A 56908-nucleotide genomic window follows, 5' to 3' on the forward strand; every position below is an offset into this window, starting at 1 on the left:
CCCAGCGGAACGATCGCCCACAACCGGAGCAGCCCGCCGCAGGCGCAGGTTTCCACGAGATGTGGCGCGACCTCGCGCCCATCGGCCGCAACCATGACACCGGCGGCTACCGCCGCTTCGCCTGGACCGGCGCCGACACCGACTGCCGCGAGTGGTTCAAGGCGCAGGCCGAGAGCCGCGGCCTCACCTACGAGACCGACCGCAACGGCAACCAGTGGGCCTGGCTCGGCGACCCCACCGCGGGCGACGCCGTCGTGACGGGCTCCCACCTGGACTCCGTTCCCGACGGCGGGGCCTTCGACGGCCCCCTCGGCGTCGTGTCGTCCTTCGCCGCCCTCGACGAGCTGCGCGCCCGCGGCGCGCGGCCCGGCCGCCCCCTCGCCATCGTCAACTTCGGTGACGAGGAGGGCGCCCGCTTCGGCCTCGCCTGCGTCGGCTCCCGGCTGACCGCCGGACAGCTCACCCTCGACAAGGCCCACGCGCTCCGGGACGGCGACGGGGTCTCCCTCGCGCAGGCCATGGAGCGGGCCGGCCACGACCCGGAGGCCATCGGGGCCGACCCCGGGCGCCTCGCCCGGATCGGCGCCTTCGTCGAGCTCCACGTGGAGCAGGGCCGTGCCCTCGCGGACACCCCGCACGCCGTCGGCGTCGCCTCCGCCATCTGGCCGCACGGCCGCTGGCGGTTCGACTTCCACGGCGAGGCCAACCATGCCGGCACCACCCGCATCGAGGACCGCCGGGACCCGATGCTCACCTACGCGAACACCGTCCTGGCCGCCCGCAAGAAGGCCCGCCTCGCCGGAGCCCTGGCCACCTTCGGGAAGGTCAGCGTCGAGCCGAACGGCGTCAACGCCATCGCCTCCCTCGTGCGCGGCTGGCTCGACTCGCGCGCCGCCGACGAGGAGACCCTCGCCGCCGTCGTCGCCGAGATCGAGCAGGCGGCCGTCGAGCGGGGGACCCGCGACGGCGTCGGCGTCCACGTCACCCGGGAGTCCTTCACCCCCGTGGTGGAGTTCGCCCACGACCTGCGCGACGAGCTCGCCAAGCTGCTGGGCGGCGTCCCCGTGCTGCCCACCGGCGCCGGACACGACGCCGGTATCCTCTCCGGCGTCATCCCCACCGCCATGCTGTTCGTACGGAACCCGACCGGCGTCTCGCACTCGCCCGCCGAGACGGCCACCGAGGACGACTGCCTCGCCGGGGTGACCGCACTCGCCGACGTACTGGAGGGCCTCGCGTGCAGGTGACCTATTGGGCCGAGCACGCGTGGCTCGGCACCCACGTCGAGCCGGGCGTGGCCATCGACGTGACCGCCGACGGCCGCATCGCGGCCGTCCGCACGGACGTCCCGGCCCCGCCCCCGGGAGCGGTCGCCCTGCGCGGGCTGACGCTGCCCGGCCTCGCCAACAGCCATTCGCACGCCTTCCACCGCGCCCTGCGCGGCCGCACCCAGGTCGGCAGCGGCACGTTCTGGACCTGGCGCGACGCCATGTACGGCGTCGCCGACCGCCTCACCCCCGAGAGCTACCACGCCCTCGCCCGCGCCACCTACGCCGAGATGGCCCTCGCCGGCATCACCTGCGTCGGTGAGTTCCACTACCTCCACCACGCCCCGGGCGGCACTCCCTACGCCGACCCCAACGCCATGGGCGCGGCCCTGATCGCGGCCGCCGCCGACGCGGGCATCCGCATCACCCTCCTCGACACCGCCTACCTCTCCGCGGGCTTCGGCGAGCCCCCCAACCGTCACCAGCTCCGCTTCTCCGACGGTACGGCCGACGCCTGGGCCGAGCGGGCCGCCGCCCTCAAGCCCGCCGGCCACGCCCGCATCGGCGCGGCCGTGCACTCCGTACGGGCCGTGCCCGCCGGCCAGCTGACGACCGTCGCCGACTGGGCGAAGGACCGCGAAGCACCCCTGCACGTGCACCTCTCCGAGCAGACCGCCGAGAACGACGCCTGCCTGGCCGCGCACGGCTGCACCCCCACCCGGCTGCTCGCCGACCACGGGGTGCTCGGCCCCCGCACCTCCGCGGTGCACGCCACCCACCTGACCGACGACGACATCGCCCTCCTCGGCGGCGCCGGCTCGACCATCTGCATGTGCCCCACCACCGAGCGGGACCTCGCCGACGGCATCGGCCCCGCCGTCCGGCTCCAGCAGGCCGGCAGCCCCCTGTCGCTCGGCAGCGACAGCCATGCCGTGATCGACCTCCTGGAGGAGGCGCGCGCCATGGAGCTCGACGAGCGGTTGCGCACCCGCACCCGCGGCCACTGGACCGCCGCCGCGCTGCTGCGCGCCGCCACCGCCGACGGCCACGCCTCCCTCGGCTGGGACGACGCGGGCCGCATCGCGCCGGGCGCGCTCGCCGACCTCACGACCGTCGCACTGGACTCCGTCCGTACCGCGGGGCCGGATCCCCTGCACGCTGCCGAGACGGCCGTATTCGCCGCGACGGGCGCGGACGTCCGGCACACGGTGGTCGGGGGCCGGCACGTCGTGCGCGACGGGGCGCACCTGCTCGTACCGGACGTACCGCAGGCCCTGGCCGATTCCATCGCCGCCCTGCGCGGCTGACGCCGAGGACCGGAGTAAGCATGAGCACGGCGATCATCAACATCAGCAGTCTCGTCACCAACGACCCCTCCCTCGGCGAAGGCCCTCTCGGCCTGATCCGGGACGCGGCGGTCGTCATCGACGGCGACCGCATCGCCTGGATCGGTGAGACCAGCAAAGCACCCGCCACTGACAACGCCGTCGACGCCGAGGGCCGCGCGGGCCTCCCCGGCTTCGTGGACTCCCACTCCCACCTGGTCTTCGCCGGCGACCGCACCGCCGAGTTCAACGCCCGCATGTCCGGCCGCAGCTACAGCGCCGGCGGCATCCGCACCACGGTCGCGGCGACCCGCGCGGCGACCGACGAGGAGCTCGAAGCCAACCTCCTCCGCTACCTCCGCGAGGCCCTGCGCCAGGGCACCACGACGCTGGAGACCAAGTCCGGCTACGGCCTGACCACCCACGACGAGGCCCGGGCCCTGCGCATCGCCGCCGCCCACACCGACGAGGTCACCTACCTCGGCGCGCACATCGTGGCGCCGGAGTTCGCCGACGACCCCGGGGCGTACGTCGCCCTCGTCACCGGCGAGATGCTCGACGCCTGTGCCTCGCACGCCCGTTGGGTCGACGTGTTCTGCGAGCGGGGCGCCTTCGACGGCGACCAGGCCCGGGCGGTCCTGGAGGCGGGCCGGAAGCGCGGACTGATCCCGCGCGTCCACGCCAACCAGCTCGGCCACGGCCCCGGCGTGCAGCTCGCGGTGGAGGTGGGGGCGGCCTCGGCCGACCACTGCACCCACCTCACCGACGCGGACGTCGACGCCCTGGCCAACGGCGACACCGTCGCCACGCTGCTGCCCGGCGCCGAGTTCTCCACCCGCGCCCAGTGGCCGGACGCCCGCCGCCTCCTGGACGCGGGCGCGACGGTCGCCCTGTCCACGGACTGCAACCCCGGTTCGTCCTTCACCAGCTCCATGCCCTTCTGCATCGCCCTGGCGGTCCGGGACATGGGCATGACCCCCGACGAGGCCGTGTGGGCCGCCACGGCGGGCGGGGCGGCCGCCCTGCGCCGCACGGACATCGGCCGCCTGACGCCGGGCGCCCGCGCCGACCTCGCCCTGCTGGACGCCCCCTCGCACGTCCACCTCGCCTACCGGCCCGGTGTGCCGCTGGTGTCGGCGGTCTGGCGGCGGGGCGTCCGCGCCCTCTGAGAGGACGTCAGGGCCCGGTCAGGGCGGCATCAGGGTGTTCCCCGAGGTCCCAGGGGTGCCCGGGCCGAAAAGATCGGGCCATGGCAAAGGAAACGTGGGGGCGGACGGCGTACGTCGCGGGGCCCGTGTGCATGGGGGTCTACGGCCTCATACGGCTGATCGACGAGGAGCACGGCCCGGGCCCGGCCTGGACGCTGGGCCACCTCGCCCTGCTGGCGGGCGTCGTGCTGTTCGTCCCGGTGTTCCTGGGGCTGGACGCCCGGGCGGCGCACGGAGGGGGCGCGGGCCGCCGGTGGTTCGCCGCGACGGGGCTCCTGCTGGGGCTGCTGGGCGTGGCGGCGGTGACGGTGCAGGCGGGGATCGACGTGCTCGTCGGCGCCCATGCGGAGGACCGGGCGACGATGGACGCGCTCTTCGAACGCATCCAGAGCCACGCCGGGGTGAAGCCCGCCTTCTACACCGTCGGTCCCCTGCTCTTCTACGTGGGGCTGGTGCTGCTCGTGGGGCAGTTGGCGGTGCAGCGCATGACGGCGGCCTGGCGGCCGCCGGCCGTCGTGGCCGGGGTGGCGGTCACGGCCGCGAGCCTGGACCTCATACCCGTGGGCGCGCTGATGTTCCTCCTCGCGCTCGCCCCGCTCCGCGACACGCCGGAAGACGGCGCGTCGGGAGGCGACACGTCCGGCCGCGGGGCACTGCGTGCGGCGCAGCCGACGCCGCGCCGCACGGTGTGATCCGTGCGGCGCGCGGGCCGGTGAGCGGAGGCGGTGCCGTCCCGCAGGGGTGCGGCGCCGGTGTCACTCCTCGGTCAGCAACCCCCGGCGCAGCCGCACCAGGGTGCGGGACAGCAGCCGTGAGACGTGCATCTGGGAGATGCCCAGTTCGTCGCCGATCTCCGACTGCGTCATGTTGGCCACGAAGCGCAGGGAGAGTATCCGCCGGTCGCGCGGCGGCAGTTCGGCGATGAGGGGCTTGAGCGACTCGACGTACTCGATGCCTTCGAGGCTGTGGTCCTCGTAGCCGATGCGGTCCGAGAGGGAACCCTCGGGCTCGTCCTCCTCGGCCTGGGCGTCTAGCGAGCTCGCGGTGTACGCGTTGCTCGCGGCCATGCCCTCGACGACCTCGTCCTCCGACAGGCCCAGCCGCTCGGCCAGTTCGCCCACGGTGGGGGAGCGGTCGAGCTTCTGCGCCAGCTCGTCGCCGGCCCGGGCCAGGTCGAGCCGGAGCTCCTGCAGGCGCCGGGGAACGCGCACCGACCAGCTCGTGTCACGGAAGAAGCGCTTGATCTCGCCGATGATCGTCGGCATCGCGAAGGTGGGGAACTCGACGCCGCGGCTCAGCTCGAAGCGGTCGATGGCCTTGATCAGCCCGATGGTCCCGACCTGGATGATGTCCTCCATCGGTTCGCTGCGGGTGCGGAACCGTGAGGCCGCGAACTTCACCAGTGCCAGGTTGAGTTCGACCAGCGTGTTGCGGACGTACGCGTACTCGTGGGTGCCCTCTTCGAGCGACGCGAGGCGCGCGAAGAGCGTCTTGGACAGAGCACGCGCATCGACCGCTCCCACCTCTTCGTAGGGAGGGATGTCCGGGAGCCCGGTGAGACCGGGGTCGCTGTGCTCGGGCGGGGTTGTCGACGACGCGGTCTCCCGGTCCTCGGGGGTGCGCTGCGCCGGGGCGGCGCACGAGGTATCGGAATGCTTTTCGTCGAGCCGGGGTGACATGGTCTCCTCCATCATTCTCGGCACATGGCTGCCGATGCCGTGACCCTTTGCTGCGGTTTGCGGCGCCTCCGAGGCCGTCCGTGGCGGATGTGTCCCTACTAGCCCTACCGGTCTTTACCTGCATATGGCAAGTACCGTTTGTCCGGTTACGCCGGAAATGGCGGAAGTTCGGCTTCCGGACGCGCGTCAGGAAGGCGTAGGGTTTTGCCTGCGCCACACGGGTACGCCATGAAGGCACGTAAGGCACGAAGGGGAGCGCATGGAACGCGGGATGGTCGGCAATCCGAGCAGAGGCCGGCTACAGGTGGAGGTCCGGCGTCATGGTGCGAGCTCGATCGTGTCACCGGCGGGTGAGCTCGATCACCATACGGCCGAATTGTTGCGTGGACCACTCGAGGACTGCGTCCGTGACGGCGACGCACGCGTGGTGGTCGACTGCTCGCAGCTCGACTTCTGCGACTCCACCGGACTGAACGTGCTCCTCGGCGCACGCCTGAAGGCCGAGGCCGCCGGAGGCGCGATCCACCTGGCCGCCATGGGCCCCGTCGTGGCCCGGGTCTTCGAGATCACGGGCGCCGGAGCCGTCTTCACCGTTCACGACACGCTCGATGCGGCCCTCGCCGACTGAGCTCGTCCGAATATCTCCTTCCGGTCCGCAGTCGCCTGTGTCACAGGCGTCATGTCGAATTCGTGGGTGTTCTCACGATTCCGCCGGGCAGGAGACAGCTGAATCCCTTGTAGATGTTCGTGTTCGTTTCGGTGAATCGGTGAGGTGAAGCGCTGATGAGCACCCCCCGGGCGTGCCCACCGCCGGACGGTCCCGGTCCGGATGGATCGGGCGCCGTCCCGGCCGGCTCACCGCCACCGGCCGGCCAGAGTCGCAGGCTGCGCCTTGTCGGTGTGGGCGGCGCCGTGCCGCTCTCCCGTGATTTCACCCGGCAGGCGCTCCACGACTGGGGCTGGCTGCCGGCCGGCACCGCCGACCACCGCGCCGCCGCCGAGGACGTCCTGCTGGTCGTCTCCGAGCTGGTCACCAACGCCTGCCTGCACGCCGACGGGCCGGAGGAGCTGCGGGTCAGCTGCACCGGCAAGGTGCTGCGGCTGGAGGTCGCCGACCTCGGTGCCGGTACGCCCGCACCCCGCACCCCGCACCGCGCGGGGCGGCCGGGCGGCCACGGCATGTTCATCGTGCAGCGGCTCTGCCTGGACTGGGGGGTCCTGCGGCGCGACGGCGTCGCCGGCAAGACGGTCTGGGCGGAGCTGGCCGCTCCGTCCTGACGGACCGCACACGCCCCCTCCGGAGCACGCCGCGCGTCGAGTGCGGCGTGTTCTTTGTCTTCCCTCTCCACGGTCCCCGGCGTACTGTCGGCGCCCGATCTGATGTGTCGTCAGTAACTTTCGGCTGCGGCACCGGACGAGAGGGGAACCCCAGGTGTCCCACATCCCACGCCATCCCGTGCGCCGCGTCGGTGCGCTCGTGGTCTCGGCGGCGCTGGCCGGTGGCACGATCCTGCTGGTCGCCCCGGCCGCACAGGCCGAGACCGTCGACGTCGAGTACCACTGCAAGACCCCCATCGGGGACAAGAGCGCCGTCTCCCCCATCGACATCAAGGCCGTGGCGAGCGGCGACGCGTACAAACTCACCATGTCCTTCCAAAAGGGCGTCTCCTCCAGTCCCATCGAGCTCGGCAAGGGCGCGATGAAGCCAAGCGCCGTCATCAAGCTCGGCGGCGCCGACAGCGGCACGGTGGCGGTCTCGGGCCCCGCCAACGACCAGCCGGTACCACCCAACACACCCATCAAGATCAGTGACTTGTCGGGCACGTACACGCCGAAGAAGGCCGGACAGGTCACGTTCACGGCCTCGACCCTCACCATCTCCGCGCTCGGGACCACGACCACCTGCAACCCCGCCAACAACCCCAAGCCGTCCCTGACCCTCGACGTCAAGGCCCCCGGCACCACCACCGGCGGCTCCACGAGCGGGTCCACCGGCGGCTCCACGAGCGGTTCGACCGGCGGCTCCACCGCGGGCTCGACCGGAGGGTCGTCCACCGGCGGTTCCGGCAGCACCGGCGGCAGCACGAGCGGGACGAGCGGCACGGGCGGCACGTCCGGCTCCACCGGCGGAACGACCGGTTCCGCGAGCGGCACGTCCGGCGCGACCGGCGGCGGCCAGTTGCCGCAGACCGGGCCCAGCGACTCCGCCGTCGCCCTCGGCACCCTCGGCGGCACGGTGCTCCTCGCCGGCGTCGCCGGCACCCTCTGGCTCACCCGGAGGCGCCGCACCGCCGGCTGACCCCCGCCGCATCCCCCACGCCCAGGGAGCCGCCGATGACGTCCCGCACCCGCGCCGCCGCGCTCTCGGCCGTACTACTGGTGCTGCTCACCCTCCCGGCGGCCCCCGGCGCGGCCGCCGCGGACGCGTCGCCGTGGACGGCCTACCCCGCCCCCGCCGGCGCGAAGGCCCCCACCCCCGAGGACCGGTCCGCCTTCTACCTGGAGGGCGCGCCGGGCGCGGTGCTGCAGGACAAGCTGTCGGTCGCCAACGCCGGCGACCGGCCCCGCACGATCGGGCTGCGCGCCACCGGCCCGTGGGTCTCGCTCGCGACCGCGCGGGTGACCGTCCCGCCCCGCACCCGCGCGGACGTGCCGCTGACGGTGACCGTTCCCGCGGGCACGACGCCCGGCCGCCACGCCGCCGCCGTGATGGCGACGGGGGAGGGCCGGCTGCTGCGGGTCCCCCTGGCGGTACGGGTCGGCGGCCCGGCCCTGTCCGCGCTCTCGGTCGAGCACGTCCGGGTCAGCGGCGCGGGCGGCGCCGCGGTCATCCGCTACTCCCTGGTCAACCGGGGCAACACCACCCTCGCCCCGCGCCTCGCCCTGCGCGCCGAGGGGCTCTTCGGCGAGGTCCTGCGCCGGCCCGCCTACGGTGTGCCCGCCGAGCTGCCGCCGGGCCGCAGCGTGCGGCTGACCGAGAAGTGGCCGGACGCCCCCCGCCTGGACCGGGTGCGGGTGCGCATCACCGCCACGACCCCGGACGGCATCCGTGCGGCCGCCTCCGGCTCGTACGCGCCGCTGCCCTGGCTCGGGCCCGCCCTCGCCGCCGCGGTCGCCCTGGCGGCGGCAGGCGCGGCCGTACGGCTCCTACGCCGGCGCAAGGCCCGCTCATGAACGGCCGCGGAGTGCGGGTTCGCCTCGCGGTGCTGCTCGCCGCGCTCCTCCTCGGCGCCACCCCGGCCACAGCCGCCACTGCTGAAACAGGCATCACTGCAGAAACAGCCACCACGTACGGCACCCAACGCTCCGGGGCCCCCAGCGTCACCGTCGACCGTCCCGAGGCCGCCCGCGGCGCCGGCGTCACCGTCAGCGGCAAGGGCTGGCGGCCCGGGGCCCTGCTGACCCTGCTCGTCTGCGGACAGAACATGATCGGCGGCACCAACGCCTGCGCCAACGCCGAGGGCCGTACCGTCACCACCGCCCCCGACGGCACGTTCCGGCGCGACCTGCCCGTGGCCGCGCCGCCCGAGCCGTGCCCGTGCGTGGTGCACGTCGCAACGGTCACGGGCGAGCCGGCGACGGCCGACGCGGCGTTCTCCGTCACCGGGCACCCGGTCGAGCCCCTGCCGCAGCGGACCGGCGGCGAGCGGCTGAGCGTGCTCGACGCCCGGCTGGAGGGCGGCGGCTCCCTGCTGACCTGGTTCGGGGCCCCGCCCAAGCGCCGCCTCGTCGTCACCGTCGCCAACCTCGGGCCCACGCCCGCCGTGGACCCCGCCTTCCGGCTCGGCACGTCCCGCGGGGTGCTCGCCCCGTCCTGGGAGGACCGGCCCTGGCGCGGCACCGTCGCCGCGGGGGGCAAGGAGCGGGTGTCGCTGGACGTGGAGCTGGCGGCCGGCGCGTACGGGGACCACCTCGTCTCGCTGCAGTACGGCGGGACGGTGCTCGTCGAACAGCCGTGGGACGTGAGCCGCCCGTGGGGCGTCACGCTCTTCTGGATCCTGCTGTGCGTCGTGGTGCCGCTGGCGGTCTTCCGCGCCGGCATGGCGGTGGTGGACCGGCTCCGCCCCCGTACGCCCGCACGGGCCGCGCCGGGACCGGGCGGCGTGGCGGCCACCCCGTCCCTGCCCTGGTTCACCCCGGCCTCCGGTCCGCCCGCCGCGCCGCGGCAGGACCCGGGCGAGGGCGCGCGGTGAAACGCGAAGTGCCCCCGGCGCTGCATTGCGCCGGGGGCACTTCTCACGTGCACGTACGGGTCACGTACGGGCCGATCGCGTTCGCGTCAGCGCACGTCGCCCATCAGGGCCTCGATGCGCTTGCGGTACATCCACACCGCGAGACCGGCCAGGGTGGCGGCGGCCGCCTGTCCGAGGATCACGCCGATGCCGTTCAGGTCGGCACCCGACTCCGAGAGCAGGGTCATCGTGCAGTCGCCCGCGGTCACCGCGAGGAACCAGACACCCATCATCTGGCTCGCGTACTTCTTCGGCGCCATCTTCGTGGTGAGCGACAGGCCGACCGGGGAGAGGCACAGCTCGCCCATGGTCTGGATGCCGTAGATCATCAGCAGCCAGGCCGGGGTGACCTTCGTGCCGTCGGTGGCCATCGCCATCGGGATGGCGAAGACGAAGAACGAGGCACCGATGCCGACCATGGCCATCGAGAACTTCACCGTGGTGGTGGGCTCGCGGTCGCGGCGGGCCAGCCACAGCCACATCGAGGCGAAGACCGGGGCGATGGCCATGACCCACAGCGGGTTGACCGACTGGAACCAGGTCGACGGGAAGTCGATGCCGAAGACGTTGTCCGCGGTCTTCTTCTCGGCGAAGGTCGACATCGTCGAGCCGGCCTGGTCGAAGATCATCCAGAAGACGGCGGCGGCGACGAAGAACCAGATGTAGCCGCTGACCTTGGTCTGCTCGCTCGCGGTCAGTTCCTTGTCGCGCTTGATGCGCGTCAGGACCGTGATCGGGATGACGACGCCGAGCAGGGCGAGCGGGATGGTGGCCCACTTCTGCGTGAAGTGACCGGTGCCCCCGACGACGCCGTAGAAGGCGACGGCGACGGCGAGCCACAGAGCGGCCTTCGTCAGCGTGGCCTTGCGCTCCTCGGCCGTCAGCGGCTTCGGGACGACGCTGCTGGTCGGGCTGAGGTGGCGGGTGCCCAGCAGGAAGAAGATCAGGCCGAGGCCCATGCCGAGCGCGGCGATCGAGAAGCCCAGGTGCCAGTTGACCTTCTGGCCGACGGTGCCGATGACGAGCGGCGCGGCGAAGGCACCGACGTTGACGCCGATGTAGAAGATCGTGAAGCCGCCGTCGCGGCGCGGGTCCTGCGGGCCGTCGTAGAGGTGGCCGACCATCGTGGAGATGTTGGCCTTCAGCAGACCCGAACCCGCCGCCACCAGCGCGAGGCCGGCGAAGAACGAGGGCTTGCCCGGGATCGCCAGCGCCAGGTGGCCGGCCATGATGACGCACGCCGCGATGGCGACCGTCTTGCGGGGGCCCCAGACGCGGTCGCCGAACCAGCCGCCGGGCATGGCGAGCAGGTAGACCATCGCCACGTAGACGGAGTAGATGGCCACCGAGCTGGCCTCGGGCATCGCCAGACCGCCGCCCTGGCTGTCGGGCTTCGCGTCCGGACCGCCGGCGATCAGATAGACGACGAGGAGGGCGCGCATGCCGTAGTAGCTGAAGCGCTCCCACATCTCCGTCATGAAGAGGGGGGCCAGGCCGCGGGGGTGGCCGAAGAACGTCTTGCCGGAGGCCGGAGAGGTCTTCTCCTGCTCCGCCGTGCCCTTCGTCAGGCTGGACGCCATGGTCAATCCTTGTGTTCTCGGGACGCGCGGTGGAGCGGGTGCGCGCCCGGGTGGGGGTGGGCCGGCACCGGCTACGCGCCGCCCGCCCCCACGCCCGAGGGGTTCGGTCCCTCGGAGTACGAGGAGCCGGCAGGACGGCCGCACGCCGGGATCCACGTCCCCGCGCACCTTCGCGCGACGGACCCGGCCGACAGGTCATTCACTGTGAAACAAGACTGGGGGTCCAGCCCTGTGCACAACAGAGACCTTCGGCGCGTCGGACAAGCCGAAGGTCCCTCGGTGGTGCTACAGACGTCGGGTCACCATACGTCACACCCTGCCCCGGAATGGAAGCCGTTGAGACATGGATCACAGCGTTTTCCGGAACCGCTGGCGCATATTCGAAGGTGATAGCACTTTCGGTGAAGTGTTGCCCCGGGACCCCTCCACTACACCTCTGACGTGCGCCCGAGCGGACTACCATCTCTGCATGACCCGAGTACTGCTCGCCGAGGATGACGCTTCCATCTCGGAGCCGCTCGCACGCGCGTTGCGCCGCGAAGGGTACGAGGTGGAGGTACGCGAAGACGGTCCCACGGCGCTGGACGCCGGCCTTCAGGGAGGGGTGGACCTGCTCGTCCTCGACCTCGGGCTGCCCGGCATGGACGGTCTGGAAGTGTGCCGCCGACTGCGCACCGAGGGCCACGGCTTCCCCGTCCTGGTGCTCACCGCCCGCGCCGACGAGGTGGACACCGTCGTCGGCCTCGACGCCGGCGCCGACGACTACGTCACCAAGCCCTTCCGGCTGGCCGAGCTGCTCGCGCGCGTACGGGCCCTCCTGCGCCGCGGCACCGCCGACACCCACCAGCAGTCGCCGGCCACGCACGGCGTCCGCATCGACGTCGAGTCGCACCGCGCCTGGATGGGCGACGAGGAACTGCAGCTCACGGCGAAGGAGTTCGACCTGCTGCGGGTCCTGGTGCGCGACGCCGGACGGGTCGTCACGCGCGACCAGCTGATGCGCGAGGTCTGGGACACCACCTGGTGGTCCTCCACCAAGACGCTGGACATGCACATCTCCTGGCTCCGCAAGAAGCTGGGCGACGACGCCGCGAACCCGCGCTACATCGCCACCGTCCGCGGTGTCGGCTTCCGCTTCGAGAAGAGCTGAGCCGGCACCGGGCCCTCCGGGGCTGACCCCGTACCACCGCGCCCGGAGGGCATCGTGCGCCGCCGACTGATCAACTCCACCCTCGCCGTCGTGCTCGTCGTGATCGCCGTGTTCGGCATCTCGCTGGTCATCGTCGAGACCCGCACGATCGAGAGCAGCGCCCAGGAGAGCGTGCAGTCCGAGGCCGTGCGGCTGGTGAGCATCGTCGACAGCCGGCTGGTGGGCGGCGAGCGCGTGGAGTCGGAGGTGCTGCGCGAGCAGATCACCCCCGAGCGCTACGCCCGGATCGACATCCCCGGCCGGCAGTCCATCGAGATCGGCAGCCGCCCCGAGGGCGGGGTGATCACGGCGACGCAGAAGGGCGAGCAGGGCGAGACCGTACGGGTCGAGGAGTCCCGCTCCACGGTCAGCCGGGAGGTCGGCCGCACGCTGCTGGTCATCCTGGCCGTGGCGCTGCTCGCCGTGGTCGCCGCCGTCTTCCTCGCGGTGCGCCAGGCCAACCGGCTCACCGCCCCGCTGACCGACCTCGCCGAGACGGCCGAGCGGCTGGGCTCCGGCGACCCCCGCCCCCGGCACCGCCGCTACGGGGTCCCGGAGCTGGACCGGGTGGCCGACGTGCTGGACGCCAGCGCCGAGCGGATCGCCCGGATGCTCACGGCCGAGCGGCGGCTGGCGGCCGACGCCTCGCACCAGCTGCGCACGCCGCTGACCGCGCTGTCCATGCGGCTGGAGGAGATCACGCTCACCGACGACCCGGAGACGGTCAAGGAGGAGGCGACGATCGCCCTCGCGCAGGTGGAGCGGCTGACCGACGTCGTCCAGCGGCTGCTGACCAACTCCCGCGACCCGCAGACGGGTTCCGCCGTCACCTTCGACCTCGACGAGGTCGTCAAGCAGCAGATCGAGGAGTGGCGGCCCGCCACCCGCACCGCCGGGCGGGCCCTGGTGCGCTCCGGCAAGCAGGGGCTGCGGGCGGTGGGCACCCCCGGCGCCGTCTCCCAGGTGCTGGCGACGCTGATCGAGAACTCACTGATGCACGGCGACGGCACCGTCGCCATCCGCACCCGGGTGACCGGCAATCAGGCGGTGGTGGAGGTCTCCGACGAGGGGCCGGGCGTGCCGGCCGACCTGGGGTCGAGGGTCTTCGAGCGGACGGTCAGCGGCCGCAACTCGACGGGCCTGGGCCTGGCCGTCGCCCGCGATCTGGCGGAGGCGGACGGCGGGCGGCTGGAGCTGCTGCAGCAGCAGCCGCCGGTGTTCGCGCTGTTCCTGAGCCGGGAAGCCGATCCGCACGACTGACGCGGCGACCTGCCCGGCCGGCTCACTTCGCCGCGTCGACGCGCTGCGGCTGCGGGGGCGGCGCCACGGCCAGGAACGATTCGGCGGTCTCGACGGCGAACACATCGCCGGTCACGACGGCCGTGCGGGCCGGCAGGGTGCGGAAGACCCAGGTGCGGTAGGACCAGAAGCGGAAGACCGTGCCGAGACCGAGGCCGATGACGTTCTTCGCGACGTTGTCGGCGAGCGGGGTGGTCAGGCCGAGGCCGTAGTGGGAGAGGGCCAGGACGCCGTTCTCGATGACCAGCCCGATGCCGCTGAACAGCAGGAACAGCGAGAGCTCGCGGCTGCGGCGGTTCTTGTCGCTGTCGTGCCGGTAGGTCCAGTAGCGGTTGCCGATGTAGTTGGTGCCGATGGCGACGGCCGTGGCGATGACGCCGGAGCGCACCACGGCGAGCCCGAAGCCGTGGACGCAGATGTTGAAGACGATGAAGTTGACCACGAAGCCGATCGCGCCCACGGCGCCGAACTTCGCGATCTCACGGGCCAGCCGCTCCAGCCGGGAACGCACTGTGCGCGGTCGAGCTGTGCGCGGTCGAGTCATGTCCTTCATGCTAACCAGGGGCCGCGGGCGGCGACTCGGAGAGTCGGTGAATGACCGGCTAACGGGAGCTTTCGGTCCTTATCGGCCAGTGGCGCGACGGCTTCCGGCCGGCGGAATTACTTCCTCCGGAATTGGAGGATCATCCAGGGGCGGTAGGGATGGTTCGTGCGTACGGATACTCTGGGGGCGTGACGTTCCCGGTAGTCGGCATGGTCGGCGGCGGCCAGCTCGCCCGTATGACCCACGAGGCGGGCATCCCCCTCGGCATCAAGTTCAAGCTGCTCAGCGATACCCCGCAGGACTCGGCGGCCCAGGTGGTGAGCGACGTCGTCATCGGCGACTACCGCGACCTGGACACCCTTCGTGCGTTCGCACAAGGCTGCGATGTGATCACCTTCGATCACGAGCACGTTCCGACCGAGCACCTCCGGGCCCTGGAGGCGGACGGCATCCCCGTCCGCCCGGGGCCCGACGCATTGGTGCACGCCCAGGACAAGGGCGTGATGCGGGCGAAGCTCACGGAGATCGGCGTGCCGTGCCCACGGCACCGGATCGTGGCCGACCCGGCCGACGTGGTGCGCTTCGCCGGCGAAGGGGCCGCGGAAGGCGAAGGGGACGGCTTCCCCGTCGTCCTCAAGACCGTGCGCGGCGGCTATGACGGCAAGGGCGTGTGGGTGGTCCGCAACGCCGAACAGGCGCAGGAACCGTTCCGCGCCGGCGTGCCCGTGCTCGCCGAGGAGAAGGTCGACTTCGTCCGCGAGCTCGCCGCCAACGTCGTCCGCTCCCCGCACGGCCAGGCCGTCTCCTACCCCGTCGTGGAGTCGGTCCAGGTCGACGGCGTCTGCGACACGGTCATCGCCCCCGCACCGGACCTCTCCCCGGAGCTCTCCGCGCACGCCCAGCAACTCGCCCTCAAGGTGGCCAAGGAACTGGGCGTGGTGGGCCACCTGGCGGTGGAGCTGTTCGAGACCCGCGACGGCCGGGTGCTCGTCAACGAGCTCGCCATGCGCCCGCACAACTCCGGCCACTGGACGCAGGACGGCGCGATCACCTCGCAGTTCGCCAACCACGTCCGGGCCGTACTGGACCTCCCGCTCGGCGACCCGCGCCCGCGCGCCCGCTGGACGGTCATGGCCAACGTCCTCGGCGGCGACTACCCCGACATGTACTCCGCGTACCTCCATTGCATGGCGCGGGACCCGGGCCTGAAGATCCATATGTATGGCAAGGACGTCAAGCCCGGCCGCAAGGTCGGACACGTCAACACCTACGGCGACGACCTGGCGGATGTGCGCGAGCGCGCGAGCCACGCCGCCGGATACCTGCGAGGAACGATCACGGAATGACTGGTTCCCCCATCGTCGGCATCGTCATGGGCTCGGACTCCGACTGGCCCGTCATGGAAGCCGCGGCCAAGGCCCTGGACGAGTTCGAGGTCCCCTACGAGGTCGACGTCGTCTCCGCGCACCGGATGCCGCGCGAGATGGTCGCCTACGGGGAGCAGGCCGCCGACCGCGGCCTGAAGGCCATCATCGCGGGCGCGGGCGGTGCGGCCCACCTCCCCGGCATGCTGGCCTCCGTCACCCCGCTGCCGGTGATCGGGGTCCCCGTTCCGCTGAAGTACCTGGACGGCATGGACTCCCTGCTGTCCATCGTGCAGATGCCGGCCGGCGTGCCGGTCGCCACCGTCTCCGTCGCCGGCGCCCGCAACGCCGGGCTGCTGGCCGTCCGGATGCTCGCCGCCCACGACGGCGACCTGCTCGCCCGCATGCGTCACTTCCAGGACGAGCTCAACGACCAGGCCACCCAGAAGGGCAGGCGGCTGCGCTCCAAGGTGCAGGGGTCCACCGGCTTCGGCTTCGGGAAGTGAGCGCCGTGACCGCCGACCACCTCGCCCGCGCCCGCGAGCTCCTCGCCGCCCACCCGGTCGTCGACGGACACAACGACCTCCCCTGGGCGCTGCGCGAGCACGTCCACTACGACCTCGACCGGCGCGACATCGCCACCGACCAGAGCGCCACGGGCCTGCACACCGACCTGCCCCGGCTGCGGGCGGGCGGCGTCGGCGCCCAGTTCTGGTCCGTGTACGTCCGGACGGACATGGCCGGCGACGACGCCGTCAGCGCCACCCTCGAACAGATCGACGTCGTCCGGCAGCTGGCCGCCCGCCACCCCGCCGACCTGCGCCTGGCGTTCTCCGCCGACGACATGGAGGCCGCGCGCGCCGAGGGCCGCATCGCCTCCCTGATGGGCGCCGAGGGCGGCCACAGCATCAACTGCTCGCTGGCCACGCTGCGCGCCCTGCACCGGCTGGGCGTGCGTTACATGACGCTCACCCACAACGACAACGTGCCGTGGGCCGACTCGGCGACCGACGAGCCCGCGGCGGGCGGACTGACGCGCTTCGGCGAGGAGGTCGTCCGGGAGATGAACCGCATCGGCATGCTCGTCGACCTCTCGCACGTCTCCGCCGACACGATGCGGGACGCGCTGCGCGTCAGCGAGGCGCCCGTGATCTTCTCGCACTCCTCCGCGCGGGCCGTCTGCGACCACCCGCGCAACGTGCCCGACGACGTCCTCGGCTCGCTGGCCGTGAACGGGGGCGTGGCCATGGTGACGTTCGTGCCGAAGTTCGTCCTGCCCGAGGCGGTCGCCTGGACCCGGGCGGCGGACGAGAACATGCGCGCCCACGGCCTGCACCACCTCGACACGAGCGCCGGGGCGATGGCCGTGCACCGCGCGTTCGAGGCCGAGCACCCGCGCCCGGTCGCGACGGTGGCCACGGTCGCCGACCACCTGGACCACATGCGCGAGGTCGCCGGCGTCGACCACATCGGCATCGGCGGCGACTACGACGGCACGGCCTTCACGCCCGAGGGCCTGTCGGACGTGGCCGGCTACCCCAACCTGATCGCGGAGCTGCTGCGGCGCGGCTGGTCCGACGCGGACCTGGCGAAGCTGACGTGGCAGAACGCGGTGCGCGTCCTGAGGGCCGCGGAGGACGTGGCCCGGGACCTGTCCGCGGTGCGGGGTCCGTCGGTCGCGACGATCGGACAGCTGGACGGCGCCTGACAGGTGCGTCGGTCCCTTAGCCGTCTTCCTGTCCTCAAACGCCGGACGGGCTGGAATTCAGCCCGTCCGGCGTTTGAGCACCGGCGAAAGCTACGCCCGCGGGCGCCCCATGGCGCGGAAGGTCCAGCCGGCGGCACGCCACGCGGCCGGGTCGAGCGCGTTGCGGCCGTCGAGCAGACGCGGCTCCGCCACCACGTCGGCGATGGCCTCCGGGTCCAGCTGCCGGAACTCCGCCCACTCCGTCAGGTGCAGCACGACGTGGGCCCCCCGGCACGCCTCCAGGGCACTCGGCGCGTAGGCGAGGGTCGGGAAGAGCCGGCGGGCGTTGTCCATGCCCTTGGGGTCGTACACCGTCACCTGGCCGCCCTGCAGATGGATCTGCCCGGCGACGTTGAGCGCGGGGGAGTCCCGCACGTCGTCGGAGTCCGGCTTGAACGTGGCGCCGAGCACCGCGACGCGCTGCCCGAGGAAGCTGCCGCCCACGCTCTCGCGGGCCAGCTCGACCATGTGGGCGCGGCGGCGCATGTTGATGGAGTCGACCTCGCGGAGGAAGGTCAGCGCCTGGTCGGCGCCCAGCTCGCCGGCCCGGGCCATGAAGGCGCGGATGTCCTTCGGCAGGCAGCCGCCGCCGAAGCCGACGCCGGCCCGCAGGAACTTCTTGCCGATCCGCTCGTCGTGGCCGATGGCCTCCGCCAGCTTCACCACGTCGCCGTCGGCGGCCTCGCACACCTCGGCCATGGCGTTGATGAAGGAGATCTTGGTGGCGAGGAAGGAGTTGGCGGCCGTCTTGACCAGTTCGGCGGTGGGGTAGTCGGCGACCACGAACGGCGAGCCCTCGCCGATGGGCGTGGCGTAGACCTCGCGCAGCAGCTTCTCGGCGCGCTCGCCGCCGACGCCCACGACGATGCGGTCGGGGTGCAGGGTGTCCTCGACGGCGAAGCCCTCGCGCAGGAACTCGGGGTTCCAGGCCAGCTCGACGTCCTCGCCCGCCGGGGCCAGGCCGGTGAGCAGCCGGGCGAGGCGCGCGGCGCTGCCGACCGGGACGGTCGACTTGCCCACGACGAGGGCCGGGCGGCGCAGCAGCGGGGCCAGCGAGCTGAAGGCGCTCTCCACGTAGGACATGTCGCAGGCGTACTCGCCGTGCTTCTGCGGAGTGTTCACGCAGACGAAGTGGACGTCGCCGAAGTCGGCGACCTCCTGCCAGGAGGTGGTGAAGCGCAGCCGTCCGGTCGAGCCCTCCAGGCCGGCGACGTGCTTGCGCAGCAGCTCCTCCAGGCCGGGCTCGTACATCGGGACCTCGCCGCGCGAGAGCGTCTCGATCTTCTCGGGGACCACGTCCAGGCCCAGCACCTCGAACCCGAGCTCGGCCATGGCGGCGGCGTGGGTGGCGCCGAGGTAGCCGGTGCCGATCACGGTGATCTTGAGGGCCATGCCGTTCTCCAGGTGCTGACTCGTGGTGCCGACGTGCCGACCGGCCGACCTGCCGGATTGCGATGCCCGAGCATAGTCGGGCCATGGTCGGGAAGGCTCCCGGGGAGATCGGCCGCTGTCGGCAAGCTCACGTATCCCCTCCGTGGGGGACGCCCCTAGAATCGGGGTTACTAAACGGTAGTTAACTCTCTGGGGAGTACGCCTTGGCGGGAAACAAGGACTTCGACCTGTACCGGCCGTCCGAGGAGCACGACGAGCTCCGCAAGGTCGTCCGCTCGCTCGCCGAGGCGAAGATCGCCCCGTTCGCCGCCGAGGTGGACGAGGAGGGTCGCTTCCCGCAGGAGGCGCTCGACGCGCTCGCCGCCGCCGACCTGCACGCCGTGCACGTCCCGGAGGAGTTCGGCGGAGCCGGCGCGGACGCGCTCGCCACCGTCATCGTCATCGAGGAAGTCGCGCGCGTGTGCGCCTCCTCCTCCCTCATCCCGGCCGTCAACAAGCTCGGCTCGCTGCCGGTCGTCCTCTCCGGCTCCGACGAGCTGAAGAAGAAGTACCTGGGCCCCCTCGCCAAGGGCGAGGCGATGTTCTCGTACTGCCTCAGCGAGCCCGACGCCGGCTCGGACGCCGCCGGCATGAAGACCCGCGCCGTCCGCGACGGCGACTTCTGGGTCCTCAACGGCGTCAAGCGCTGGATCACCAACGCCGGCGTCAGCGACTACTACACGGTCATGGCCGTCACCGACCCGGAGAAGCGCTCCAAGGGCATCTCCGCCTTCGTCGTCGAGAAGTCCGACGAGGGCGTCTCCTTCGGCGCCCCGGAGAAGAAGCTCGGCATCAAGGGCTCGCCGACCCGCGAGGTCTACCTCGACAACGTCCGCATCCCCGCCGACCGCATGATCGGCGAGGAGGGCACCGGCTTCGCCACCGCGATGAAGACCCTGGACCACACCCGCATCACCATCGCGGCCCAGGCCCTCGGCATCGCCCAGGGCGCCCTCGACTACGCCAAGGGCTACGTCCAGGAGCGCAAGCAGTTCGGCAAGCCGATCGCCGACTTCCAGGGCGTCCAGTTCATGCTCGCCGACATGGCCATGAAGATCGAGGCCGCCCGCCAGCTGACCTACGCGGCCGCCGCCAAGTCCGAGCGCGGTGACGCCGACCTCACCTTCCAGGGCGCGGCGGCGAAGTGCTTCGCCTCCGACGTGGCCATGGAGGTCACGGTCGACGCCGTCCAGCTCCTCGGCGGCTACGGCTACACCCGTGACTACCCGGTCGAGCGCATGATGCGCGACGCCAAGATCACCCAGATCTACGAGGGCACCAACCAGGTCCAGCGGATCGTCATGGCCCGCAACCTGCCGTAACCCCGAGTCCGGCGCGCGCAGCGCGAACGGCCCCCGGCGCACAGCGCCGGGGGCCGTTCGGCGTCTCCGGTGGCGGCGCGGCCGCCCGCGGGTGAAGGTGGTCGCGGGGGTGTCCGTACTGCCAGGGAGGCGACGCGTCATGCCCGAGGTAACCGAGCCCTACGTTCCCGGCACGCCCTGCTGGGTGGATCTCGTGATCCCCGACCAGCGGGAGGCGCTCGACTTCTACAGGGACCTGTTCGGCTGGCAGGGGGAGCCCGGGCCGCCGGAGACCGGCGGCTACGCCGTGTGCACCCTCAACGGCAGGGCCGTGGCGGGGATCATGACCTCGATGGCCCAGGAGGGCGGATCCAAACCGCCGCCCGCGTGGACCACGTACCTGGCCGTCACCGACACCGATGCGGCCGTGCGCAAGGTCAGGGACCACGGCGGTACGCCGCTCATGGACCCGACGGACGTCCTCACCCTGGGCCGGATGGCCGTCGTGGCGGACTCCACGGGTGCGGTGTTCGGGCTGTGGCAGGCCGGGGAGTTCATGGGCGCCCAGGTGGTCAACGAGCCGGGCTCGGTGGTGTGGAACGAGCTGAACACCGCCGACCCCGAGGCGGCGGCCGCGTTCTACGAGGAGACCCTCGGGCTGACGGCCACCACCATGAAGGAGGCCCCCGGCTACTTCGCCCTCAAGGCGGACGACCGGACGGTCGGCGGCATGCAGAGCCTGGAGAAGTCCCCGCCCGGATCGCCCTCGCACTGGCTGACGTACTTCAACGTCGACGACACCGACAGCACCGTCGACGCGCTGACCAAGGCCGGCGGCAACGTGCTCAAGCCGCCGTTCGACATGGTGGCGGGCCGGATGGCCGTGGTGCAGGACCCGCAGGGCGCGGTCTTCGCCCTCATCACCCCGGCCCCGATGGAGTCCGGCGGCTGACGGTCCCGGGTGCCGGCCGCCGGATGCCCGGGCCGGCCCGGCCGGCACCCGGGCCCGGCCGTCACTTGTCGGTGACCGTGACCTTCTGGTCCTTCTTCAGCTGGTCGAAGAGCTGCTTCGCCTTGGCCGTGTCCCACTTCACCGCCACGCCGTCGCTGCGCGTGGGGAAGTTCGGATTGGCGATCGGCACGGTCATCTGCTGCCCGTCACCGCCGGTGACGCCCTTCATGGCCCAGAACATGTCCATCAGGTCCCACAGCCCCATGTCCTTGTCGACGATGAGTGTGTCGAGCCCGGAGCCGATGACGGGGTAGAGACGGAAGGGGTTGAGGACCGTGGCCGGGGAGGCGGCCTGCTTGGCGAGGGTGTTCAGGAACTTCTGCTGGTTGCGCATCCGGCCCAGGTCCTGATCCGCCTCCTGGTGGCGCTGGCGGACGAACGCCAGCGACTGGGCGCCGTTCAGCTCCTGGCAGCCCGCCTTGAAGTCCGCGCCCGAGTCGCGGTCCTTCAGCGGCTTGTCCAGGCACATCTCCACGCCGCCCAGCGCGTCCACCAGATTGCGGAAGCCGCCGAAGCCGATCTCCGCGTAGTGGTCGATGCGCAGGCCCGTGTTGTACTCGATGGTCTGCGCCAGCAGCTCCGGGCCGCCGTCCGCGTACGCCTGGTTGAGCTTGTGCGTGGCGGCGGGGAACTGCTTGCCCGACTGCTTCCCGGTGAAGGCGGGGATCGTGACGTACGAGTCCCGCGGCAGGCTCAGCATGGTGGTGCCGTTGTCGCCGGTGTGCAGGATCATCATCGAGTCGGTGCGCTTGCCGTCCGCCGACCCGGTGTGCAGTTCCTTCTTGTCCTCGTCGGACAGGCCCTCACGGCTGTCCGACCCGACGATCAGGTAGTTCGTGCCCTCGCCCGCCTCGGGCCGGTCCTTGACCTTGCCCAGGTCGACCTCCTGGCGCAGCTTGCCGTCCGCCCAGAAGTACGTGCCGACGGAGACGACCAGCAGCGCACTGACGAAGGCGATCGCCCCGATCTTGATGCGCTTGCGCCAGTCCGGGGCGCCGGTCCGCGGGCCGCGCCCGCCGGGAGCCCCGCCACCGGGCCCGCCCGGGCCGCCGGGGCCCGCGGGACGGCCGCTGCCGTGGCCGTAGACCTGCCCGGTGTTGTAGCCGTCGAGGCGGTCCGGGGAGTCATAGCCCTGGGGCGGCCGGTACTGCGGGGGTGGTCCGTCCTGCCGGACGTGCGGGAAGGCGTGGGCGCCCTCCGGCTCGGCGCTGGTGCCACCGCGCCCGTACCGCTCGCGGCGGTCGTGGGTCCGCCCATCGGGCCAATCGTTCATGGGACCGAGTGTGCCTGCTGGGACGCGCCGCCACACAGGGTGTGGACGAATCCGCGGCAGTGCTGTTGCAGAGCTGATGCAAAATCCGCCCCCTGCCCCGCCCCCGCATACAGTGGAGGGCATGACCACTCAGGACCGGAGCCCGGACCCGGAGATACCCGGCAAGCCGACCTCGGCTGCGCGCACCACGCTCTCCCACATCATGACCGGCAGCGACACCAACCTGCTGGGCACCGTGCACGGCGGTGTGATCATGAAGCTGGTGGACGACGTCGCCGGTGCGGTCGCCGGACGCCACTCCGGCGGGCCCGCGGTCACCGCCTCCATGGACGAGATGGCCTTCCTGGAGCCGGTCCGCGTGGGCGACCTCGTCCATGTGAAGGCCCAGTGCAACTGGACCGGCCGGTCGTCCATGGAGATCGGCGTGCGGGTGCTCGCCGAGCGGTGGAACGAATCCACCCCCGCCGTCCAGGTCGGCAGCGCCTACCTCGTCTTCGCCGCGGTCGACGCGGAGGGCAAGCCCCGGCGCGTGCCGCCCGTCCTGCCCGAGACCGACAAGGACCGGCGGCGCTATCAGGAGGCCCAGATCCGCCGCACCCACCGGCTGGCCCGGCGCCGAGCGATCATGGAGCTGCGCGAGCAGCGCGCCGCCGAGGGCTTCGAGGACTGACGCCCGGGGCGCCCGCCCCCGCACGTTCTCCCCGGGTGCTCCCTACGCGTTCTCCGGACAGACCACCTGGTCGCCCGTGACCACGGGCAGGCCCCCGCGCCGCGTCCGGGGCGGTTCCTGCGCCCGCACCGGGTGCACCTCGGTGAAGTCCTTGCCCAGGGTCACCCGCATCACCGGCCCCTGCCCCGGTACGGCCCGCAGCTGCGCGCCAGGCAGCGCGGCGGCCACCGAGCGCACCGAGCGGTCCCAGTGCGGGTCGTAGGTGATCAGCGTGTGCTCCCGGGTGGGCTGCGTCGAGCCGTCGGTCACGCCGGTCGTCGTGAAGCCGGCGGCCCGCAGCGCCCCGTCCGCGGTGCGGGCCACCCCGGGGCGGCCGCTGCCGTTGAGCACCTGCACGCGCACCTGCTCGGGAGCCACGTCGACGGCCGTGGCCGGCCGCTCGTTCCCCGGGCCGGGCGGCTTGGCGTCGACGCCCTGGTGGGGGGCGCGCGGGGCCGTGTTGACCGGCCGGTCCTCGCGCAGTGCCCGGAAGAGCCGGGCGGCCCCGGCGTCGTCCCACTTCACGGTCGAGCCGACGTTCGGCACGGGGAAGTCCGCGACGGCGATCGGCACGGAGGTGAACTCCGAGGAGGCGGGCGTGAGGTTCCGCATCGCCTGGCCGAGCCCGACGAGCTCGTCGGGCCCGAAGCCCCGGTCGGCCCGGACCGAGCCGATCACGCTGGAGGCCACGTCCTGGAACTTCACCGGGTTGAGCAGCACCCCGCCGCTGGCGGCCTTGTGCATGAGGGAGGCGAGGAATCGTTGCTGCCGCTGCATCCGGCCCAGATCGGCGGCCCCGTCGAGATGCCGGGAACGTACGTACTGCAGGGCCCGGCCGCCGTCGAGGGTGCTGGTGCCGGCCGGCAGGTCGAGCCCGGTGTAGGTGTCCCTGAGCGGCCGCACGGTGCAGACCTGGACGCCGCCCACCGCGTCGACGGTCTTCATGAACGTGCTGAAGTCGACCTCCACGTAGTGGTCGACGTGCACGCCGGTCAGCCGCTCCACCGAGCGCACGGTCAGCCCCGGGCCGCCCTCCGCATAGGCGGCGTTCAGCTTGAGGGCGTGGGCCGGGCGGAACCTGCCGGTCTCGTCCGTGCGCTCGGGGACCTCGGTGTAGGTGTCCCGCGGCAGGCTGACCACGGTGGCCCGCTCGTGGTCGGCGGAGAGGTGGACGAGCATCATCGTGTCCGTGCAGTGGCAGGGCGCGCCGCCGAGGCGGTAGCGCTGCCGGTCCGCCGCGGTGATCTTGTCGCGGCCGTCGGTGCCCACGAGCAGGACGTTGGTGCCGCGGCCGCCGCCCGGCCGGTCCGACAGGCCCTCGAAGGCGTCGACCCGCTTGATGCCGTCCCCGATCCCGGCGACCACCGCGTGCCCGATGCCGCCCGTGCACAGCACCACCACGGCGGCGGCCATGGCCAGGCGCCTGCCCCACTGCGGGCGGTGTCCGGCAGGGCGGGGGCGCGGGGAGCGGGATGCGGTCACTGCGAGACCTCCGCGACGATCGGGCTGCGGAACACGGGGGAGAAGACGGGCGAGGAGACGGCGGAGAAACCGGGAACACCGTAGGCCCATACGATGAGCTGTCTGCGGCCCCACGCCGTCCGCAGCGTCCCCGCCACCCGGGCGGGGCGGGAGAGCATCCCCCGTTGGCGGTAACGTGGCCGACGTTTCCGCCGACCGCCGGGGGGTTCCCCCGACCGCCGTACCCCCGAGGAACCATGCCCGATCAGCAGCTGCCCGCCGTTTCCGTGATCATGCCGGTGCTCAATGAAGAGCGGCATCTGCGCACCTCCGTGCGACACATCCTGGAGCAGGAGTATGCCGGTGAGCTGGAGGTGGTCATCGCCCTCGGGCCGTCCACCGACCGCACCGACGAGATTGCCGCGGAGCTGGTCCGGGAGGACTCCCGGGTGCACACGGTGCCGAATCCGACGGGTCGCACGCCCGCCGCACTGAACGCGGCGATCAAGGCATCACGTCACCCGATCGTGGTACGGGTCGACGGCCACGGCATGCTCTCCCCGGACTACATCGCGACGGCCGTGCGGCTGATGGACGAGACCGGCGCGCAGAACGTCGGCGGCATCATGCACGCCGAGGGCGAGAACGACTGGGAGAAGGCCGTCGCCGCGGCGATGACCTCGAAGATCGGCGTGGGCAACGCCGCCTTCCACACCGGCGGCTCCGCGGGCCCGGCCGAGACCGTCTACCTGGGCGTCTTCCGGCGCGAGGTGCTGGAGCGGCAGGGCGGGTACAACGAGGAGTTCATCCGCGCCCAGGACTGGGAGCTGAACTTCCGCATCCGTGAGGCGGGCGGCCTGATCTGGTTCTCGCCGGAGCTCAAGGTCTCCTACCGGCCGCGGCCCAACGTCAGGGCGCTGGCCAAGCAGTACAAGAACTACGGACGCTGGCGGCACGTCGTCGCCCGCTACCACCAGGGCTCGATCAACCTGCGCTACCTCGCCGCCCCGGCCGCGGTGCTCGCCATCGCCGCCGGCGTGGTGGTCGGCGCGGCCGTCACCCCCTGGGGCCTGATCGTCCCGGCCGGGTACCTGGCGGCCATCACGGCCGGCTCGGTGCCGGCCGGCAAGGGCCTGCCCGCCGGGGCGCGGGTGCGGATCCCCCTGGCGCTGGCGACGATGCACATGTCGTGGGGCTTCGGCTTCCTGACCAGCCCGCGCTCGCTCGCGAAGAAGGTCATCGCCAGCCGCCGCCCGGCGGTCCCGGCGGGCGAGTAGCCGCCCGGCCGCGTGCCGCCCGGGCGGCACGCGGCCGTGTCCGTTCAGAAGCGGTTGAGCGAGTTGACCTTCATGCAGGCCGACTTGTCGTCGCCGTTGAGCGGGTCCGAGCTCTCGGGGGCCTTGTTGTCCCCCTTGGTCTCGCCCTTCTTGCCGTCGCCCTTCTTCTCGCCGCTCTTGCCGTCCTGCTCGCCCGGCGTGCCGCTCGGCGTGGCGCTCGGGCCGTCCACCGGCTCGTCGCCCCCGGTCTTCGGGTAGGTCGTGCCCGTCCGCCAGTCCCCGCCGACGACCAGCGTGATCTGCGGGACGCCGGGGGAGTGGCGCACGGCGCTCTCCGGCAGTCCGAGGGCCTTGGCCACCGCCAGGGCGTCGGCGCGCTGCGTGGCCCTCGGGTAGGTGATCGTGGTGTCGGCCTGGGCGCGGGGCGTGGAATCGGACGTGGCCTTGGCGAAGCCCTGCTTGACCAGCAGCGCGGCGATGTCCGAGCCGCGGCCGGTGACCGGCGGCTCGACGACGGTGCCGGTGCCGTTGAAGACGGTGACCGCGATGTCGCCCTTGCGGCCGGCGGGGACGGTGGGCGGCGGGCTCTTGTCGTCCTTCTTCTTGTCCTTGCCGTCGAGCGCGATGTCGTTGCGCACCAGCGAGAACAGCTTGTCGGAGTCGCCGGGCTTGGGGATCACGTGCGCGTCCGGGTTCTGCGGGTCCGAGACCCAGGGCATCGTGGTCATCGTGATCCGGCTCGACGGCACCCGCTTGATGTCGTTGCCGAGGTCGTAGAGGTTCTTGACCGAGCCCAGGTCCTTGTCGACGGTGAGCGCCTTGGTGGCGGCCTCGGCGAGACCCGTGAGCTGACCGGGGTCGGTGAGCTTCGTGCCGGACTTCAGCTGACGGACCATCGCGTTCATGTACATGTGCTGGGCGTGGGTGCGGCCGATGTCGCTGCCGTCCTCGAAGCCGTGCCGGGTGCGCAGCCACTGCAGGGCCTGCTTGCCCTTGATCGTGTGGGTGCCCTTGGTCAGCCGGAGGCCGGACTTGTCGTCGTAGACGTTGGCGTCCACGCACACCGGCACGCCGCCGACCGCGTCGGCCATGCTCACCACACCGGAGAAGTCGATCATCATGAAGTGGTCGATGGGGATGCCGGTGAGCTCCTCCCACGTGGCGACCGTGCAACCGGGGCCGCCGTTGCCCAGGCTGGTGTTGATGATCTGACGTTCGGTCCCCTTGTAGACCTTGCCGCTCTCCGGGTCGGTGCACTTGGGGATGGTGACCCGGGTGTCGCGGGGGACGCTGATGACCGACATGTTGCTGCGGTCGGCCGAGACGTGGACCAGCATCTGCACGTCGGCCAGCGGCGGCCGGTCGGCGTCGTCGCGGGCGCCGCCGAGGGCGACGTTCTCCTTGCTGTTCCGGCTGTCGGAGCCCAGGATCAGGATGTTCAGCGGGCGCTGGCCGTCGGCGTTGGCGACGCTGCGGTCGAGCTGCTTGTCGCCGAGGTTGAGCTTGTTCTTCCGGATGTTGCCGTTGAGATGCTCGTAGTAGAAGTAGCCCGCGGCGGCGACCCCGAGGATGAGGAGGGAGAGGGTGAGCGCGGTCCAGCGGGCTATTCGCCCGATGCGGCGGCGGCGCGGGCCGCCGCCGGATATGGAACCGGAGTCGTCGCCCGGGCCGGAACCGTCGGACTCCTTGGCGCCCCCTCCGGCGTCCCCCGTGTCCTTGGACCCTTCGGTCGCCGCAGCGCCCTCGGCCGCCCCGGCTCCTTCAGCCTCCGTGGACTTCCTGGTGCCCTTCGAGCCCTTCGAGCCCTTCGACTCCGCGGCGTCCTCGGCCTCTTCGGGCCTGTCCCCCCGCACGCCGCTGCTCTGCCGCATCGGGCCTCCCCTGAATGGTGCGTCCGGCCCGATGGGCAGGCGTGATGTACCTGAAGTTGTACCTGATGAGTATTACTGCCTAATGAGATGCGAAAGCCCGTTCCCGGGGTTCACTTCGCACAAATGTTGTCATCGTCGGCTTCGACCTTCTGGATCCCGTCCGGCACCTTCTCGGGGGCCGCGACCGGGGTGCCGGCGCCCTTGAAGTCCGCGCCGAGCGTGAGGGTCATCTCCGCGGTGGGCGCCGCGGTGCCTTCGGTCTGCTTCAGGGCGTCCGCCGGCAGCCCCATGACCTCCGCCAGGCGGCGGGCCTGGTCGGCCTGGTTGGGGGCGAACTCCAGGAGGGTCTTGTCCTTCTTGCCGCCCGCGGCGTTGCCGCCGTTGCTGGTGCGGACCATGCCCTTGGAGTTCTGCATCCAGCCGACGGTCTCGCCCGCGGCGCCGACCCGGCCGCTGCCGTTGAACACCTTGACCCGGACGGCGGCCGGTTCGGCCTTGGGCCCCTGCAGCAGCGCGGCCTGCTTGGCGTCGGCCTCCTCCTGCGCCTTCTTCTCCTTCTCCTTCACCTCGGTGAGGGAGACGTCCTGCCGGACCATGGCGAAGAGGGGCTCGGCCTTCGGCTTGTCCAGGACGACCGTCTTGTGCACCTTGCCCTCGGCGGGGTTGTCGACGACGGGCACGGTCGCGAAGGTGATGTTCTTGAGGTTGACCTTGCTGAGCTCCTTGGCCAGCGCGGTCAGCTTGGACACGGATCCTATGCCCGTGTCGACGGTGAGCGAGTTGGTCGCGGCGTCGGCGAGGTTGTAGAGCTTCTTGGGGTTGCTGAGGGTGTCGCCGGACTTCATCTTCCGGATCATCGAGCTCAGGAACTGCTGCTGCAGCTTGATGCGGTCCAGGTCGCTCTCGAAGCCGACGCTGTGCCGGGTGCGGACGAACGCCAGCGCGTCCTCGCCCTGGATCTCGTGCCGGCCCTTGCTCAGCTTGAGGTGGGACTTCGGGTCGTTGATGTCCTTGCCCAGGCACACCTCGACGCCGCCGACCGCCGAGGACAGCTTCTTGACGGCGTTGAAGTCGGCCATCATGAAGTGGGTGACCTTCAGGCCCGTCAGCTGCTCGACGGTCCGCCAGGTGCAGCCGGGGTCGCGTTCCTCCTGGCCCAGGCTCTCGTTGAAACGGACGCCCTTGGAGCCACGGATGGTCCGGGTGGTGCCGCCCTTCTTGGTCGGGCAGTCCGGAATGTCCGTGATCATGTCGCGCGGGATCGACAGCGCGGTGGCGTTCGTACGGTCCTCGGAGACGTGGAACAGCAGCGTGGTGTCGGCGTGGCCGACGCTGCCGTCGTCGCCGTAGCCGGTGTTGCCGTCGCCGGAACGCTTGTCGGTGCCGATGACCAGGATGTTGACCGGGCCCTTGGTGACGGCGTCGTTGTTGATGCCGACGTCGATCTTGTCGATGTTGTTGTTGAAGTGCTGGTAGAGCAGGTAGCCGCCGACCGAGGTGACGACCAGCACGACGCCGACCGTGCCGCCGGTCCACATCAGGGCCTTCTTCTTCGCCGTCTTCTTCGGCTTCGGCTTGCGGCGGCCCGTGGCCGCCTTGGCGGCGCCGGCCCGTCGTCCGCCACCGGTCCCGCGCTGGCCCGGCACCGGGCGCCCGCCGCCCGGCTTCGGCTTCTGCCGGGGGGCGGCCCCCTGTCTGGCGGCCGGGCGGGGGGCGGGCGAGGGCGTCGCGGAGGGACTGTTGCCGGACGCCTCGATGGGCTCTCCGGCATGGTCAAGACGCAGCTCGTAGCTGCCCGTATCGGGGTCGAACACCCACTGGTCGGCGGGGTCGATGCCGCCCGCTCGCCCACGGCCTTGCGCGTCCACGGTCGCTTGAATCCTCCGTCGGTGCCACGCGGCGCCTACCCCCCGAGGCGCTCGAATGTCGTCTGTGCAGTGCGCGGTCAGCCGGCCGTGCGCACCGGATCGCTCACACTATCCGCCCAGTTCAGCGTCAAGCGACACCGGTGACAAATTGCACTCCCCTACAACTGGGCAATCTGCCCAATCCCTTCGCGGAGACGGATGTTGCAACGAACACCGGGGCGAAAAGGTTTCTGCGCCTTTTGCCGCGATTATGAGTGTTCTTTACGTCCGTCAGCCGCAGACACCGCGCGCGGCGGTGGTCCCCTCGTACGTCGGCGGCGTGGTCGGCCGGTCCGACGGCGAGCCCGCCGGGGCGGCGGCCGACGGTGCCGCGGGGCCCGCCGAGGGGGCCTGTGGGGCGTACGACGATCCGCGCGGCGGTGCGTACGGCGACGCGGGCGGCTGCGCGGGGGGCGCCGGCGGCACGTACGCCGGGCCGCCGGGCTCGTAGCCGCCCTCGGCCCCCTCGGCGCTCCCCGACCCCTCCGGCCTGTCGGACCCGTCCGGCCCCGGTTCCCGCCCCGGCCTCCGGCCCCCCGGCTTGCTGTCCGCCGGGCGGACGTGGGCGCTCACCGACACGCGGCGGTCGTTGCGCAATTGGTCGAAGAGCTGGTCCGCGTCCGGCTGTACGAGCTCGTCGCGGGCGCTGTTGTACTGGTACGGGCGGCGTGGCACCGTCAGGAACTGGACGTGTTCGGTGGGGATGTTGCGCACGGTCCGCACCAGGTTGTACATCTTCTTGAGCGAACCGAGCCCGGCGTCCGTGGTCAGCGACCTGGTCGCCGCGTCCAGCACCGGGTACAGCCGGGCCGGGTTGAGCAGCACGCCGTCGCTCTGCATCTCGCGCACCAGCGCCCCGAGGAAGAGCTGCTGACGTCCCATCCGCTCGGTGTCGCTGCCGTCCCCGATGCTGTAGCGGGCCCGGACGTAGCCGAGCGCCTCCTCCCCGTGCAGCACCTGGCGTCCGGCCGCCAGCCGCAGGTGGGCCTCGCGGTCGTCGACGGGCTTCCTCAGGCACACCTCGACGCCGTCGATCGCGTCGACCAGCTGCTTGAAGCCGCTGAAGTCCAGCACGATGTGATGGTCGATCCGGATCCGGGTGATGCTCTCGACGGTGCGGATCGTGCAGGCGGTGCCCGCGAACTCGTACGCCCAGTTGAACTGGGCGAAGCGCTCGTTGGTGTACGTGCCGTCGGGCTTGCGGCAACTGGGGATCTTCGCCATCAGGTCGCGGGGCAGGCTCACGGCGGTCGCGCTCTTCCGGTCGGCGGCCACGTGCAGCAGGATCGTGGTGTCCGAGCGCTGGCTGCCGCCGTCCTCGCCGTACTTGCCGTTGCCGGCGCCGGCCCGGGTGTCGGAGCCGATGATCAGGATGTTCTGGGCGCCGCTGACCAGCGCGCTGGGCCGCTCCTTCTCCCAGCGGCGCAGTTCCTCGGCGGTCTCGGTGTCGGTGGTGATGTTGTCGTTGAGCCGCTCGTAGAGCACCCAGCCGATGCCGGTGAGCAGCAGCACCAGCACCGTCAGCCCCACCAGCAGCCCGCGCACCCAGCGCCGCCTGCGGGACGTGCGCTTCCGGCCGGGCGGCCTCCCGGCGAAGGGGCCGCCCGGCCGCGAGGGCGGGCCGGGGCTGTGGTGCACGGCTGCGCTGCGTCCCTCCTGTGCGGAGTCGGCGGCGTGCGCAGCGGCGGGAGCCTGCGCACGTACCGTCGATCATCGCCCGGGAGCGGCGGTCCGGCAGCGTCAGAGGGCCGTCACGGTGACGCGCTCGCTCTCGCGACGCTTGTCGAGGCCGCCGCCGGACAGGCGGTCGAGGTGGCGGCACAGCACGACGGACCCGCCGGCGGCCAGCGGGGCGTAGAGGCCCGCGGAGAGCCCCTCCCAGTTGTCGTACGGAAGGCCCGACAGCAGCCGGGAGCCCGGGCCGAGCCCGTGCTGGTGGGCGTCGGTGCGGGCCTGCTCGGTCAGCTCGGCGCCCGTCAGCTCCCGCCCGTCCACGACGAGCGCCGGGGCGTGCGGGTCCACGGGGGCGTACGGGACGAAGCGGTCGCCCTGGCCGGGCACCTCGACGGCGTAGTCGGCGAAGCCGGCGGGCGGCTGCGGGAAGCGGCCGCCCAGGGGGCGCAGCGCCAGCGCGACGCGCTCTCCCGAACAGGCGCGCGCCTCCTCCAGGGTGTCCGGCCCGCTGACGACCAGGTCGGCGCCGGCCGGGTCGCCGCCCACCTCGGCGACGACACCGACGGAGGAACAGGCCAGCAGCCAGACGGCGGTCTGCCAGTGCGCGGGCAGCAGCAGCGCGAGACGATCGCCGGGCTCGGCGGCGAGATCGCCCTGAAGCAGATTGGCGGTCTTCGCCACCCAATTGGCGAAGGTGGCCACGGACAGTTCCACGCGCTCGCCGGTGGCGTCGTCGTAGAAGGTCACGAGCGGGCGTGCCGGGTCCGCGGCGAGCGCGGAACGCAGCAGGTCGGCAGGGGTGCGATCGGTGGCGTTCATCGGCGTCAGGGTACGCGGCGGGGCCGTCGGCGGTCAGCTGCGCGAGGGCCGTCGGGGCCGACTCGCCGTCAGTTCAGAAATGGACATATTTGTCCATGTATGTCCAGGATTTCAGGTATGCGTGGAATCTTTGTCTCCTCGGTCGTCACCGTGTGCGCCGCCGCCGCTCTGACCCTGCCCTTCCTCGCCATTCCGTCCGCGGCCGTCCCCGCACCCCCCGACGGGGCCTCAGTTCCCACCACCCGCGCTCCGGCCGGCGCCCACGGGGTGCCCGGGGCCACGCAGTCACTGCCGCTGGTGCCGCTCGGCCCCGACCGCCGCGCCGCGCACCCCGGCGGCACCCGGGCCGTGCCGCGCGGGCTGCCGCCCCGCGAGGTGGCGCGGTTCTCCCTGGTCGGCATCGTCTGGGACGACGCCGCCACCGAGCTGAGGGGCCGCGCCCAGATCCGTACGCGGGAGGCGGGCACCAGGACGTGGTCGGCGTGGCAGGACGTCCGGACGCACGACGACCGGCCCGACCCCGGCCCGCCCGAGGCCCGCCGCGGCCGCCCGCGCGGTGCCACCGCACCCCTGTGGGTGGGCGCCTCCGACGCCGTCCAGGTGCGGGTGCGCCCGGAGGGGGGCCGGGCCTCCGGGGCCCTTCCCCCGGGCCTGCGCGTCGAGCTCGTCGACCCCGGCAGGGACCCGGCCCCGGTCCGCCAGGCCCCGAAGCCCGCCCCGTCGCCCTCCGACGAGGAGACGGCCAGCTCGGCCGCCAACTACCCGCTGGCACCGCTGGGGGCCACCGAGATCCCGGCGCTGGCCAGACCGGAGTCGGAGAAGGACATCGACGCCGCCCGCGTGGACCTCACGGGCGCCACCGACGCCCGGCCCCCGGCGGACGGCCGCGGCGAGGCGGACCCGGAGAACGAGGGCTCCGAGGCACCGGCCGAAACAGCCGACGACACCGACAACGAAGAGGACGACGCGGACCCCTGGTCCCATTACGTCGGCAGTCGCCCCCGCATCGTCACCCGGGCCGGCTGGGGCGCCGACGAGTCGATCCGCGAGCGCGGCTTCGCCTACACCACGACCGTGCGCGCCGCCTTCGTCCACCACACGGCCTCCGGCAACGGCTACAGCTGTGCGCAGTCGGCGTCCCTCGTCCGCGGTATCTACCGCTACCACGTCGTGAGCAGCGGCTGGCGGGACATCGGTTACAACTTCCTCATCGACAAGTGCGGCAAGATCTACGAGGGCCGGGCAGGCGGTGTGGCGAAACCCGTCAGAGGCGCCCATACTCTCGGTTTCAACGCCAACAGCATGGGAATCGCCGTTCTCGGATCCTTCGAAGAGAGCAACCCGCCCAACGCCGTGGTGAACGCCCTCGCCGGCCTCACCGCCTGGAAGCTCGGCCTCTACGACGTCAATCCGCTCGGCACCGCGCGCCTGGTGTCCGGCGGCGGCAACCTCTTCAAGAAGGGGACCACGGTCAGGCTCAAGGTGATCTCCGGGCACCGCGACGGCTACGCCACCGAATGCCCCGGTGACCGCCTCTACAAGCGGCTCGGCGCCATCCGCACCGCGGCGGCCCGGCTCCAGGGCCGCTGACCCGGCGGGGCGGAGGCGAACGTTCTGCATACACTGGCCGCCGATCACGGCCCGGCCCCAGCAGGAAGCAGAGACAGACACATTGACTTCTGAAGCGATCCTCCTGGTCGGGGGCAAGGGAACCAGGCTGCGCCCGCTCACGGTGCACACTCCCAAGCCGATGGTCCCGGCGGCGGGCGTCCCGTTCCTCACCCACCAGCTGGCGCGGGCCCGCGCCGCGGGCGTCGAGCACATCGTGCTCGCCACGTCCTACCTGGCGGAGGTCTTCGAGCCGTACTTCGGCGACGGCTCCGCCCTGGGCCTCCACCTGGAGTACGTGACGGAGGAGGAGCCGCTGGGCACGGGCGGCGCCATCCGCAACGTCGCCTCGCGCCTGCAGTCCGGCCCCGACGACCCGGTGCTGATCTTCAACGGCGACATCCTCACGGGCCTGGACATCGAGGCGCTGGTGAAGACGCACCGCACCAGCGGCGCGGACGTCTCCCTGCACCTGAGCCGCGTCGAGGACCCGAGGGCCTTCGGCCTGGTCCCCACGGACGCCACCGGCCGGGTCACGGCGTTCCTGGAGAAGCCGCAGACGCCCGAGGAGATCGTCACCGACCAGATCAACGCGGGCGCGTACGTCTTCAACCGCTCGGTGATCGACACCATCCCCGCCGACCGCCCGGTCTCCGTGGAACGCGAGACGTTCCCCGGCCTCCTGGCCGCCGGCGCCCACCTCCAGGGCATGGTCGACTCCACGTACTGGCTCGACCTCGGCACCCCGCAGGCGTTCGTCCGCGGCTCGGCGGACCTGGTCCTGGGCCGCGCCCCGTCCCCGGCGGTGCCGGGCCGGTGCGGCGACAGCCTGGTCCTGGACGGCGCCCGGGTGGCCCCGGACGCCAAGCTCATGGGCGGCACCGCGGTGGGCGCGGGCGCCTGCGTGGAGGCGGGCGCACGCGTCGACGGCAGTACGGTCCTGGACGGCGCGGTGATCGAGGCGGGCGCACAGATCCGCGACTCGCTGATCGGCGCCGGCGCCCGCATCGGGGCCCGTACGGTCCTGGACGGCGCGGTCATCGGTGACAACGCGCACATCGGCCCCGACAACGAGCTGCGGGCCGGCGCCCGGATCTGGTGCGGCGCCCGGATCCCGCAGGGAACGATCCGCTTCTCGTCGGACCAGTAGAGCCGCATACCCTGGTCGGATGGCCAGCCGAACGTGGGTCCCGCCGGGCCCGTACGACCTGGGACGCACCCTGTGCGTCCTGGCGCGCGGCCCGGGCGACCCCGCGTACAGGGTGGCCGGGGACGGCGCGATCTGGCGGGCCAGCCGCACGCCGCAGGGCCCGGGCACGCTCCGCATCACGGCAGCCCACGGAGAGATCCGGGCCGAAGCGTGGGGCCAGGGAGCCGACTGGCTCCTGGAAAACCTCCCGAGCCTCCTGGGAGCGACGGACGACCCGGCGGCCTTCACCCCCCGCCACCGCCTGGTCCACGAGACGCACCGCCGGAACCCCGGCCTCAGACTGGCCCGCACGGGCCTGGTCCTGGAGTCGCTGATCCCGTCGATCCTCGAACAGAAGGTGACCAGCGACGAGGCGTACCGCGCGTGGCGGCTGCTCCTCCAGCGCCACGGCGAACCGGCCCCCGGCCCCGCGCCCCGCATGCACGTGATGCCGGACCCCCGGGCCTGGTCCCTGATCCCCTCCTGGGAGTGGCACAGGGCCGGGGTCGACGACAAGCGCGCGGCGACGATCGTCCGCGCGGCCCGCGTGGCGTCCCGCCTGGAAGAGGCGGCAGGCATGGACGACGCCCGCGCGTCGCAGCGCCTGCAGGCGGTGCCCGGCATAGGCCCCTGGACGACGGCGGAAACGCTGCAGCGAACCAACGGCTCAGCGGACGCGGTGACGGTGGGGGACCTGCACCTGCCGAAATTCGTGTCCTACGCCCTGACGGGCACACGGGACACGACCGACGAGACGATGCTGGAACTGCTCACCCCCTACGAGGGCCAACGCCACCGGGCGTGCCGCCTGATCCTGCTGAGCGGAGTGACACCACCGCGCAGGGCCCCACGCTTCGCGCCGAGGGACTTCACCCGCATCTAGGGGGAGAGCCGCCGAGCCGACGGCCGCCCCACCCCGCCCCCGCCCCAGCGGGGGTTACCGCACCACGACGAAGGCGTCGGCGCCCCGGGCTGCCCGCTCGGCAGGCGGAACGGCAGGCCGCCCGATGGCAACGGCCCCCATGGGATCCCACCCCTCCGGCAGGTCCAGGACGCGCCGCACCACGTCCCGGCAGAACATCGTCGACGACACCCAGGCGGACCCCAGCCGCTCGCCGGCCAGCGTCACGAGGAAGTTCTGCACGGCCGCACCGGCCGCGACCACGAACATCTCCCGCTCCGCGGCCGAGCGCCGCGCGTCCGGGTAGTCGTGCGACCCGTCCATCACCAGACAGGGCACCGCCAGATACGGCGCCTTCCGCAGGACGTCGCCCCGCCGCACCCGCCGCGCGATGCTCTCCTCCGAGCGCCCGTCCGCCCGCAGATCCGCGATCCAGGCGTCCCGCATGGCGTCGAGCAGCTCGACCCGGGCGGCCTCGGTCTCCAGCAGGACGAACCGCCACGGCGTCGTGTGGTGCGGCGCCGGTGCCGTCACGGCGGCGGCGACGGCCCGTCGCACCGCGCCCGGGTCGACCGGGTCGTCGGTGAACTCCCGCACGGTCCGCCGCAGGGACACCGCTTCCCGCACGGCCTCCGAGGTGCCGAGCCGGAACATGTCGTCGACGGCGGGCCGCACGAGCCAGCGCGCGCCCTCCTCGCCGGCGCCGCAGGCATCGCCCACGACATGCGGCAGCCCACGCACCACGGCGACGGGCAGCCCCCCGGCCTTGCCCTTGACGAGGTCACCGGCCGCGGCGAGCTCGTCGACGGTGGCGACGACGGTGGCGACCAGCGGGTTTCCGTGGGCGTCCACGTCGCCCCGCAGGTCGTTGGCGACCTGTACCCCGGCCGCGCCGATCGCGAAGTCGGTGACGCCCTTGCGCCAGGGCCGCCCGGCCGTGTCGGTGATCACGACGCCGACGTCCACGCCGAGGCCGGTGCGCAGTGCTTCCCGGATGCGCCGGGCGGAGGCGTCGGGGTCCTCGGGCAGCAGCAGGACCGTGCCGGCCTCGGTGTTGGAGGCGTCGACGCCGGCGGCGGCCATGACGAGCCCGAGCCGGTTCTCGACGACGCGCAGGGTTCCCCGCCGCGCGACGAGCCGCACGGTCTCGGCGTCGATGGCGGCCTCGCGGTCCTCGGCGCGCAGGATCCGCCCCTCGGCCTTGCTGAGGATCTTCGAGGTGACGACGAGGACGTCGCCGTCGGCGAGGCCGGGCAGGCCGTCGGTGAAGGCCGCGGCGGCGATGAGCTTCGCGACGTCGTCGCCCTCGTGCAGCTCGGGGATGCCGGGCAGGGCCCAGACCCGGTAGGAGGGGGCGGTGGCGCTCACCGGCGGACCTCCTCGGCCAGGGCCAGGGCCTCGCGGGCCATGGCGGCGGTGGTTTCGACGTCGGTCATCATCAGCGGCACGGCGCGGCAGCGGATCCCGGCCTCTTCGACGCCGGCCACGGCGGCTGCGTCGACCGTGTCGACGAGCCAGCCGTCGAGCAGCCCTGCCCCGTAGTGCCGCGCGACGGCGGCCGCCGTCGAATCGACGCCGACGGCGGCGAGCACCTTGTCGGCCATGCCCCGCACCGGCGCTCCGCCGACGATGGGGGAGAGCCCCACGACGGGGGCGGTGGCGTCGGCGACGGCTTCGCGGATGCCGGGGACGCCCAGGATCGTCCCCACGCTCACCACGGGGTTGGACGGCGGAAGCAGAACGACGTCCGCGGCGGCGATGGCCTCCAGCACCCCGGGCGCGGGCTTGGCCTGCTCGGCCCCGACGGGAATGATCGCGTGGGCGGGCACGGAGGCCCGCATCCGCACCCAGTACTCCTGGAAGTGCACGGCCTTGCGGGCCCCGTCGCCGCCGTCCGGGTCGTCGATCAGCACGTGCGTCTCGACGCGGTCGTCGCTCATGGGCAGCAGCCGCACGCCCGGCTGCCACCGGGCGCACAGCGCCTCGGTCACGGCGCTCAGCGGATACCCGGCGCCGAGCATCTGCGTCCGCACGATGTGCGTGGCGAAGTCGCGGTCGCCGAGGCCGAACCACTCGGGTCCGACTCCGTAGGCGGCCAGTTCCTCCTTGACGGCGAACGATTCGCCGGCCCTGCCCCAGCCCTGCTCCTCGTGGATGCCGCCGCCGAGGGTGTACATCACGGTGTCGAGGTCGGGGCAGACCTTGAGCCCGAACAGGTGGATGTCGTCGCCGGTGTTCCCGATGACGGTGATCTCGGCGTCGGGGACTGCTGACTTGAGGCCACGGAGGAAGCGGGCGCCCCCGATCCCGCCGGCCAGAACCACAATGCGCTGCATGAGGTGCAGTCTGTCAGCCGCGGGCCGCGGCTCCGCAGAAGGGCCGGGCTACCGCGTCGCGGTGGTGGCCGCCTCGGGGGCCGCTCCGGTCACGGAGGCGCAGTGGGCGTGCGGGCGGGCCGGGTGCATGGGCATCTCGGTCAGGCCGGGGAAGTAGACGTGCAGGCTGACGGCGGGTTCGAGGGAGTCGTTGACGACCTCGTGGACGTAGCCGGGGGCGAAGACGCGCTGCGTCCCGGCGGCCAGGGTGCGCCGGGCGTCGCCGGCGTGCTCGGTCAGCTCGCCGCGCAGCACGGTCATCACGCCGGAGGAGCGGCCGTGGTCGTGCAGGCCGCTGCCCTGTCCGGGGACCCAGCTGAGCAGCCAGACCTCGTAGCCGGGGCCGGTGCGCAGCCGGTGGTACCAGCGGCTGGCGGCGTCGTAGCGGACGAGCGGGGCCCAGCTGCCGGTGTCGGCGGCGAGGGTGCGGGCCAGTCCGGCGAACTCGGCGACGGTGGCGGGGTGGGCGGCGGGCGGCGGCATCAGGTGCGGGACGGCGAGCGGGTCGCCGGCGATCTGGACGTCGCTGTTCATGGGAATGCGTTCCTCGAAGGGTGTGCGGGCGCGGCACGGCCGTACGACGGCGGGACCGGGAGCCCGGAAGATCAGCTGGAGCGGAAGCGGAAGCTCTGCGGCATCAACAGCTGGAACAGCGACAGCGCGCCTGGACAGCACAGCGGGACCCGTAGGCACGGGTCAGGCTGAAGCTGGGGGTCCCCGTGACGGCAGTCAGGGGGAGGGAGGTCGCTGGCATGGCAACAAGGAGACCGGCTCGGCACGGGCCCTGTCAACCGGGTGTCCGTTTTGGTGGTAATCATTCACCCGTCCGGTTAGTAACCGGGGGCGAAGGTTTGGGCCACGGAGTGTGCGGACAGTCGGCCGGGGAGGGGCGCCGTAAACATCGTTCTGCAGCGGTTCCGCAACGGCTCGGCCGTGTGCTGCGTCCTCTTCTGTGTGCTTCCGCGAACGGAAGGGCCCGGGAGGGACGGGGCGCCTGTGGCGGGCGGGAGAAGTGTCCACTCTTGTGGCGGTTTGGCAACTTTCTGCTCAGCCTTGGTTCCGCAGAGTGAATAAGGGGCCCAATAGCAGATCCCGGCTTGACTGCCCCGGATCGGCGCACTTGTAATTTCACACGTGTCGTTCTGCCGCATCTGACGCGCGGCAGCACACGGGGACGCAATGACAGACGAGGGGCGCACATGACCGAGCTGTTCCAGCAACTGCTGGTCGAGGAGGCGGACGAGGAGCTCGGCTGGCAGGAGCGCGCGTTGTGCGCTCAGACCGACCCCGAGTCCTTCTTCCCCGAAAAGGGCGGATCCACGCGTGAGGCGAAGAAGGTCTGCCTTGCCTGTGAAGTCCGTTCCGAATGCCTTGAGTATGCCCTGGCCAACGACGAACGCTTCGGGATCTGGGGCGGTTTGTCCGAGCGCGAGCGCCGCCGCCTGAAGAAGGCCGCGGTCTGAGGCCGGGCGTCACGACCTGACGAGATGTCGTGTCCGAGGCAGTTCACCGGGGCTGATGGGCCGTCCGCTCCACCCACTCCCGCAGCACGCTTCATACCGCACGGTCCGCCTCTCGCGCCCCGCACGCGAGAGGCGGACCGCTGTGTTCGCAGCCACTAGTGTGGGGGCCCGTCCGAGACGTACCGACACCCTCGCGGGCCGACGCCCCACGGGTCGCTCACACGTCCACTGCAGTCTCCTGAACCGGGGCCCGCACCTGCCATGTTCGACCCCACCATCCCCGCGTTGCTCGACCCGGCCCTGCCGCCCGCGTTCCCCCGGCACGTCGTCACCGCCGTGCTCGTCGCCCATGACGGCGCCCGCTGGCTGCCAGACGCCCTCTCCGGCCTGCTCGGCCAGGAGCGGCCCGTGCAGCACGCCGTCGCCGCCGACACCGGCAGCGCCGACGACTCGCGGCGGCTGCTCGCCGACGCCCTCGGCGCCGACAACGTCCTGCACCTCGCCCGCCGCGCCGGCTTCGGCACCGCCGTCGCCGAAGCGGTCCGCACCGCACCCGTGCAGAGCGCGGACGACCTGCCGTACCTGAGGCGCTCCAGCGGATGGGACCCCGTCGGCCGCACCTGGACCGAGGACGCCCAGGGCGCCGCCTTCTCCCAGGGCCACACCGACCTCGAACCCGTGCAGTGGCTGTGGCTCCTCCACGACGACTGCGCCCCCGAGCCGAGCGCCCTCCACGAACTGCTGCGCGTCGCCGACGCGGAGATCACCGCAGGCCGCGACGCCGCCGTCATCGGACCCAAGCTGCGCAGCTGGTACGACCGCAGGCAGCTGCTGGAAGTCGGCGTCTCCATCGCCCGCAGCGGCCGCCGCTGGACCGGCCTGGAACGCCGCGAACAGGACCAGGGCCAGCACGACCAGGTGCGGCCCGTCCTGGCCGTCTCCACCGCCGGCATGCTCATCCGCCGCGACGTGTGGGAGGAACTGGGCGGCTTCGACACCCGCCTGCCGCTCATGCGCGACGACGTCGACCTGTGCTGGCGCGCCCACGCCGCCGGCCACCGCGTCCTCGTCGCCCCCGAGGCCGTCCTGCGCCACGCCGAGGCCGCTGCCCGCGAACGGCGCCCCGTCGACTGCGCGGGCCGCAAGCCCGTGGGACCCCACCGCGTGGACAAGGCCGGAGCCGTCCACACCCTCCTCGCCAACACGCGCGGCGCACTCCTGCCGTACGTCCTGTTCCGGATCGTCCTGAGCACCCTGCTGCGCACCCTCGGCTACCTCGTCGGCAAGGCGCCCGGACAGGCGCTCGACGAGGTCTCCGGCCTGGTGGGCGTCCTGCTGCGCCCCGGGCGCATCCGGGCCGCGCGCAAGCGGCGCGGCGAGCCCCGCAGCGCACCGGACGAACTGCGGCCCCTCTTCCCGCCCCCCGGCGCCACCGTGCGCGCCACCGTCGAACAGCTCGCCGCCGACCTCGGCGGCCGGGCGGACGACTCCCACTCCACCGCCGGGCGGCACGGAGCCGTCGAGTCCGGCCCCGGCGGGGACGACGCGGACTACCTGGAGGTCGAGCAGTTCGCCCGGCTGAGACGCATCGTGCGCAGACCGGCCCCCGTCCTCTTCACCCTCCTGCTGCTCGTCTCGGCCGCCGCCTGCCGCGGCCTGTTCGGCGGCGGCTCCCTCTCCGGCGGCGCCCTGCTGCCCGTCCCCGACCACGTCTCCGCCCTGTGGGCCGCCTACGGCGACGGCTGGCACCCGGTCGGCACGGGCAGCACCGAAGGCGCGCCCCCCTACCTGGCCGTCCTCGCGGCACTGGCCACCCTCTTCCTCGGTTCCACGGGCTTCACGCTCACCCTGCTGCTGGTCTGCTCCGTGCCGCTGGCCGGCCTGAGCGCCTACGTGGCCTCCCGCCCGCTCGTCGCCTCCCGCCCGCTGCGGGCCTGGGCGAGCGTCGCGTACGCCTTCCTGCCGGCCGTCACCGGCGCGCTGGCCACCGGCCGGCTGGGCACCGCCGTCCTCGCCGTCCTGCTGCCGCTCATGGCGCGGGCGGCCGTGACGGCCACGGGCCTCGGCACCCCGGACGCGCGGCCCTCGTGGCGGGCCTGCTGGTCCTACGCCCTGCTGCTGACGGTCACCACGGCCTTCACGCCCGTCGTCTGGCCGGTGGCCGTGCTGCTGGGCCTCGGTGCGTTCGTCCTGCACTGCGTGCGCGGCGGCGCGGCCCGGGCGGCGACCGTGCACGGGCCGCGCCTGCTCGCGGTCGCCGCCACGCCGGTCGTCGTGCTCGCGCCCTGGTCCCTCGGGCTGTTCGCCCACCCCTCCCGCTTCCTCGCCGAGGCCGGCCTGACCTACGAGCACGCGCCGGCCTCCCCGCTGCAGCTGCTCACGGGCGACCCCGGCGGCCCCCGGACCGCCGGGGCGCTGCTGCTGACCGGCGTCGTCCTGGCCGCGCTGGCCGCCCTGCTGCGCGCGGACCGCACGCGCGCCGTGCGCGCGGCCTGGGCGGCGGCCCTGGCCGGGCTGCTCTGCGCGGCACTGGTCAACGGCTCGGCCTGGACGGGCCCCGCGACCCTCGTCCAGGGGCTCGCCCTGATCGCGGCCGCCGCGATCGGCGCCGAAGGCGCCCGCGAGCGCGTCGCGGCCCAGAACTTCGGCTGGCGGCAGCCCGTGGCGGGCGTGATCGCCCTGGCCGCCGGGGCCGCCCCCCTCGTCGCCGCCGTCGCCTGGACGGCCGGGGGCGCCGCCGGGCCGCTGGAGCGCCGCGACCCGGTGCAGGTCCCGGCGTTCGTCGCCGAGGAGGCCGGCACCCGCGACCAGGCCCGCACCCTGATGCTGGGCGGCGACGGCGGCCGGGTCGCCTACACCCTCGTGCGCGGCGCGGGAGCCCGGCTGGGCGACGCCGAGCCGGCCGCCGCCGCGGGGCGCGACGAGCGGCTGGGCGCCGTGGTCGCCCACCTCGTCGCCGGTTCCGGCGCCGACCAGGCGAGCCGCCTCGCCGACTACGCCGTCGGCTACGTCCTCCTGCAGGACAGCGCACCCCGGCAGACGGCCCGCGTCCTGGACGCCACGCCCGGCCTGACGCGCCTGAGCCAGGAGGACCACCGCGCGCTGTGGCGGGTCGACCGGCAGGTCGCCCGCGTCACGATCGTCAGCGGAGCGCGGCAGCCGGACGGCAGCCTGCGCAGCGCGCCCGTGCCGGTCGCCGCCGGGCCCGTCGCCGCGCACGCCACCCTCCCGGCCGGCTCCGGCGACCGCGTCCTGCGGCTCGCCGACAAGGCCGCGCCCGGCTGGCGGGCCACCCTCGACGGCCGTTCCCTCGCCCGCGTCACCGTCGACGGCTGGGCCCAGGGCTTCACGCTGCCCGCGCAGGGCGGAAAGCTGTCCCTGACGTACGAGACGCCGGGCACCCGGACCGCGTGGGTGTGGGCGCAGGGGCTGCTGGCCCTCGTGCTGGTCGTCCTCGCGCTGCCGGGCCGTCGGCGCCAGGTCGACGACGATCTGCCGGAAGGCGGTGCCGAGGCCGTCGCCGCGGTCGCCGTCCCGGCGCAGGCCGCCTCCGGCGAAGGCCGTCGCGCCCGCCGGCTGCGGGCCGCGGCGGAGGGCACCGCGGCCGCGGGCGCCACCACGGCCGCCGTTCCGGAGCAGGCGGCCCCGGCTTCCGACGAGGGCCCGTACGTCCCGTACGAGCAGCCGCCCGTCGCCGACGCCGACCCCTACGCCGCCGTGCCGCACCAGCAGCCGTACGCCGACTGGGAGCAGGGCTACGGCGGCTACGGGCAGCAGACGTACGCGGAGCAGCCGTACCAGGAAGACGGCCACGCCACCGGTGCCACCACCGGACACGACGGTGCCTACGGCCGACAGCCGCACGAGGGTCCGTACGGTCAGCAGGCGCAGTACCCCGGCCCGTACGGCGACGGCGCGCACGACCCGTACGGCTACGGACAGCAGCAGCCCTACCGCGGCGGGAGCGACCAGCAGTGAAGCGCACCACCCTCTCCCTCTTCGCCGTCACGGCCTCCCTCGCCGTCGTCACGGGCGTGGCCGCGCTCAACCCGCCCTCCGACGGGGACGACACCGGGACGCGGACGACCGCCGCCCGCATGCCGGTGCAGCGCTCCACGCTGCTCTGCCCGGCGCCCACCTCCTCGGAGGTGGGCGACACCACGTACACCGCCTTCACTCCGCCCGGGAAGGGCGGCGGAGGGCGGACGTCCGCAGCGGACCTGCTGCCGGCGGCGGGCCCGGCCCGGACGCCGGCCACGAAGGACGACGCCAAGGACGCGAAGGACAGCAAGGGCGCCAAGGACGCAGCAGCCCGGAAGGACGCGCAGAAGGACAAGGGCGCAAGCGGTGAGAAGCAGGCCCCGGACAAGCCCGTGCTCTCCCTGAAGGAGCCGGGCCGGCCCGTCACCGCGGGCACGCAACGCTCCGACGCCCCCGCCCTCATCGGCACCGCCGACGGTCCGCTCGCACCGGGCTGGACCGTCCAGCAGACCACCGCCGTCGCCGCCGGCAGCGGCCGCGGACTGCACGGGCTGACGTGCACGGCACCCGACACGTCCTTCTGGTTCCCCGCCGCGAGCACCGCCAAGGGCCGTCAGGACTACGTCCACCTGACCAACCCCGACAGCACGGCGGCCGTCGTCGACCTGGAGCTGTACGGCAAGGACGGCAAGGTCAAGTCCGCCACCGGGGAGGGCGTCAACGTCCCACCGCGGTCCACCGTCCCCGTTCTGCTGTCCACGCTCACCGACGTGACGGACGAGAACCTCACCCTGCACGTGGCGGCCCGCTCCGGCCGGGTGGGGGCCGCGGTGCAGGCGTCGGACGAGAAGACGGGCGGCGACTGGCTGCCGGCCTCCGCCGACGGGTCGCCGAGCGTGGTCCTGCCCGGCATTCCGGCCGACGCCACGTCCGTCCGGCTCGTCGCCTTCGCGCCGGGAACGGACGACGCCGACGTGAAGCTGCGGCTGGCCGGGCCGAACGGTTCGATCAGCCCGGCCGGGCACGAGTCGCTGCACGTCAGGAGCGGCATGACGACGGCCGTGGACCTGGGGGACCTCACGAAGGGCGAGGCGGGCTCACTGCTGCTGACCGCCGAGCGCGGCAGCGCGCCGGTGGTCGCCGCGCTGCGTGTGACGCGCGGCAAGGACGACAAGCAGGAGACGGCGTTCATCCCCGCCACCCCGGCCGTCCTCGAACGCGGCACGGTGGCCGACAACCGTCCCAAGGCCGCCACGCTGGCCCTGGTCGCCCCCGGCAAAGACGCCCAGGTCAAGGTGACGGCCTCGGCGGGCAGCGAGGGCGGACGCCCGGTCAGCAGGACCTACACCGTCAAGGCCGGCACCACGCTGTCCGTCGAGCCCCCGCAGCCGGACGGCGGCAAGGGCGCGTACGCCCTGACCGTCGAGAAGGTGTCCGGCGGGCCGGTGCACGCCTCGCGGATGCTGGCCCTGCCGAAGGACGGCGTGCCGATGTTCACGATCCAGCCGGTGCCGGACGACCGCTCGACGGTGGCGGTCCCGGAGGCCGAACAGGACCTGTCGCTGCTGAACGACTGAACGACGGAACGACCGGCACGCGCCACGGGACGGGTGCCCGGGCGGGCTCAGTCCTGTCCGTAGCGCGGGTCGACCGACTCGGGGGCGAGCCCGAGGAGCTCGGCGACCTGCTCGACCACGACCTCGTGCACGAGCAGCGCCCGCTCGTCCCGGGTCTTCGTGCGGATTTCCACCGGACGGCGGTAGACGACGATCCGGTCGGGCGTGTCGCCGTGCGCCGCGAGGTACCGGCCCAGCGGCACGCTCTCGCCGTCGAGCAGCGCCTCCAGGGCGGCGTCCGCCGCCCCGGCACCGGCGGGCGGCACCGGCACCTCGTGCACCAGGAAGTCGACGGACGCCAGTTGCGGCCAGCGCCGCTCCAGCCGCTCCGCCGAGTCCTGGACCAAGTCGACGAAGGCTTCCGCCCGGCTCACGGACAGCGGCACCTGCGGGGGTGCGATGGGGCCGCGCATGCCGCGTCCGTGGCGGTCGCGGCGGCGCGGTCGCGGTCCGCTCGGACCGGAGGCACCCCCGGCGTCGGCTGGGGGAGGTACGGGGCTGTCCATCACACCCGAGGGTATCCGCCGGCCGGCCGTACGCACGCGGTAGCTGCGCATCTCGGCGCATGTCGCATGCTGAGCGTTCCGGCCATCTATGCGATCAATTGGAGCCACGTCCGGGACCGTCGAACTCATCCCGAATGACACTATGTGCACCTGCTGATGACAGTTTCCCGCACCGCGGGACGCCCTCCTTCCCGCGGCATCCCAGGTCGACCAGGGCCTTCGGCAAACGGCGTCCACCGGACGAACCGGGACGACACGGAGGGGTGAGCCGGGGGTGAGTCGTCGCGGCCCGCTCAAGAGTGCGGTACCGTCCAACCTCGTGAGCCCTGTACGTCGCTGTTCGCGCACCGCATGCGGCCGCCCGGCCGTCGCGACGCTGACGTACGTCTACGCCGATTCGACCGCCGTTCTCGGCCCGCTCGCCACCTATGCCGAACCCCACTGCTACGACCTGTGCGCCGAGCACTCCGAGCGGCTGACCGCGCCGCGCGGCTGGGACGTCGTCCGTCTCGCCGTCGACACCGGCCCCGCCCGGCCCAGCGGCGACGACCTCGAAGCCCTGGCCAACGCCGTGCGCGAGGCGGCCCGCCCGCAGGAGCGCGCGGCAGGTCCGGGCGCCGGTCCGGGCGCCATCGCCTCCACCGGCCGCAGCGCCGACCCGATGGAGGTCGCCCGCCGAGGCCACCTCAGGGTCCTGCGCTCGCCCGACTCCTGACGTCCCGTCCCGGACGCCGACCGTCCGCACCGACCGGGCCGACGCCTGCACCGACCGGACCGCCGGTCCCGGCAGGTAGGTTTGTTGTCCCGAATCGGACTCAGGAGGGGTTGGCTGTGGCTGATCTGTCGCAAATCGTTAAGGCGTACGACGTGCGCGGCGTGGTGCCCGACCAGTGGGACGCCTCGCTGGCCGAGCTGTTCGGCGCCGCCTTCGCCCAGGTGACCGGCGCCACCGCCATCGTCACCGGCCACGACATGCGCCCCTCCTCGCCCGGCCTCTCCCGCGCCTTCGCCCGCGGCGCCGCCTCCCGCGGCGTGGACGTCACCGAGATCGGCCTCTGCTCCACCGACGAGCTCTACTTCGCCAGCGGCCAACTGGACCTCCCCGGCGCCATGTTCACCGCCAGCCACAACCCCGCGCAGTACAACGGCATCAAGCTCTGCCGCGCCGGCGCCGCACCCGTCGGCCAGGACACCGGCCTCGCCGACATCCGCGCGCTCGTCGAGCAGTGGTCCGACACCGGTGCCCCTGAGCCCGTCGGGACGCCCGGCACCATCAGCCGGCGCGACGTCCTCGCCGACTACGCGGCGCACCTGCGCTCCCTGGTCGACCTCGGCCGGATCCGCCCCCTGAAGGTCGTCGTGGACGCGGGCAACGGCATGGGCGGCCACACCGTCCCCAGCGTCCTCGACGGACTGCCCGTCGACCTCGTCCCCATGTACTTCGAGCTGGACGGCACCTTCCCCCACCACGAGGCCAACCCCCTCGACCCCAAGAACATCGTCGACCTGCAGGCCAAGGTCCGCGAGACCCAGGCCGACATCGGCCTCGCCTTCGACGGCGACGCCGACCGCTGCTTCGTCGTCGACGAGCGCGGCGAGCCCGTCCCGCCGTCCGCGATCACCGCCCTGGTCGCCGCCCGCGAGCTGGCCAAGCACCCCGGCGGCACGATCATCCACAACCTGATCACGTCCTGGTCGGTGCCCGAGGTCGTCGCGGAGAACGGCGGCCGGGCCGTCCGCACCCGCGTGGGGCACTCCTTCATCAAGCAGGAGATGGCCAGCAGCGGCGCGATCTTCGGCGGCGAGCACTCCGCGCACTACTATTTCCGCGACTTCTGGAACGCCGACACCGGCATGCTCGCCGCCCTCCACGTCCTCGCGGCGCTCGGCGGCCAGCCCGCCCCCCTGTCCGAGCTCGTCAGGCAGTACGACCGCTACGCCGCCTCCGGCGAGATCAACAGCACCGTCGCCGACCAGGCCGGTCGCGCCGCCGCCGTCCGGGCCGCCTACGAGGGCCTCGACGGCGCCGAGCTGGACGAGCTCGACGGCCTGACGGTCACCACCGCCGACTGGTGGTTCAACCTCCGCGCCTCCAACACCGAGCCCCTCCTCCGCCTGAACGTCGAGGCACGGGACGAGGCCACGGTGGCCAGGGTGAGGGACGAGGTCCTGGCCATCGTCCGGGCGTGATCCGCCCGGCTACGACCCGGGGGAGGGGGCGGCGACGGAACCACCCCCTCCGCACCGCCCCTCCGCACCCGCTCCGGCGTCGCCGAACCGCGACGCCGGCCGCAGGTCCGACGCCGGTGCGGCCCGCCGAAGGGCTACGCTGATCCCAAGACCCGCCCACCCCGAAGGGAACCCCATGGCACTCGAAGCCGGCCTCCTGGAGATCCTCGCCTGCCCGGCGTGCCACGCCCCCCTCCGCGAGGAGACGGCCTCCGAGGAGACCCCCGAGCTGCTGTGCGAGAGCCAGAGCTGCGGCCTGGCCTACCCCGTCCGTGACGGCATCCCGGTCCTCCTCGTCGACGAGGCACGCCGCCCCGCCTGACCCGCACCGCTGCCGGCAAGGCCCCCGTACCCACGGCGATCGGAGACTGATCCACGGTGTTCGACGAGTCCCTCCTCGACAACCCCGACGGCCTCTCCCGAGCCGACCTGCACGGCCTGCTGCGGGGCGCCGCCGAATCCGGCGCCCGGGTCCGTACGGCCGTGCGGAACGCGGCCGAGGCCGGCGTCGGCTCCCTGCAGCCGGACGGCCGCCCGCGCGCCGTCCTCGTCGCCGGTCCGGGCCCGGCAGGCGGCTCGACGGCCGACCTGCTCGCCGCCCTCACCGGTGACAGCTGCCCCGTCACCCTGATCCGCCCCGCCGGCGTGGCCCCCGCCCCCGGCGCCCTGCGGTGGACGCTCCCCGGCTGGACGGGCCCCCTCGACCTGCTGCTCGTCGTCAGCCCCGACGGCACGGAGCCGGGCCTCGCCCTCCTCCTCGAACAGGCATACCGGCGGGGCTGCTCCGTCGTCTGCGTCACCCCGGCCGGCTCCCCGCTCGCCGAGGCCACCGTCCAGGCCCGCGGCCTGGCGGTCCCGCTGACCACCACCCCGTACGAGGCGGCCATGGCGGGCGGCGAGACCGGCGGCATGCTGGGCGACGCCGGCGACCCCGTCCTGCCCACCGGCCCCGGCACGCTCTGGTCGCTGTTCACCCCGCTGCTGGCCCTCGCCGACCGTATCGGCCTGCTCACCGCCCCGCCGGCGGCCCTCGAAGCGCTCGCCGACCGCCTCGACGGCATCGCCGAGCGCTGCGGCCCGGCCATCGCCACCTACAGCAACCCCGCCAAGACCCTGGCGGCCGAGCTGGCGGACACCCTCCCGCTGATCTGGACGGAAGGCGAGCTCGCCGCCGCGGCCGGCCGGCGCTTCGCGCGGGTGCTCGCCGCCCTCGCCGGACGCCCCGCCCTGGCCGCCGAGCTCCCCGAGGCGCTCACCGCCCACGGCACCCTCCTCGCCGGGGCCTTCGCCGCCGGCGCCGATCCGGAGGACTTCTTCCGCGACCGCGTCGAGGAGCCCGAGGCACTGCACGCCCGGGTGGTCCTCCTCCGCGAACGGGAACCCGCCGTCACCTCGCCCGCCCCCGCCGCCCGCGAGCTGGCCCTGCACCGCGACACGCCCGTCAGCGAGCTGGAGGCCACGGCGGACAGCAGCCCGCTGGAGACGGTGGCCGAGCTCCTGGCCGTCACGGACTTCGCCGCCGTGTACCTGGCGCTCGCGTCCAGCCCGTAGGCCCGCCGCGGCAGCCGGCGCGGCGGCACCACCCCGCACGGGCGGCGCCGGCCCGGTGCCCCGCACCCCGCTCAGCAGCACACGAGCCGAGTCTTCGCACAACAGTCAGGAACCGCCCCATGGACCGCCTCGTCACCACCGTGCGCCCCTACGCCTGGGGCTCCACCACCGCGATCCCCGAGCTGCTCGGCACCCCGCCCACCGGCGAACCCCAGGCCGAACTCTGGATGGGCGCCCACCCCGGTGCCCCGTCCCGCATCGACCGCGGCAGCGGCCCCGTCCCGCTCGGCGAAGCCATCGCGGCCGACCCCGAGGGCGAGCTCGGCGCCGAAGCCGTCCAGCGCTTCGGCCCCCGGCTGCCGTTCCTGTTCAAGATCCTGGCCGCCGCCGACCCACTGTCGCTGCAGGTCCATCCCGACCTCGACCAGGCCAGGGCCGGCTTCGCCGCCGAGGAGGCGCGCGGCGTCCCGATCGACGCCCCGCACCGCAACTACAAGGACACCAGCCACAAGCCCGAGCTGATCTGCGCCCTGACGCACTTCGACGGCCTGTGCGGCTTCCGCGCCCCCGACGCCACCGCCGAGCTGCTCGCCGCCCTGGACGTCGACTCCCTCAAGCCCTACGTCGACCTCCTGCACGCCCACCCGGAGAGCGCCGCCCTGCGCGAGGTGCTCACCGCCGTGCTCAGCGCCGAGCGGACGGCCATGGCCGAGACCGTCGGCCTGGCCGCGACGGCCGCCGAGCGACTCGCCGGCCAGGACGGCACCCACCGCGCCGCGTACGCCGCGTACGCCTCCGTCGCCCGCCACTACCCCGGCGACCCCGGCGTCATCGCCGCCATGCTCCTCAACCACATCCGCCTCCAGCCCGGCGAGGCCCTCTACCTCGGTGCCGGAGTCCCGCACGCCTACCTCGAAGGTCTCGGCGTGGAACTCATGGCCAACTCCGACAACGTGCTGCGCTGCGGCCTGACCCCCAAGCACGTCGACGTCCCCGAGCTGCTGAGGGTGGTCCGCTTCGAGGCGACGACGCCCGCCGTGCTCCGCCCGGAGGCCGAGGTCGACGGGGCGGAGGTGTACGAGACGCCCGCGGAGGAGTTCCGCCTCTCCCGGTACGCGCTCGCCGCCGGTTCGCCGTCCCACGCCCTCGACGCCCGTACCGCCCAGATCCTCCTGTGCACCGCCGGCACGGCGCTGCTGCGCGGCGCCGACGGCAAGGAACTGCCCCTGGCGCAGGGCGAGTCCGCCTTCGTCCGGGCGGGGGAGCGGGTGGAGCTCGGCGGCGAGGGGGCGGTCTTCCGCGCCACGGTGGCCTCCTGACGAGCGCTCCGGCGCGGCGACTGCGACAATGACCGGCCGTAACCCCGTAAAGGAATAGCAAAGCTGCCGCAGTGGCGGAAGGGACATCCCGCACCCATGAGTGCATCAGGCGGAACCAAGGCCATCGTCGCCGCGCTGGGCGCCAACCTGGCCATCGCGGCCGCGAAGTTCGTCGCGTTCGCGTTCAGCGGCTCGTCGTCGATGCTCGCGGAGGGCGTGCACTCGGTCGCCGACTCCGGCAACCAGGCACTGCTGCTGCTCGGCGGCAAGAAGGCCCAGAAGAAGGCCAGCGAGGAACACCCCTTCGGCTACGGCCGCGAGCGCTACATCTACGGCTTCCTCGTCTCCATCGTGCTCTTCACCATCGGTGGTGTCTTCGCGCTCTACGAGGGCTACGAGAAGATCAAGGAGCCGCACGAGCTCGACAACTGGTTCTGGCCGGTCGGAGTCCTCGTCTTCGCGATCATCGCCGAGGGCTTCTCGTTCCGCACGGCCATCCAGGAATCGAACGAGCTGCGGGGCAAGCAGAGCTGGGGCTCCTTCATCCGCACGGCGAAGGCCCCCGAGCTGCCCGTCGTCCTGCTGGAGGACTTCGGCGCCCTGGTCGGCCTCGTCCTCGCCCTCGGCGGCGTCGGCCTGACGCTCGCCACCGGCGACGGCATCTGGGACGGCATCGGCACGATGTGCATCGGCGCACTGCTCGTCCTCATCGCGCTCGTCCTGGCCGCGGAGACCAAGTCCCTGCTGCTCGGCGAGGCCGCGGGCCCGGAGCAGGTCGCCAGGATCCGCGCGGCGGCCGTCGACGGCGAGTCGGTCACCTCCGTCATCCACATGCGCACGCTGCACCTGGGCCCCGAGGAGCTCCTGGTGGCCGCCAAGATCGCAGTACGCGGCGAGGACACCGCCGCCCAGGTGGCCCGGGCCATCGACGCGGCGGAGGCCCGCATCCGCGAGGCGGTCCCGATCGCAAGGGTCATTTACCTGGAGCCGGACATCTACGACGAGAAGGCGGCAGCGGCAGGCGAAGACCCGACGGCGACCCCGGGCGGCACGGGCAAGTAACCGGGCGCGGGGGCGGGCGGCCGCCCGGGGACGCGCCCGCCCAACCGCCGGCGATCGCCAATCGGCCGCCGGTCCGGCCGCTGCTACCGGATCTCCGCGAGCACCGTCATCACGGCATCCGTCCCCGACGCCGCCGACAACCGCTCCCGGAAGCCGGCGTCGAGCAACTTCCGCGCCAACAGCGCCAGGATCCGCAGATGCTCGTCCCCGGCCGCCTCCTCCGGCACGGCGATCATGAAGATGAGCCGTGCCGGGCTCCCGTCGAGCGCCCCCCACTCGATGCCCTCCCGCGACCGGGCGAACCCGACGACAGGCGCCGTGACCGCGTCCGTCTTCGCGTGCGGCACCGCGATCTCCTCCCCGAGCCCGGTCGTCCCCAGCCCCTCGCGGGCGAGGGCCGCTGCCACGAGTGCGTCCACGTCCCGCACCTTGCCGCTCGTCGCGAGGAGTCCGGCCATCTCCCGGATGGCGGCGTCCTTCCGCTCCGCCGCGAGCTCCTGCCGCACCGTTGCCTCGGTGAGGTAGCCGGACAGCACTTCGGGCGCCCCGCCGACCCCCGCCCGCCCCGGTCCCGGCCCGGTCAGCGACCCGTCGGCATGCGGGCCGGCCGGGCCGGCCGTATCGACGACCGCACCCGGCGGCAAGCCCTGCTCGGCCCTCGGTGCACGCCACGCCATGAGCGTGACGGTCGTCAAAGCCGTCACCACGGCCCCCACCACGATCGCGATGACAAACATCGGCACTTCGCCCACCGCCCCGAGCACGGCCACGATCGGCCCACCGTGCGGCACGCTGTCCGTGACCCCGGCGAGCCCCGCGATCGCCCCGGCCACCGCACCGCCCAGCATGTTCGCCGGGATCACCCGGGCCGGACGCGCGGCGGCGAACGGGATCGCCCCCTCGGTGATGCCGAAGAAGCCCATGAACAGCGCGGCCAGCCCCGTTTCCCGCTCCTGCTCGTCGAACAGCCGGCGCCGCAGCAACGTGGCCAGCCCCTGCCCGAGCGGCGGAACCGGAATGGCGGCCGCGCACATGCCCATGACCTCCGGGTTCCGCGAGACCAGCCCGGCCCCGAACAGGAAGGCCGTCTTGTTCACCGGGCCACCCATGTCGAACGCGATCATGAGGCCGAGCACGATGCCGAGCACCGCCGCGCTCGCCCCGCTCAGGCTGCCGAGCCAGGTGGTGAGGTGCTCGAAGAGCCAGGAAATCGGCCGGCCCAGCACGTAGATGAAGAACAGGCCCACGACCGTCGTCGCCAGGACCGGGATCACGATCACCGGCATGACCGGCCGGACGAACCGGGGGACCGGAACCCTCTTGATCCACAGCACGACGTAGCCGGCCAGGAAGCCCGTCGCGATCGCCCCGATGAAGCCCGCGCCCGACGAGGAGTCGTACAGCGCACCCGTGTTGGCGATCCAGCCCCCGATCATGCCGGGCACGAGCGCGGGCCGGTCGGCGATCGCGTACGCGATGTAGCCCGACAGGACCGGGATCATCAGCTTGAAACCGATGTCGCCGATGTCGAAGACGTGCTTCCAGAACGAGCCGTCCGGGATCACCAATCCGCCGTCCGGCCGGGGCTCACCCCCCAGCGCCAGCGACACCGCGATCAGCAGACCACCCACGACCACGAACGGGATCATGTACGAGACGCCGTTCATCAGCGCCTTGTACACCACCCCCCGGCCTCCCCGACCGCCTCCACCGCCGGCCACCGCTCCCGGGACGTCCCCCGAGCCGGCTCCGCCCGGCCCGCCACCCGGTTCGTACAGGGGCGCCGCACGCACCCGCTCGATCAGCTCCCCGGCGCGGTGAATGCCCTCGGCCACCCCCACCACCAGCACCCGCTTGCCCGCGAAGCGGCTGAGGTCGACGTCCTTGTCGGCGGCCACGATGACCCCGTCCGCGGCACCGACATCGTTGTCCGTCAGCACGTTCTCCGCACCGATCGAGCCCTGCGTCTCCACCTTGATCTCGTGCCCGAGCGCCTCCGCCGCCTGCTGCAGCTTCTCGGCCGCCATATAGGTGTGGGCGATGCCCGTCGGACAGGCGGTCACCGCGAGCAGTCTGAGCCGCCCTCCGCTCGGCGTCGGGGAGGCGGGGGGATCGGCGGACGGCGTCACACGGAGCTCCTCACAACTCGGGCTGACCGCATCCTGCAACACCCGGTCCCCCAACGGACAGGTGGGACGTGGCGAGTCCACAACTTGTCGAAAGGGGGCTGGGGCCCGCCACCGCCCCCGGTGTAGATTCGTGCCAGAGCCAGACGTCGCTGCTGATGGCGGTCGGGCGGCCCGCACGTCGGGCCGGCCGAGGGAGAGAGGGCCTCCGACGGACTGCGCTGCGGCCAGGCATACAGCGTGCAGCCGGAATGTGCCCACGCTGGGCCCGACCGCGTGCACAGCCGTGCCCAACGCCCGCTCGCCCCCTCTGGAGGAGCAGCCCGTATGACTACCACCACCACCGGTCAGGACTTCAAGGTCGCGGACCTGTCGCTGGCGGCCTTCGGTCGTAAGGAGATCACCCTCGCCGAGCACGAGATGCCCGGCCTGATGGCGATCCGCAAGGAGTACGCAGAGGCGCAGCCGCTGGCCGGCGCCCGCATCACCGGCTCGCTGCACATGACGGTGCAGACGGCGGTGCTCATCGAGACGCTCGTGGCGCTCGGCGCGCAGGTGCGCTGGGCGTCCTGCAACATCTTCTCCACCCAGGACCACGCCGCCGCCGCCGTCGCGGTCGGCCCGAACGGCACTCCCGAGGACCCGCAGGGTGTCCCCGTCTTCGCCTGGAAGGGCGAGACGCTGGAGGAGTACTGGTGGTGCACGGAGCAGGCCCTGACCTGGCCCGGCACCCCCACCGGCGGCCCGAACATGATCCTCGACGACGGTGGTGACGCCACCCTCCTCGTCCACAAGGGCGTCGAGTTCGAGAAGGCGGGCGCCGCCCCGGACCCGGCCACCGCGGACAGCGAGGAGTACGCCCAGATCCTCGGCCTGCTCAACCGCACCCTCTCCGAGAACCCGCAGAAGTGGACCCAGCTGGCGTCCGAGATCCGCGGCGTCACCGAGGAGACGACCACGGGCGTCCACCGCCTCTACGAGATGCAGCAGGCCGGCACGCTGCTCTTCCCCGCGATCAACGTGAACGACGCGGTGACCAAGTCGAAGTTCGACAACAAGTACGGCTGCCGTCACTCCCTCATCGACGGCATCAACCGCGCCACCGACGTCCTCATCGGCGGCAAGGTCGCCGTCGTCTGCGGCTACGGCGACGTCGGCAAGGGCTGCGCCGAGTCCCTGCGCGGCCAGGGCGCCCGCGTCATCGTCACCGAGATCGACCCGATCAACGCGCTGCAGGCCGCGATGGACGGCTACCAGGTCACCACCCTGGACGAGGTCGTCGAGATCGCCGACATCTTCATCACGACCACCGGCAACCGGGACATCATCATGGCCGCGGACATGGCCAAGATGAAGCACCAGGCCATCGTCGGCAACATCGGCCACTTCGACAACGAGATCGACATGGCCGGCCTGGCGAAGATCCCCGGCATCGTCAAGGACGAGGTCAAGCCGCAGGTCCACACCTGGACCTTCCCCGACGGCAAGGTCCTCATCGTGCTGTCCGAGGGCCGGCTCCTCAACCTGGGCAACGCCACCGGTCACCCGTCCTTCGTCATGTCCAACTCGTTCGCGGACCAGACCCTGGCCCAGATCGAGCTCTTCACCAAGCCCGAGTCGTACCCGACCGACGTCTACGTCCTGCCCAAGTACCTGGACGAGAAGGTCGCCCGCCTCCACCTCGACTCCCTCGGCGTGAAGCTGACGACGCTGCGCCCCGAGCAGGCCGAGTACATCGGCGTTCCGGTCGAGGGCCCGTACAAGCCCGACCACTACCGCTACTGACATCAGCAGGCGTGCCGCCACGCGCGCGAGCGCCTGCCGGAGCGTCTGCCCCCGTAACTGGTAGAACAGGCCCCCGCCCCCATGGCGGGGGCCTGTCCCTTTCCCGTCAAGGACCCCACCACCATGCCCCGCGGCCGCTACTCCCTCCACGACCCCCACGACCACTCCCCCCTCGGAGAAGAGCACTTCCACTGCGCCACCGGCCCCTCCGGCTGGCGCTACGTCTCGCAGATCACCGGCCCGTCCGGCGCACCCGCGGGCTCGGTCGACCTCGCCATCGACGACCTCGGCCGCCCCATCCGCCTGCAGATGCGCAGTGCCGACTGGCAGGTGCGCGGAGCCGCCCTCGACGGCGTCACCTGGGTCCGTACCGACCCCACCGGTGAGCACGCCACGGAGGGAAACGTCCGCGCGCACGCCTTCACCGGCACCTCCCCCGCGTTCTACGTGGCCATCGCCCGTCTCCTCCGTCTGTCGCCCGGCCGGGAAGCGAAGCGGATCCGATTGGTCCACTTCACTGCCCCCGTGCTGGCCCCCCTCACGACCGATCAGTCGTGGGCCTTGGTCGCCAGGACAGCACACACCACTGACAACGGCCCCCTCGAAGTGGACGAGTACCAGGTCAGCGCCCTGGACACGGGCGAGCAGTACGCCGTCCACCTGGCCGGCGACGTCGTGCTGGCGGCCCCGGGCCTTGAGCTGGAGGACCTGGAGAGCCCGCCGTCGTCCTGGGGAGCCCCCTGAACCTGGTACTGTTCTCTTCGTCCCACACAGGCCGTTGACACGGGCTGAGTGGGGAGGTAGATTCGAACGGTTGCGACGAACTGGACTGGATCCAGCGCAACGGCTAGTATCTGACCAGCTTCGCCCAGTGAATCGAATTCACGCGGAGCACATCCGACCCACTCCGGGATCGCAGAAGCCGATGTAAATCGGCGGAAATGATTCTGATAAAGTCGGAACCCCGCTCCAACAGGGAGCCGGAAACGAATTCCAGACCGGAAACGGAACGGAAAACGGATCTGGT

47 protein-coding genes are annotated in these 56908 nt (G+C 72.8%); 32 read left to right on the forward strand and 15 right to left on the reverse strand.

What is annotated here, in order from left to right; translation table 11 throughout:
- Positions 1–59 precede the first annotated feature (59 nt).
- The 4 genes from LE181_RS15910 (at position 60) to LE181_RS15925 (ending at position 4493) form a co-directional block, all read left to right on the forward strand.
- Positions 60–1247: an allantoate amidohydrolase gene (locus LE181_RS15910; protein ID WP_225661979.1), complete on the forward strand. Its 1188-nt coding sequence runs from the start codon at positions 60–62 to the stop codon at positions 1245–1247.
- Positions 1238–2575 (forward strand): formimidoylglutamate deiminase, encoded by a 1338-nt coding sequence (locus LE181_RS15915; RefSeq protein ID WP_225661940.1) that lies wholly within the window; start codon positions 1238–1240, stop codon positions 2573–2575. The genes LE181_RS15910 and LE181_RS15915 overlap by 10 nt, the downstream gene beginning before the upstream one ends.
- Positions 2576–2595: 20 nt before the next feature.
- A complete protein-coding gene (gene hutI / locus LE181_RS15920) occupies positions 2596–3762 on the forward strand; it encodes an imidazolonepropionase (RefSeq protein WP_225661941.1) in 1167 nt (388 codons plus the stop codon).
- Between the two features lie 80 nt (positions 3763–3842).
- Complete coding sequence (locus tag LE181_RS15925) at positions 3843–4493, forward strand: hypothetical protein (RefSeq protein WP_225661942.1); 651 nt, start codon at positions 3843–3845, stop codon at positions 4491–4493.
- Positions 4494–4556: 63 nt separating this feature from the next.
- Here the strand turns inward: LE181_RS15925 and LE181_RS15930 are convergent, their stop codons facing one another.
- Positions 4557–5480 carry an RNA polymerase sigma factor SigF gene (locus LE181_RS15930; RefSeq protein WP_372458373.1) on the reverse strand — a complete coding sequence of 308 codons (924 nt, stop codon included), beginning with the start codon at positions 5478–5480 and terminating at the stop codon, positions 4557–4559.
- 259 nt (positions 5481–5739) lie between these two features.
- Here LE181_RS15930 and LE181_RS15935 point away from each other — a divergent pair, with 259 nt between their 5' ends.
- The 5 genes from LE181_RS15935 to LE181_RS15955 all read left to right on the forward strand — a co-directional run bounded on the left by LE181_RS15935 (position 5740) and on the right by LE181_RS15955 (position 9673).
- Entirely contained in the window at positions 5740–6108 is a 369-nt protein-coding gene (locus LE181_RS15935) for an STAS domain-containing protein (RefSeq protein ID WP_190112310.1), read from the forward strand.
- Between the two features lie 155 nt (positions 6109–6263).
- Entirely contained in the window at positions 6264–6758 is a 495-nt protein-coding gene (locus LE181_RS15940; RefSeq protein ID WP_225661943.1) for an ATP-binding protein, read from the forward strand.
- A gap of 154 nt (positions 6759–6912) precedes the next feature.
- Entirely contained in the window at positions 6913–7779 is an 867-nt protein-coding gene (locus LE181_RS15945; RefSeq protein ID WP_225661944.1) for an LPXTG cell wall anchor domain-containing protein, read from the forward strand.
- A 35-nt stretch (positions 7780–7814) separates the two neighbouring features.
- The gene (locus LE181_RS15950) at positions 7815–8654 is read left to right on the forward strand and encodes a COG1470 family protein (RefSeq protein ID WP_225661945.1); all 840 of its coding nucleotides are present in this window, start codon (positions 7815–7817) and stop codon (positions 8652–8654) included.
- Positions 8651–9673: a hypothetical protein gene (locus tag LE181_RS15955; protein ID WP_225661946.1), complete on the forward strand. Its 1023-nt coding sequence runs from the start codon at positions 8651–8653 to the stop codon at positions 9671–9673. Before LE181_RS15950 ends, LE181_RS15955 begins: the two co-directional genes overlap by 4 nt.
- Positions 9674–9759: 86 nt before the next feature.
- Here the strand turns inward: LE181_RS15955 and LE181_RS15960 are convergent, their stop codons facing one another.
- Positions 9760–11292: a peptide MFS transporter gene (locus LE181_RS15960; RefSeq protein WP_225661947.1), complete on the reverse strand. Its 1533-nt coding sequence runs from the start codon at positions 11290–11292 to the stop codon at positions 9760–9762.
- A gap of 469 nt (positions 11293–11761) precedes the next feature.
- On the opposite strand from LE181_RS15960, the gene LE181_RS15965 reads away from it, so the two are divergent.
- Together LE181_RS15965 and LE181_RS15970 are read left to right on the forward strand one after the other, a co-directional pair.
- A complete protein-coding gene (locus tag LE181_RS15965; RefSeq protein WP_225661948.1) occupies positions 11762–12442 on the forward strand; it encodes a response regulator transcription factor in 681 nt (226 codons plus the stop codon).
- 54 nt (positions 12443–12496) lie between these two features.
- Positions 12497–13741: a sensor histidine kinase gene (locus tag LE181_RS15970; RefSeq protein WP_225661949.1), complete on the forward strand. Its 1245-nt coding sequence runs from the start codon at positions 12497–12499 to the stop codon at positions 13739–13741.
- 22 nt (positions 13742–13763) lie between these two features.
- Here the strand turns inward: LE181_RS15970 and LE181_RS15975 are convergent, their stop codons facing one another.
- Complete coding sequence (locus tag LE181_RS15975; RefSeq protein WP_225661950.1) at positions 13764–14324, reverse strand: GtrA family protein; 561 nt, start codon at positions 14322–14324, stop codon at positions 13764–13766.
- A gap of 188 nt (positions 14325–14512) precedes the next feature.
- Here LE181_RS15975 and LE181_RS15980 point away from each other — a divergent pair, with 188 nt between their 5' ends.
- The 3 genes from LE181_RS15980 to LE181_RS15990 are packed head-to-tail and all read left to right on the forward strand — an operon-like array spanning position 14513 to position 17396.
- Positions 14513–15670 carry a 5-(carboxyamino)imidazole ribonucleotide synthase gene (locus LE181_RS15980; protein ID WP_225661951.1) on the forward strand — a complete coding sequence of 386 codons (1158 nt, stop codon included), beginning with the start codon at positions 14513–14515 and terminating at the stop codon, positions 15668–15670.
- Complete coding sequence (purE, locus tag LE181_RS15985) at positions 15667–16194, forward strand: 5-(carboxyamino)imidazole ribonucleotide mutase (protein WP_225661952.1); 528 nt, start codon at positions 15667–15669, stop codon at positions 16192–16194. Before LE181_RS15980 ends, purE begins: the two co-directional genes overlap by 4 nt.
- A gap of 5 nt (positions 16195–16199) precedes the next feature.
- The gene (locus LE181_RS15990; RefSeq protein WP_225661981.1) at positions 16200–17396 is read left to right on the forward strand and encodes a dipeptidase; all 1197 of its coding nucleotides are present in this window, start codon (positions 16200–16202) and stop codon (positions 17394–17396) included.
- A gap of 90 nt (positions 17397–17486) precedes the next feature.
- Here the strand turns inward: LE181_RS15990 and LE181_RS15995 are convergent, their stop codons facing one another.
- Complete coding sequence (locus LE181_RS15995; RefSeq protein WP_225661953.1) at positions 17487–18827, reverse strand: UDP-glucose dehydrogenase family protein; 1341 nt, start codon at positions 18825–18827, stop codon at positions 17487–17489.
- A gap of 203 nt (positions 18828–19030) precedes the next feature.
- Between LE181_RS15995 and LE181_RS16000 the strand changes: the two genes are divergently transcribed.
- Both LE181_RS16000 and LE181_RS16005 read left to right on the forward strand, forming a co-directional pair.
- Entirely contained in the window at positions 19031–20188 is a 1158-nt protein-coding gene (locus LE181_RS16000; protein WP_225661954.1) for an acyl-CoA dehydrogenase, read from the forward strand.
- Positions 20189–20327: 139 nt separating this feature from the next.
- A complete protein-coding gene (locus LE181_RS16005) occupies positions 20328–21119 on the forward strand; it encodes a VOC family protein (RefSeq protein WP_225661955.1) in 792 nt (263 codons plus the stop codon).
- A gap of 61 nt (positions 21120–21180) precedes the next feature.
- Here the strand turns inward: LE181_RS16005 and LE181_RS16010 are convergent, their stop codons facing one another.
- The gene (locus LE181_RS16010) at positions 21181–22452 is read right to left on the reverse strand and encodes an LCP family protein (RefSeq protein ID WP_225661956.1); all 1272 of its coding nucleotides are present in this window, start codon (positions 22450–22452) and stop codon (positions 21181–21183) included.
- 121 nt (positions 22453–22573) lie between these two features.
- On the opposite strand from LE181_RS16010, the gene LE181_RS16015 reads away from it, so the two are divergent.
- A complete protein-coding gene (locus tag LE181_RS16015) occupies positions 22574–23122 on the forward strand; it encodes an acyl-CoA thioesterase (protein ID WP_225661957.1) in 549 nt (182 codons plus the stop codon).
- A 42-nt stretch (positions 23123–23164) separates the two neighbouring features.
- Here LE181_RS16015 and LE181_RS16020 read toward each other — a convergent pair whose 3' ends face one another.
- A complete protein-coding gene (locus LE181_RS16020) occupies positions 23165–24733 on the reverse strand; it encodes an LCP family protein (RefSeq protein ID WP_443742921.1) in 1569 nt (522 codons plus the stop codon).
- A gap of 146 nt (positions 24734–24879) precedes the next feature.
- On the opposite strand from LE181_RS16020, the gene LE181_RS16025 reads away from it, so the two are divergent.
- Complete coding sequence (locus tag LE181_RS16025) at positions 24880–25899, forward strand: glycosyltransferase family 2 protein (RefSeq protein WP_225661958.1); 1020 nt, start codon at positions 24880–24882, stop codon at positions 25897–25899.
- Between the two features lie 44 nt (positions 25900–25943).
- On the opposite strand, the gene LE181_RS16030 is transcribed toward LE181_RS16025, so the two are convergent.
- The 4 genes from LE181_RS16030 to LE181_RS16045 form a co-directional block, all read right to left on the reverse strand.
- Positions 25944–27770, reverse strand: coding sequence for an LCP family protein (locus LE181_RS16030; protein ID WP_225661959.1), 1827 nt, complete (start codon positions 27768–27770; stop codon positions 25944–25946).
- Positions 27771–27880: 110 nt separating this feature from the next.
- A complete protein-coding gene (locus tag LE181_RS16035; protein WP_225661960.1) occupies positions 27881–29638 on the reverse strand; it encodes an LCP family protein in 1758 nt (585 codons plus the stop codon).
- Positions 29639–29908: 270 nt separating this feature from the next.
- Positions 29909–31315: an LCP family protein gene (locus LE181_RS16040; RefSeq protein ID WP_372458375.1), complete on the reverse strand. Its 1407-nt coding sequence runs from the start codon at positions 31313–31315 to the stop codon at positions 29909–29911.
- Positions 31316–31417: 102 nt separating this feature from the next.
- Positions 31418–32170 carry a TIGR03089 family protein gene (locus LE181_RS16045; RefSeq protein ID WP_225661961.1) on the reverse strand — a complete coding sequence of 251 codons (753 nt, stop codon included), beginning with the start codon at positions 32168–32170 and terminating at the stop codon, positions 31418–31420.
- Between the two features lie 117 nt (positions 32171–32287).
- On the opposite strand from LE181_RS16045, the gene LE181_RS16050 reads away from it, so the two are divergent.
- The 3 genes from LE181_RS16050 to LE181_RS16060 all read left to right on the forward strand — a co-directional run bounded on the left by LE181_RS16050 (position 32288) and on the right by LE181_RS16060 (position 35850).
- The gene (locus tag LE181_RS16050; RefSeq protein WP_225661962.1) at positions 32288–33760 is read left to right on the forward strand and encodes an N-acetylmuramoyl-L-alanine amidase; all 1473 of its coding nucleotides are present in this window, start codon (positions 32288–32290) and stop codon (positions 33758–33760) included.
- An 82-nt stretch (positions 33761–33842) separates the two neighbouring features.
- Positions 33843–34928, forward strand: coding sequence for a mannose-1-phosphate guanylyltransferase (gene manB / locus LE181_RS16055; protein WP_225661963.1), 1086 nt, complete (start codon positions 33843–33845; stop codon positions 34926–34928).
- A gap of 19 nt (positions 34929–34947) precedes the next feature.
- Positions 34948–35850 (forward strand): DNA-3-methyladenine glycosylase family protein, encoded by a 903-nt coding sequence (locus tag LE181_RS16060; RefSeq protein WP_225661964.1) that lies wholly within the window; start codon positions 34948–34950, stop codon positions 35848–35850.
- A gap of 54 nt (positions 35851–35904) precedes the next feature.
- Here LE181_RS16060 and LE181_RS16065 read toward each other — a convergent pair whose 3' ends face one another.
- From LE181_RS16065 to LE181_RS16075, 3 genes are read right to left on the reverse strand one after another with little or no spacing between them, the layout of a single operon-like run.
- Entirely contained in the window at positions 35905–37236 is a 1332-nt protein-coding gene (locus LE181_RS16065; protein WP_225661965.1) for a coenzyme F420-0:L-glutamate ligase, read from the reverse strand.
- Complete coding sequence (gene cofD / locus LE181_RS16070; RefSeq protein ID WP_225661966.1) at positions 37233–38204, reverse strand: 2-phospho-L-lactate transferase; 972 nt, start codon at positions 38202–38204, stop codon at positions 37233–37235. Before cofD ends, LE181_RS16065 begins: the two co-directional genes overlap by 4 nt.
- 48 nt (positions 38205–38252) lie before the next feature.
- Entirely contained in the window at positions 38253–38777 is a 525-nt protein-coding gene (locus LE181_RS16075) for a cysteine dioxygenase (RefSeq protein ID WP_225661967.1), read from the reverse strand.
- Between the two features lie 665 nt (positions 38778–39442).
- Here LE181_RS16075 and LE181_RS16080 point away from each other — a divergent pair.
- The 3 genes from LE181_RS16080 to LE181_RS16090 all read left to right on the forward strand — a co-directional run bounded on the left by LE181_RS16080 (position 39443) and on the right by LE181_RS16090 (position 45264).
- Positions 39443–39706, forward strand: a complete 264-nt coding sequence (locus LE181_RS16080; protein ID WP_004952403.1) for a WhiB family transcriptional regulator — start codon at positions 39443–39445, stop codon at positions 39704–39706.
- A 261-nt stretch (positions 39707–39967) separates the two neighbouring features.
- Entirely contained in the window at positions 39968–43684 is a 3717-nt protein-coding gene (locus tag LE181_RS16085; RefSeq protein WP_225661968.1) for a glycosyltransferase family 2 protein, read from the forward strand.
- The gene (locus tag LE181_RS16090; RefSeq protein WP_225661969.1) at positions 43681–45264 is read left to right on the forward strand and encodes a DUF5719 family protein; all 1584 of its coding nucleotides are present in this window, start codon (positions 43681–43683) and stop codon (positions 45262–45264) included. Before LE181_RS16085 ends, LE181_RS16090 begins: the two co-directional genes overlap by 4 nt.
- A 47-nt stretch (positions 45265–45311) precedes the next feature.
- On the opposite strand, the gene LE181_RS16095 is transcribed toward LE181_RS16090, so the two are convergent.
- On the reverse strand, positions 45312–45809 hold the full coding sequence (locus LE181_RS16095; RefSeq protein WP_225661970.1) for a metallopeptidase family protein: 498 nt from the start codon (positions 45807–45809) through the stop codon (positions 45312–45314).
- Between the two features lie 274 nt (positions 45810–46083).
- Here LE181_RS16095 and LE181_RS16100 point away from each other — a divergent pair, with 274 nt between their 5' ends.
- The 6 genes from LE181_RS16100 (at position 46084) to LE181_RS16125 (ending at position 51970) form a co-directional block, all read left to right on the forward strand.
- On the forward strand, positions 46084–46524 hold the full coding sequence (locus LE181_RS16100; RefSeq protein ID WP_225661971.1) for a DUF3499 domain-containing protein: 441 nt from the start codon (positions 46084–46086) through the stop codon (positions 46522–46524).
- Positions 46525–46640: 116 nt separating this feature from the next.
- Entirely contained in the window at positions 46641–47999 is a 1359-nt protein-coding gene (locus LE181_RS16105) for a phosphomannomutase/phosphoglucomutase (protein ID WP_225661972.1), read from the forward strand.
- 175 nt (positions 48000–48174) lie between these two features.
- On the forward strand, positions 48175–48360 hold the full coding sequence (locus LE181_RS16110; protein ID WP_190112342.1) for a Trm112 family protein: 186 nt from the start codon (positions 48175–48177) through the stop codon (positions 48358–48360).
- A gap of 56 nt (positions 48361–48416) precedes the next feature.
- Positions 48417–49589, forward strand: coding sequence for an SIS domain-containing protein (locus LE181_RS16115; RefSeq protein ID WP_225661973.1), 1173 nt, complete (start codon positions 48417–48419; stop codon positions 49587–49589).
- 119 nt (positions 49590–49708) lie between these two features.
- Positions 49709–50908: a mannose-6-phosphate isomerase, class I gene (gene manA, locus LE181_RS16120; RefSeq protein ID WP_225661974.1), complete on the forward strand. Its 1200-nt coding sequence runs from the start codon at positions 49709–49711 to the stop codon at positions 50906–50908.
- Positions 50909–51004: 96 nt separating this feature from the next.
- Positions 51005–51970 carry a cation diffusion facilitator family transporter gene (locus LE181_RS16125; RefSeq protein ID WP_225661975.1) on the forward strand — a complete coding sequence of 322 codons (966 nt, stop codon included), beginning with the start codon at positions 51005–51007 and terminating at the stop codon, positions 51968–51970.
- A gap of 83 nt (positions 51971–52053) precedes the next feature.
- Here the strand turns inward: LE181_RS16125 and LE181_RS16130 are convergent, their stop codons facing one another.
- Positions 52054–54099, reverse strand: a complete 2046-nt coding sequence (locus LE181_RS16130; RefSeq protein WP_225661976.1) for a fructose-specific PTS transporter subunit EIIC — start codon at positions 54097–54099, stop codon at positions 52054–52056.
- Positions 54100–54423: 324 nt separating this feature from the next.
- On the opposite strand from LE181_RS16130, the gene ahcY reads away from it, so the two are divergent.
- The gene (gene ahcY / locus LE181_RS16135; protein ID WP_225661977.1) at positions 54424–55881 is read left to right on the forward strand and encodes an adenosylhomocysteinase; all 1458 of its coding nucleotides are present in this window, start codon (positions 54424–54426) and stop codon (positions 55879–55881) included.
- Between the two features lie 123 nt (positions 55882–56004).
- Complete coding sequence (locus LE181_RS16140; RefSeq protein WP_225661978.1) at positions 56005–56625, forward strand: hypothetical protein; 621 nt, start codon at positions 56005–56007, stop codon at positions 56623–56625.
- The last annotated feature ends 283 nt before the right edge of the window (positions 56626–56908 follow it).

Source organism: Streptomyces sichuanensis (genome assembly GCF_020328095.1).
In the GTDB taxonomy this organism is placed as follows: Bacteria; Actinomycetota; Actinomycetes; order Streptomycetales; family Streptomycetaceae; genus Streptomyces; species Streptomyces cinnamoneus.

Bases quoted from the DNA above. Each gene is read 5' to 3' on its own strand.
- LE181_RS15910 (WP_225661979.1), top strand. From the start codon at position 60: ATGTGGCGCGACCTCGCGCCCATCGGCCGCAACCATGACACCGGCGGC.
- hutI (WP_225661941.1), top strand. From the start codon at position 2,596: ATGAGCACGGCGATCATCAACATCAGCAGTCTCGTCACCAACGACCCC.
- LE181_RS15925 (WP_225661942.1), top strand. From the start codon at position 3,843: ATGGCAAAGGAAACGTGGGGGCGGACGGCGTACGTCGCGGGGCCCGTG.
- LE181_RS15930 (WP_372458373.1), bottom strand. From the start codon at position 5,480: ATGTCACCCCGGCTCGACGAAAAGCATTCCGATACCTCGTGCGCCGCC.
- LE181_RS15935 (WP_190112310.1), top strand. From the start codon at position 5,740: ATGGAACGCGGGATGGTCGGCAATCCGAGCAGAGGCCGGCTACAGGTG.
- LE181_RS15940 (WP_225661943.1), top strand. From the start codon at position 6,264: ATGAGCACCCCCCGGGCGTGCCCACCGCCGGACGGTCCCGGTCCGGAT.
- LE181_RS15950 (WP_225661945.1), top strand. From the start codon at position 7,815: ATGACGTCCCGCACCCGCGCCGCCGCGCTCTCGGCCGTACTACTGGTG.
- LE181_RS15955 (WP_225661946.1), top strand. From the start codon at position 8,651: ATGAACGGCCGCGGAGTGCGGGTTCGCCTCGCGGTGCTGCTCGCCGCG.
- LE181_RS15960 (WP_225661947.1), bottom strand. From the start codon at position 11,292: ATGGCGTCCAGCCTGACGAAGGGCACGGCGGAGCAGGAGAAGACCTCT.
- LE181_RS15965 (WP_225661948.1), top strand. From the start codon at position 11,762: ATGACCCGAGTACTGCTCGCCGAGGATGACGCTTCCATCTCGGAGCCG.
- LE181_RS15975 (WP_225661950.1), bottom strand. From the start codon at position 14,324: ATGACTCGACCGCGCACAGCTCGACCGCGCACAGTGCGTTCCCGGCTG.
- purE (WP_225661952.1), top strand. From the start codon at position 15,667: ATGACTGGTTCCCCCATCGTCGGCATCGTCATGGGCTCGGACTCCGAC.
- LE181_RS15995 (WP_225661953.1), bottom strand. From the start codon at position 18,827: ATGGCCCTCAAGATCACCGTGATCGGCACCGGCTACCTCGGCGCCACC.
- LE181_RS16005 (WP_225661955.1), top strand. From the start codon at position 20,328: ATGCCCGAGGTAACCGAGCCCTACGTTCCCGGCACGCCCTGCTGGGTG.
- LE181_RS16010 (WP_225661956.1), bottom strand. From the start codon at position 22,452: ATGAACGATTGGCCCGATGGGCGGACCCACGACCGCCGCGAGCGGTAC.
- LE181_RS16015 (WP_225661957.1), top strand. From the start codon at position 22,574: ATGACCACTCAGGACCGGAGCCCGGACCCGGAGATACCCGGCAAGCCG.
- LE181_RS16020 (WP_443742921.1), bottom strand. From the start codon at position 24,733: ATGGGCCTACGGTGTTCCCGGTTTCTCCGCCGTCTCCTCGCCCGTCTT.
- LE181_RS16025 (WP_225661958.1), top strand. From the start codon at position 24,880: ATGCCCGATCAGCAGCTGCCCGCCGTTTCCGTGATCATGCCGGTGCTC.
- LE181_RS16030 (WP_225661959.1), bottom strand. From the start codon at position 27,770: ATGCGGCAGAGCAGCGGCGTGCGGGGGGACAGGCCCGAAGAGGCCGAG.
- LE181_RS16045 (WP_225661961.1), bottom strand. From the start codon at position 32,170: ATGAACGCCACCGATCGCACCCCTGCCGACCTGCTGCGTTCCGCGCTC.
- LE181_RS16050 (WP_225661962.1), top strand. From the start codon at position 32,288: ATGCGTGGAATCTTTGTCTCCTCGGTCGTCACCGTGTGCGCCGCCGCC.
- LE181_RS16060 (WP_225661964.1), top strand. From the start codon at position 34,948: ATGGCCAGCCGAACGTGGGTCCCGCCGGGCCCGTACGACCTGGGACGC.
- cofD (WP_225661966.1), bottom strand. From the start codon at position 38,204: ATGCAGCGCATTGTGGTTCTGGCCGGCGGGATCGGGGGCGCCCGCTTC.
- LE181_RS16075 (WP_225661967.1), bottom strand. From the start codon at position 38,777: ATGAACAGCGACGTCCAGATCGCCGGCGACCCGCTCGCCGTCCCGCAC.
- LE181_RS16080 (WP_004952403.1), top strand. From the start codon at position 39,443: ATGACCGAGCTGTTCCAGCAACTGCTGGTCGAGGAGGCGGACGAGGAG.
- LE181_RS16085 (WP_225661968.1), top strand. From the start codon at position 39,968: ATGTTCGACCCCACCATCCCCGCGTTGCTCGACCCGGCCCTGCCGCCC.
- LE181_RS16095 (WP_225661970.1), bottom strand. From the start codon at position 45,809: ATGGACAGCCCCGTACCTCCCCCAGCCGACGCCGGGGGTGCCTCCGGT.
- LE181_RS16110 (WP_190112342.1), top strand. From the start codon at position 48,175: ATGGCACTCGAAGCCGGCCTCCTGGAGATCCTCGCCTGCCCGGCGTGC.
- manA (WP_225661974.1), top strand. From the start codon at position 49,709: ATGGACCGCCTCGTCACCACCGTGCGCCCCTACGCCTGGGGCTCCACC.
- LE181_RS16125 (WP_225661975.1), top strand. From the start codon at position 51,005: ATGAGTGCATCAGGCGGAACCAAGGCCATCGTCGCCGCGCTGGGCGCC.
- ahcY (WP_225661977.1), top strand. From the start codon at position 54,424: ATGACTACCACCACCACCGGTCAGGACTTCAAGGTCGCGGACCTGTCG.
- LE181_RS16140 (WP_225661978.1), top strand. From the start codon at position 56,005: ATGCCCCGCGGCCGCTACTCCCTCCACGACCCCCACGACCACTCCCCC.